This is a genomic window from Photobacterium iliopiscarium (assembly GCF_003026395.1).
Classification (GTDB): Bacteria; Pseudomonadota; Gammaproteobacteria; order Enterobacterales; family Vibrionaceae; genus Photobacterium; species Photobacterium iliopiscarium.
Map to the genome: position 1 here is coordinate 1 of NZ_PYOO01000002.1, position 57,671 is coordinate 57,671.

56 protein-coding genes and 4 tRNA genes (1 of these 60 running past the window's edge) are annotated in these 57,671 nt (G+C 36.8%); 27 read left to right on the forward strand and 33 right to left on the reverse strand.

Going from position 1 to position 57,671, the window contains the following annotated elements:
* The first annotated feature begins 29 nt into the window (after positions 1–29).
* From C9J51_RS03340 to C9J51_RS03355, 4 genes are all read left to right on the forward strand, one after another.
* Positions 30–106: transfer RNA gene (locus C9J51_RS03340), tRNA-Val, on the forward strand.
* Between the two features lie 44 nt (positions 107–150).
* Positions 151–227 (forward strand) — tRNA-Val (locus C9J51_RS03345).
* Positions 228–271: 44 nt separating this feature from the next.
* A tRNA-Val gene (locus C9J51_RS03350) sits at positions 272–348 on the forward strand.
* A gap of 143 nt (positions 349–491) precedes the next feature.
* Positions 492–836, forward strand: coding sequence for a hypothetical protein (locus C9J51_RS03355; protein WP_045036162.1), 345 nt, complete (start codon positions 492–494; stop codon positions 834–836).
* An 87-nt stretch (positions 837–923) separates the two neighbouring features.
* On the opposite strand, the gene C9J51_RS03360 is transcribed toward C9J51_RS03355, so the two are convergent.
* Complete coding sequence (locus C9J51_RS03360) at positions 924–1,985, reverse strand: FAD:protein FMN transferase (protein WP_107238010.1); 1,062 nt, start codon at positions 1,983–1,985, stop codon at positions 924–926.
* A 247-nt stretch (positions 1,986–2,232) separates the two neighbouring features.
* Between C9J51_RS03360 and C9J51_RS03365 the strand changes: the two genes are divergently transcribed.
* Entirely contained in the window at positions 2,233–3,810 is a 1,578-nt protein-coding gene (locus C9J51_RS03365) for an alkaline phosphatase (protein WP_045040250.1), read from the forward strand.
* A gap of 96 nt (positions 3,811–3,906) precedes the next feature.
* Here the strand turns inward: C9J51_RS03365 and C9J51_RS03370 are convergent, their stop codons facing one another.
* Genes C9J51_RS03370 through C9J51_RS03380 form a run of 3 tightly spaced genes read right to left on the reverse strand, consistent with a single transcriptional unit; the run spans position 3,907 to position 6,894 of the window.
* Positions 3,907–5,016 (reverse strand): ABC transporter permease, encoded by a 1,110-nt coding sequence (locus C9J51_RS03370; RefSeq protein WP_045040249.1) that lies wholly within the window; start codon positions 5,014–5,016, stop codon positions 3,907–3,909.
* Entirely contained in the window at positions 5,013–5,939 is a 927-nt protein-coding gene (locus C9J51_RS03375; protein ID WP_045036168.1) for an ABC transporter ATP-binding protein, read from the reverse strand. The genes C9J51_RS03370 and C9J51_RS03375 overlap by 4 nt, the downstream gene beginning before the upstream one ends.
* The gene (locus C9J51_RS03380) at positions 5,932–6,894 is read right to left on the reverse strand and encodes an HlyD family secretion protein (RefSeq protein ID WP_045040248.1); all 963 of its coding nucleotides are present in this window, start codon (positions 6,892–6,894) and stop codon (positions 5,932–5,934) included. Before C9J51_RS03380 ends, C9J51_RS03375 begins: the two co-directional genes overlap by 8 nt.
* A gap of 276 nt (positions 6,895–7,170) precedes the next feature.
* Between C9J51_RS03380 and C9J51_RS03385 the strand changes: the two genes are divergently transcribed.
* A complete protein-coding gene (locus C9J51_RS03385; protein ID WP_045036170.1) occupies positions 7,171–8,571 on the forward strand; it encodes an APC family permease in 1,401 nt (466 codons plus the stop codon).
* 104 nt (positions 8,572–8,675) lie between these two features.
* On the opposite strand, the gene C9J51_RS03390 is transcribed toward C9J51_RS03385, so the two are convergent.
* Both C9J51_RS03390 and C9J51_RS03395 read right to left on the reverse strand, forming a co-directional pair.
* Positions 8,676–9,965, reverse strand: coding sequence for an L-cysteine desulfidase family protein (locus C9J51_RS03390; RefSeq protein ID WP_045040247.1), 1,290 nt, complete (start codon positions 9,963–9,965; stop codon positions 8,676–8,678).
* A gap of 51 nt (positions 9,966–10,016) precedes the next feature.
* A complete protein-coding gene (locus C9J51_RS03395; protein ID WP_045040246.1) occupies positions 10,017–10,397 on the reverse strand; it encodes a RidA family protein in 381 nt (126 codons plus the stop codon).
* Between the two features lie 329 nt (positions 10,398–10,726).
* Here C9J51_RS03395 and C9J51_RS03400 point away from each other — a divergent pair, with 329 nt between their 5' ends.
* Together C9J51_RS03400 and C9J51_RS03405 are read left to right on the forward strand one after the other, a co-directional pair.
* Positions 10,727–11,512, forward strand: coding sequence for an AzlC family ABC transporter permease (locus C9J51_RS03400; protein WP_045036173.1), 786 nt, complete (start codon positions 10,727–10,729; stop codon positions 11,510–11,512).
* A 14-nt stretch (positions 11,513–11,526) separates the two neighbouring features.
* Positions 11,527–11,910, forward strand: coding sequence for an AzlD domain-containing protein (locus C9J51_RS03405; RefSeq protein WP_045036174.1), 384 nt, complete (start codon positions 11,527–11,529; stop codon positions 11,908–11,910).
* An 80-nt stretch (positions 11,911–11,990) separates the two neighbouring features.
* Here C9J51_RS03405 and C9J51_RS03410 read toward each other — a convergent pair whose 3' ends face one another.
* The gene (locus C9J51_RS03410) at positions 11,991–12,833 is read right to left on the reverse strand and encodes a DMT family transporter (RefSeq protein WP_107238017.1); all 843 of its coding nucleotides are present in this window, start codon (positions 12,831–12,833) and stop codon (positions 11,991–11,993) included.
* A gap of 84 nt (positions 12,834–12,917) precedes the next feature.
* Entirely contained in the window at positions 12,918–13,346 is a 429-nt protein-coding gene (locus C9J51_RS03415; RefSeq protein WP_045036176.1) for a lysozyme inhibitor LprI family protein, read from the reverse strand.
* Positions 13,347–13,598: 252 nt separating this feature from the next.
* Between C9J51_RS03415 and C9J51_RS03420 the strand changes: the two genes are divergently transcribed.
* Complete coding sequence (locus C9J51_RS03420; RefSeq protein WP_045036177.1) at positions 13,599–14,906, forward strand: hemolysin family protein; 1,308 nt, start codon at positions 13,599–13,601, stop codon at positions 14,904–14,906.
* 51 nt (positions 14,907–14,957) lie between these two features.
* Here C9J51_RS03420 and C9J51_RS03425 read toward each other — a convergent pair whose 3' ends face one another.
* Positions 14,958–15,461, reverse strand: coding sequence for a carbohydrate-binding protein (locus C9J51_RS03425; protein ID WP_045036178.1), 504 nt, complete (start codon positions 15,459–15,461; stop codon positions 14,958–14,960).
* 127 nt (positions 15,462–15,588) lie between these two features.
* Positions 15,589–15,870, reverse strand: a complete 282-nt coding sequence (locus tag C9J51_RS03430) for a lipoprotein (RefSeq protein ID WP_045036179.1) — start codon at positions 15,868–15,870, stop codon at positions 15,589–15,591.
* 290 nt (positions 15,871–16,160) lie between these two features.
* Between C9J51_RS03430 and C9J51_RS03435 the strand changes: the two genes are divergently transcribed.
* Entirely contained in the window at positions 16,161–16,532 is a 372-nt protein-coding gene (locus C9J51_RS03435) for a hypothetical protein (protein WP_045036180.1), read from the forward strand.
* Positions 16,533–17,081: 549 nt separating this feature from the next.
* On the opposite strand, the gene C9J51_RS03445 is transcribed toward C9J51_RS03435, so the two are convergent.
* The 5 genes from C9J51_RS03445 to C9J51_RS03465 all read right to left on the reverse strand — a co-directional run bounded on the left by C9J51_RS03445 (position 17,082) and on the right by C9J51_RS03465 (position 20,894).
* Positions 17,082–17,172 (reverse strand) — tRNA-Ser (locus tag C9J51_RS03445).
* A gap of 80 nt (positions 17,173–17,252) precedes the next feature.
* Complete coding sequence (locus C9J51_RS03450; protein WP_107249693.1) at positions 17,253–18,047, reverse strand: ATP adenylyltransferase family protein; 795 nt, start codon at positions 18,045–18,047, stop codon at positions 17,253–17,255.
* Positions 18,048–18,066: 19 nt separating this feature from the next.
* Positions 18,067–18,456, reverse strand: coding sequence for a hypothetical protein (locus C9J51_RS03455; RefSeq protein WP_045039394.1), 390 nt, complete (start codon positions 18,454–18,456; stop codon positions 18,067–18,069).
* A gap of 110 nt (positions 18,457–18,566) precedes the next feature.
* A complete protein-coding gene (locus C9J51_RS03460) occupies positions 18,567–19,394 on the reverse strand; it encodes a tetratricopeptide repeat protein (protein WP_045036220.1) in 828 nt (275 codons plus the stop codon).
* Between the two features lie 351 nt (positions 19,395–19,745).
* Complete coding sequence (locus tag C9J51_RS03465) at positions 19,746–20,894, reverse strand: polysaccharide export protein (protein ID WP_045036183.1); 1,149 nt, start codon at positions 20,892–20,894, stop codon at positions 19,746–19,748.
* A gap of 1,182 nt (positions 20,895–22,076) precedes the next feature.
* Here C9J51_RS03465 and C9J51_RS03470 point away from each other — a divergent pair.
* The gene (locus tag C9J51_RS03470; RefSeq protein ID WP_045039393.1) at positions 22,077–22,547 is read left to right on the forward strand and encodes a hypothetical protein; all 471 of its coding nucleotides are present in this window, start codon (positions 22,077–22,079) and stop codon (positions 22,545–22,547) included.
* A gap of 110 nt (positions 22,548–22,657) precedes the next feature.
* Here C9J51_RS03470 and htpX read toward each other — a convergent pair whose 3' ends face one another.
* Positions 22,658–23,542: a protease HtpX gene (gene htpX, locus C9J51_RS03475; protein ID WP_045036185.1), complete on the reverse strand. Its 885-nt coding sequence runs from the start codon at positions 23,540–23,542 to the stop codon at positions 22,658–22,660.
* A 384-nt stretch (positions 23,543–23,926) separates the two neighbouring features.
* Here htpX and C9J51_RS19455 point away from each other — a divergent pair, with 384 nt between their 5' ends.
* A complete protein-coding gene (locus C9J51_RS19455; protein WP_045039392.1) occupies positions 23,927–24,091 on the forward strand; it encodes a hypothetical protein in 165 nt (54 codons plus the stop codon).
* A gap of 59 nt (positions 24,092–24,150) precedes the next feature.
* Here C9J51_RS19455 and bioD read toward each other — a convergent pair whose 3' ends face one another.
* The 4 genes from bioD to bioB are packed head-to-tail and all read right to left on the reverse strand — an operon-like array spanning position 24,151 to position 27,798.
* The gene (bioD, locus tag C9J51_RS03480; RefSeq protein ID WP_045039391.1) at positions 24,151–24,828 is read right to left on the reverse strand and encodes a dethiobiotin synthase; all 678 of its coding nucleotides are present in this window, start codon (positions 24,826–24,828) and stop codon (positions 24,151–24,153) included.
* Positions 24,821–25,630 (reverse strand): malonyl-ACP O-methyltransferase BioC, encoded by an 810-nt coding sequence (gene bioC, locus C9J51_RS03485; protein ID WP_045039390.1) that lies wholly within the window; start codon positions 25,628–25,630, stop codon positions 24,821–24,823. Before bioC ends, bioD begins: the two co-directional genes overlap by 8 nt.
* Positions 25,620–26,759, reverse strand: a complete 1,140-nt coding sequence (gene bioF / locus C9J51_RS03490; RefSeq protein WP_045039402.1) for an 8-amino-7-oxononanoate synthase — start codon at positions 26,757–26,759, stop codon at positions 25,620–25,622. The genes bioC and bioF overlap by 11 nt, the downstream gene beginning before the upstream one ends.
* Positions 26,746–27,798, reverse strand: coding sequence for a biotin synthase BioB (gene bioB, locus C9J51_RS03495; RefSeq protein ID WP_107274871.1), 1,053 nt, complete (start codon positions 27,796–27,798; stop codon positions 26,746–26,748). The genes bioF and bioB overlap by 14 nt, the downstream gene beginning before the upstream one ends.
* Positions 27,799–27,997: 199 nt before the next feature.
* Between bioB and bioA the strand changes: the two genes are divergently transcribed.
* The 7 genes from bioA (at position 27,998) to C9J51_RS03530 (ending at position 36,252) form a co-directional block, all read left to right on the forward strand.
* Positions 27,998–29,278, forward strand: coding sequence for an adenosylmethionine--8-amino-7-oxononanoate transaminase (gene bioA / locus C9J51_RS03500; protein WP_045039389.1), 1,281 nt, complete (start codon positions 27,998–28,000; stop codon positions 29,276–29,278).
* A 166-nt stretch (positions 29,279–29,444) separates the two neighbouring features.
* The gene (locus C9J51_RS03505; protein ID WP_045035532.1) at positions 29,445–30,008 is read left to right on the forward strand and encodes an LON peptidase substrate-binding domain-containing protein; all 564 of its coding nucleotides are present in this window, start codon (positions 29,445–29,447) and stop codon (positions 30,006–30,008) included.
* Between the two features lie 614 nt (positions 30,009–30,622).
* A complete protein-coding gene (locus C9J51_RS03510) occupies positions 30,623–32,206 on the forward strand; it encodes an L-lactate permease (protein ID WP_045035533.1) in 1,584 nt (527 codons plus the stop codon).
* 96 nt (positions 32,207–32,302) lie between these two features.
* Positions 32,303–33,022, forward strand: a complete 720-nt coding sequence (locus tag C9J51_RS03515) for a (Fe-S)-binding protein (protein ID WP_045035534.1) — start codon at positions 32,303–32,305, stop codon at positions 33,020–33,022.
* Positions 33,023–33,034: 12 nt separating this feature from the next.
* Positions 33,035–34,450: a LutB/LldF family L-lactate oxidation iron-sulfur protein gene (locus C9J51_RS03520; RefSeq protein WP_045035535.1), complete on the forward strand. Its 1,416-nt coding sequence runs from the start codon at positions 33,035–33,037 to the stop codon at positions 34,448–34,450.
* A gap of 11 nt (positions 34,451–34,461) precedes the next feature.
* Complete coding sequence (locus C9J51_RS03525) at positions 34,462–35,205, forward strand: LutC/YkgG family protein (RefSeq protein ID WP_045035536.1); 744 nt, start codon at positions 34,462–34,464, stop codon at positions 35,203–35,205.
* Between the two features lie 144 nt (positions 35,206–35,349).
* Complete coding sequence (locus tag C9J51_RS03530; RefSeq protein ID WP_045035537.1) at positions 35,350–36,252, forward strand: LysR family transcriptional regulator; 903 nt, start codon at positions 35,350–35,352, stop codon at positions 36,250–36,252.
* Here the strand turns inward: C9J51_RS03530 and mlc are convergent.
* Positions 36,249–37,463 (reverse strand): sugar metabolism global transcriptional regulator Mlc, encoded by a 1,215-nt coding sequence (mlc, locus tag C9J51_RS03535; RefSeq protein ID WP_045039388.1) that lies wholly within the window; start codon positions 37,461–37,463, stop codon positions 36,249–36,251. The two genes, C9J51_RS03530 and mlc, sit on opposite strands and share 4 nt — an antisense overlap.
* A gap of 274 nt (positions 37,464–37,737) precedes the next feature.
* Here mlc and queE point away from each other — a divergent pair, with 274 nt between their 5' ends.
* The 5 genes from queE (at position 37,738) to C9J51_RS03560 (ending at position 44,405) form a co-directional block, all read left to right on the forward strand.
* Positions 37,738–38,418: a 7-carboxy-7-deazaguanine synthase QueE gene (queE, locus tag C9J51_RS03540; protein ID WP_045039387.1), complete on the forward strand. Its 681-nt coding sequence runs from the start codon at positions 37,738–37,740 to the stop codon at positions 38,416–38,418.
* 263 nt (positions 38,419–38,681) lie between these two features.
* Positions 38,682–40,082 (forward strand): asparagine--tRNA ligase, encoded by a 1,401-nt coding sequence (gene asnS / locus C9J51_RS03545; RefSeq protein WP_045035540.1) that lies wholly within the window; start codon positions 38,682–38,684, stop codon positions 40,080–40,082.
* Positions 40,083–40,407: 325 nt separating this feature from the next.
* Positions 40,408–41,574, forward strand: coding sequence for a GGDEF domain-containing protein (locus tag C9J51_RS03550; protein ID WP_244907427.1), 1,167 nt, complete (start codon positions 40,408–40,410; stop codon positions 41,572–41,574).
* A gap of 167 nt (positions 41,575–41,741) precedes the next feature.
* A complete protein-coding gene (locus C9J51_RS03555; protein WP_107274872.1) occupies positions 41,742–43,028 on the forward strand; it encodes a GGDEF domain-containing protein in 1,287 nt (428 codons plus the stop codon).
* Between the two features lie 186 nt (positions 43,029–43,214).
* The gene (locus C9J51_RS03560) at positions 43,215–44,405 is read left to right on the forward strand and encodes an amino acid aminotransferase (protein WP_045035541.1); all 1,191 of its coding nucleotides are present in this window, start codon (positions 43,215–43,217) and stop codon (positions 44,403–44,405) included.
* A gap of 76 nt (positions 44,406–44,481) precedes the next feature.
* Here C9J51_RS03560 and C9J51_RS03565 read toward each other — a convergent pair whose 3' ends face one another.
* Together C9J51_RS03565 and C9J51_RS03570 are read right to left on the reverse strand one after the other, a co-directional pair.
* Positions 44,482–44,787, reverse strand: a complete 306-nt coding sequence (locus C9J51_RS03565; protein WP_045035542.1) for a hypothetical protein — start codon at positions 44,785–44,787, stop codon at positions 44,482–44,484.
* A 199-nt stretch (positions 44,788–44,986) separates the two neighbouring features.
* Complete coding sequence (locus C9J51_RS03570; protein WP_045035543.1) at positions 44,987–45,367, reverse strand: hypothetical protein; 381 nt, start codon at positions 45,365–45,367, stop codon at positions 44,987–44,989.
* Between the two features lie 443 nt (positions 45,368–45,810).
* Between C9J51_RS03570 and C9J51_RS03575 the strand changes: the two genes are divergently transcribed.
* Positions 45,811–46,317 carry a DUF2982 domain-containing protein gene (locus tag C9J51_RS03575; RefSeq protein ID WP_244907428.1) on the forward strand — a complete coding sequence of 169 codons (507 nt, stop codon included), beginning with the start codon at positions 45,811–45,813 and terminating at the stop codon, positions 46,315–46,317.
* 4 nt (positions 46,318–46,321) lie between these two features.
* Here the strand turns inward: C9J51_RS03575 and uhpC are convergent, their stop codons facing one another.
* From uhpC to C9J51_RS03605, 6 genes are all read right to left on the reverse strand, one after another.
* Positions 46,322–47,614: an MFS transporter gene (gene uhpC, locus C9J51_RS03580; protein ID WP_045039385.1), complete on the reverse strand. Its 1,293-nt coding sequence runs from the start codon at positions 47,612–47,614 to the stop codon at positions 46,322–46,324.
* A gap of 37 nt (positions 47,615–47,651) precedes the next feature.
* Positions 47,652–49,208, reverse strand: a complete 1,557-nt coding sequence (gene uhpB, locus C9J51_RS03585) for a signal transduction histidine-protein kinase/phosphatase UhpB (protein WP_045039384.1) — start codon at positions 49,206–49,208, stop codon at positions 47,652–47,654.
* Entirely contained in the window at positions 49,208–49,816 is a 609-nt protein-coding gene (gene uhpA / locus C9J51_RS03590) for a transcriptional regulator UhpA (protein WP_045035547.1), read from the reverse strand. Before uhpA ends, uhpB begins: the two co-directional genes overlap by 1 nt.
* Before the next feature lie 210 nt (positions 49,817–50,026).
* Positions 50,027–50,680 (reverse strand): MBL fold metallo-hydrolase, encoded by a 654-nt coding sequence (locus C9J51_RS03595; protein ID WP_045035548.1) that lies wholly within the window; start codon positions 50,678–50,680, stop codon positions 50,027–50,029.
* An 80-nt stretch (positions 50,681–50,760) separates the two neighbouring features.
* The gene (locus tag C9J51_RS03600) at positions 50,761–51,315 is read right to left on the reverse strand and encodes a YcbK family protein (protein WP_045035549.1); all 555 of its coding nucleotides are present in this window, start codon (positions 51,313–51,315) and stop codon (positions 50,761–50,763) included.
* Between the two features lie 200 nt (positions 51,316–51,515).
* Positions 51,516–53,174 (reverse strand): L,D-transpeptidase family protein, encoded by a 1,659-nt coding sequence (locus C9J51_RS03605; RefSeq protein ID WP_052675196.1) that lies wholly within the window; start codon positions 53,172–53,174, stop codon positions 51,516–51,518.
* 391 nt (positions 53,175–53,565) lie between these two features.
* Here C9J51_RS03605 and C9J51_RS03610 point away from each other — a divergent pair, with 391 nt between their 5' ends.
* Positions 53,566–54,072 carry a MarR family winged helix-turn-helix transcriptional regulator gene (locus C9J51_RS03610; RefSeq protein WP_045035550.1) on the forward strand — a complete coding sequence of 169 codons (507 nt, stop codon included), beginning with the start codon at positions 53,566–53,568 and terminating at the stop codon, positions 54,070–54,072.
* Between the two features lie 47 nt (positions 54,073–54,119).
* Here the strand turns inward: C9J51_RS03610 and C9J51_RS03615 are convergent, their stop codons facing one another.
* On the reverse strand, positions 54,120–54,449 hold the full coding sequence (locus C9J51_RS03615; RefSeq protein WP_045035551.1) for a hypothetical protein: 330 nt from the start codon (positions 54,447–54,449) through the stop codon (positions 54,120–54,122).
* Positions 54,450–54,546: 97 nt separating this feature from the next.
* Between C9J51_RS03615 and C9J51_RS03620 the strand changes: the two genes are divergently transcribed.
* Entirely contained in the window at positions 54,547–55,392 is an 846-nt protein-coding gene (locus C9J51_RS03620; RefSeq protein ID WP_045035552.1) for a LysR family transcriptional regulator, read from the forward strand.
* On the opposite strand, the gene C9J51_RS03625 is transcribed toward C9J51_RS03620, so the two are convergent.
* From C9J51_RS03625 to torA, 3 genes are all read right to left on the reverse strand, one after another.
* The gene (locus tag C9J51_RS03625) at positions 55,343–56,122 is read right to left on the reverse strand and encodes a TSUP family transporter (protein WP_045035553.1); all 780 of its coding nucleotides are present in this window, start codon (positions 56,120–56,122) and stop codon (positions 55,343–55,345) included. The two genes, C9J51_RS03620 and C9J51_RS03625, sit on opposite strands and share 50 nt — an antisense overlap.
* Positions 56,123–56,238: 116 nt before the next feature.
* A complete protein-coding gene (locus C9J51_RS03630; RefSeq protein WP_045035554.1) occupies positions 56,239–56,694 on the reverse strand; it encodes a group II truncated hemoglobin in 456 nt (151 codons plus the stop codon).
* Between the two features lie 100 nt (positions 56,695–56,794).
* On the reverse strand, positions 56,795–57,671 hold the 3' end of the coding sequence (gene torA, locus C9J51_RS03635) for a trimethylamine-N-oxide reductase TorA (RefSeq protein ID WP_045039383.1). It continues 1,604 nt past the right edge of the window; the window shows 877 of its 2,481 coding nt (coding positions 1,605–2,481); its start codon lies off the right edge, out of view — the gene reads right to left on this strand; it ends in the stop codon at positions 56,795–56,797.

Below are 57,671 nucleotides of genomic sequence, written 5' to 3' on the forward strand. Positions count from 1 at the left end.
CTTAACAGCGGTTTATAGCAGTACAATTTGCTCGCTTAGCTCAGTTGGTTAGAGTACTTGCATGACATGCAAGGTGTCACTGGTTCGAGTCCAGTAGCGAGCACCAGTTTCAAATAAATGGCTTAACAGCGGTTTATAGCAGTACAATTTGCTCGCTTAGCTCAGTTGGTTAGAGTACTTGCATGACATGCAAGGTGTCACTGGTTCGAGTCCAGTAGCGAGCACCAGTTTCAAATAAATGGCTTAACGGCGGTTTATAACAGTACAATTTGCTCGCTTAGCTCAGTTGGTTAGAGTACTTGCATGACATGCAAGGTGTCACTGGTTCGAGTCCAGTAGCGAGCACCATCTTTTAGATACAACCAAGCCTACTTTCTAGTAGGCTTTTTTGTGTCTGGATCATAACAATGTTAATCAATACCACAGTATGGCGACAACCGATTCGTAATTAGGTAATATTTATATCAATTATAATAATTGACGATATAACAATGAAAATTACTGTTGATGGTGGCTCGTTTAAAGTATCTATTGATACTGAATTTGAAGGTTTATTGGCTGAAGCAACGGCTGTTTTTGATGAAACGTTAGTTCAAGCTAAATCAAACGACAAAGCTATCTTACGTTTTCTACAAATCATTCTTGAGCATCGTGACAGTGATGATGCTATTGGCTATGCCGTTTTAGGCTTACTGGGTTGGTATAACACTGCGATTAACCCCGTCACAGATAATGATATTGAATTAAACTTGCCTAAAATCGTACCACACCTACTTAATCCTGCTGGCGATATCAATGCCACCAGCGATAATGACACGACGACGTTCAAGCATTAATGCAAAATGTCTGTATCTGTATAAAATAAATAAAAAAGCCACTCATTTGAGTGGCTCATCACTATCTCGTATTCATTTAAAATACGCTTAACTTAACGTAATACGCTGATAGTTTTTAAGAGACTCACTGTCAGAACTCTTAAATGTTTTACCTTCACTTTGAATAAAGTACACCGGTAAGTCCTGCTCATTGGCAACAACTTTCCCTTCTACAGGCCCCAAACATAACATTGAAGTTGCCCACGCATCCCCTACAACAGGATCATGACCAAATACTGATGCTGATACCAAATTATGCGTTACAGGTGCACCTGTACGAGTATCTAAAATATGAGAATAATCTTTTTCACCATCTTTAAAGTTATGGTGATAGGTGCCCGATGTATTTAATGAAACACCATCGTCAGCATTAATATTAACAATAGTATAAGGACGAATACCGTCTTTTAATGCTATCGGCTGTTCAATCGCAACTCGCCACTTTTGCCCTTCCAGTTTGCGACCTTTAATTTTCATATCGCCGCCAAACTCAACCAAATAATTATTAACACCATCGGCTTCTAAAATTTTGCTTAGCTGACTAATGGCATAGCCTTCGCCCATTGAGGATAAGTCCACTTGTACTTGAGGAATGGTTTTTCTGATCCGTAAATGCACAGGATCTATTTCAATCTTATCAATCCCAATGTCTTTTTTAATCGACGCTATTTGTTGTGGTGTAGGAACATGCAAAGTATCCCCTTGAAAGCCCCATAATTTATATAATGGCTGAATTGTTGGGTCATAACATCCATGGCTATCTTTATTTAATTTTTTGGCTAACGACAACATATATATGAAATCTTTAGACGCAGGTTGCCATTGAGTCGATGTACTGTGGTTAAACTCAGAAATATACGAGTCATTCCGATAGGTAGAATATTCTTTATCAATCGCTGCCAACTTTTTATTAAATTGCTCTGTCACTTTCGCAACGGGTACATCCTGTTTTGACCAATATGTCACATGGTAAGTAGTACCTTCAGCAAAACCAGAGATCTTTTGTAACTTTGGCGCTTGGCTACAACCAGACAATACAACAATAGCTGATAACGACAACGCAGCAACATAGCTTCGCTTTAATAATAACTGTGGCGAACGGGTGAACATAAAAAGGCCTTACCTATCTAAACAATGCCCGCAGTCTAACAATAGCAACCAAGCAATACCAGAAAGATACACCTAGAGAATAATAAGTCATGTTATTATCTTTTTAGCACAAGCGTGCGTCATTTATTCTTTTACCCTATCTTCAATTTGTCTTCAAACCATCTTATTTCTACAGTAAAACTGCCATATATTTGTCATCAACCCCTGTTGTAATTACGGAAAATTACTTGCACACCAAGGGCTAAACGTGACTACATTAATTAAATCTCTTACTACCATCGTTATTTCAGCAGCACTCGTATCACCAGTACAAGCAACCGAAATTAAGAATATTATTCTAATGATTGGTGATGGTATGGGTCCTCAACAGGTAGGTTTATTAGAAAGCTATGCCGACCTTGCGCCGCATTCCATTTATAACGGTCAGAAGACAGCTTTGTATAAATTAGCTCAGCAAGGTGTTATCGGCGCGTCACTCACCCACCCTAATGATGCCATTGTTGTCGATTCTGCATGTTCAGCCACAATGTTAGCGACGGGAGTTATGACAGGATCAGAGGTTATCGGTATCGATGCCGATGGTAATAGTGTTGAGACAGTATTAGAAAAAGCAAAGCGGATGGGTAAAGCGACGGGATTAGTTTCAGACACCCGTATCACTCACGCAACGCCTGCCGCATTTGCCGCCCATCAGCCTCATCGCTCACTTGAAAACGAAATCGCCTCTGACTTATTATCCGCAAATGTTGATGTAATGCTCTCGGGGGGATTACGTCATTGGTTGCCTCAATCAGCAGATACTGCGGGTGTAATATCAAAACAATTACCCGCATTATCAACCACTGATCTTTCTTTAAAATCAAAACGAAAAGATGATCGTAATTTACTTTTAGAAGCTCAACAGCAAGGCTATGCACTGGCATTTAACAAAGAGATGTTAGTGCAATCAAAAACAGAGAAATTGTTAGGTTTATTTGCAAGTTCAGGAATGAATGACGGTATTCAAAACAGTGCCACCGTCAATGATCCTCAACGCACACAACCGACATTAAAAGAAATGACAGATAAGGCGCTAGATATTCTATCAAAAGACAAAGATGGCTTTTTCTTAATGGTTGAAGGCGGTCAAATTGATTGGGCTGGACACAGTAATGATGCTGGTACTATGCTGCATGAAATGATTAAGTTTGATCAAGCGGTTGAATCTGTTTACCAATGGGCGCAAGGTCGTGATGATACGCTAATTATCGTGACAGCTGATCATGAAACAGGTTCATTCGGCTTCAGCTATTCTGGTTATCAATTACCAAAGCCACAAAAACGCAGTGGTGAAGCATTTAAGCATCAAGATTATGCCCCTAACTTTAATTTTGGTGCGTTTACCGTACTCGATGATCTTTATAAACAAAAAATGAGTTATGCCAATATGCTAGCAACATTAAACAAGCTCAACAAAGATCAACAAACACCGCAAAACCTAGTCTCTATTATTAATAGTAATAGCGCGTTTCCAATCACAGAAGCACAAGCTAAGGCAATATTGACGGATAAAGTAAATCCTTATCACAAAGATGATCACAGCTATCTATCCGCAACAGATATTGCCGCAATTCACGATTTTGATGCTTTCTACCCTTATAACGATCGCGCTAATCTGATTGCTCGTGCTCAAGCAACTCAACAAAATATTGTCTGGGGAACAGGTACTCACACCCATACTCCCGTTAATGTCTTTGCATGGGGACCTGCCGCAACCATTTTACCTGTATCTAAAATCATGCATCACTCACAATTAGGTGAGTTCATTAAAAACCAAGTTAAGTAACTTATCTTATTTAACCCCTCTATGACTTTGATTATGCTCATTGTCATTGGGGATTTATTGGCAATATAATCGGTATTCGTTCAATAAATAGAATCACTAATCTAACGTTTTCTTAAACCTAATTGACGCAATGATTAACCCAATAATGGTAAATATGACTAACCATAATGTATCTCGCCACAGATCAACCAAATCAGCCCCTCGCAACACAATACCGCGAATAATACGAATAAAGTGTGTCGTCGGTAATACCTCCGCAATCCATTGAGCAACAACAGGCATACCTTCATACGGAAACATAAATCCTGACAGCAAAATAGACGGCAATAATATAAATATTGTCATTTGCATGGCTTGTAACTGCGTTGTTGCCTTTGTTGATATCACCAAGCCGAGCGTTAAACTTGCCAGAATAAATAACACCGTTCCTAGAAAAATTTGTACTAACGAGCCATTGATTGGTACATCAAAAATGACATACCCTAATCCTAAAATGATGATTGATTGAATAATACCGATAAAAATATACGGTATTATCTTAGCTAGCATTAATTCTAACGGTTGAATTGGCGTGGTAATCAATAACTCTAAATTGCCTTGCTCACGCTCTCTTACAATCGTTACGGAAGTAAATAGAATCATCGTCATGGTTAATATAATCCCAAGTAACCCAGGAATAATATTAATCGCAGAGCGACGCTCAGGATTAAAATATAACGTTACTTCAAAATTATTTGGCTGTACTTTTCGTTGTGGAATAACTTCTGTTAATGGCATTTTTTGTAATTGCATAATAGTTGAACTGATCAATGCATCCGATCCATCAACAAGCCATTGCCCAATCACTTGCTGCTGGCCTATTCGACGTTGAAAATCAGGTGGAAGCACTAATACCGCTTTTACTGTGCCATCCATAATCGCTTGTTGGCCTTGTTGCGGTGTCGCGTAACTTGCGATCACATCAACGACCTGCGTAGCTTTAATCGATTCCACCAACATCCGCCCTGTTGCTGAGTGGCTTTGATCGACTATCGCAGTAGGAACATTTCTAACATTAGTATTGATGGCATAACCAAACAATAACAATTGAATGAGCGGGATCATCACGATCATACCAAAGGTGATACGATCCCGACTTAGCTGCCGTAACTCTTTGCTAACAATTACATTGATCCGTAACAGACTCCACCATAAGCGAGTGATCATTGTCGCCCCTCACCAGTACAGGTTACAAAAACATCTTCAAGACTCGGTCGACTGATAGTCATAACTGCTTGTGCTAATGTTGGTATTTGTAATTGTAACCAGCCGATGGGATCATTAATTTCTTTTGACACTAATACCCGTAATCGAACCCCTAATTGTGCTGCTGATCTCACCAGAGGAAGTTGTATAATTTGCGCTTTAAGTTGCCGTAATTGCTGCGCTTCTATCTCAACAACGGTTACCGCCATCGCGTCCATCAGCGCGTAAGGTGATCCATTAGCACGTACCACACCTGCATCCATAATAGCTAAACCATGGCAACGTTCAGCTTCATCCATATAATGGGTTGTGACTAAAATGGTGGTGCCTTGATCAGAAAGATCAAACAGTTGCTCCCAAAATTCACGGCGATTTTCAGGATCAACTGCCGAGGTGGGTTCATCTAGCAGTAGTAAATCTGGCTGGTGGATTGTTGCGGCGGCTAAAGAAAGTCGTTGTCGTTGACCACCACTTAACTCTCCTGCACGACGTTTTGCCCGTTGATCAAGCCCATATGTCATTAACTGTTGTTGAATTCGTCGCTTACGCTCCACTTTAGGTATACCAAAAATCTGCCCCATAAACTCAAGGTTTTCTTGAACAGTTAAATCTTGGTATAGCGAAAATTTTTGTGTCATATAACCAATGCGTAAACGTAATTGTTCTGCTTGGCGTGGAATATCTAATCCAAGTACATTTACAGAACCTGTCGTTGGCGTTAATAACCCAGTTAACATTCTTAATGTAGTAGATTTACCGCAACCATTAGGGCCTAAAAAACCATAAATAGTCCCTTTTGGCACCGTTAAATTAAGCTTATCAACGGCAATAAAATCACCAAAATTACGGCTTAGATTGGTTGCAACAATAGCCTGTTCACTCATGAGGCATCTCCACTTGCACTGGAACGCCCGCAGGTAATTCACGACCACTATCAGGAAAATCAACCTCAGCTAAATACACTAATCGCGCTTTATCGCTACCATTAAGGGTGTAATAAGGCGTAAAAGAAGGGATTATTGCTATCCAACGTACGATGCCTTGATAAGACGTCTTAATGCCATCAACATGAATGGTTAATTTTTTTCCAGCGGTTATATTAACGCGATAAGGTTCAGGAACATAAATACGTGCATAAGGAACGGTATGCGTGGTGATAATCGCAACCGTCGCATTTTTAGCGACACGATCACCCACATGGTAAGGCAAACGTTCTAAAATCCCATTACGGGTTGCGACAATAGTATAGTCTTGTAGAATTTGCTGCTGAAGTGCCACTTCTGCCGTCGCCACCACAAGTGCAGCCTGCGCTTGTTTTATATCTTCAATACGCTCGCCATGCAGCAATTTATCTAATTCATTGGTTGCTGCTTGTAATTCAGCTTGTGCAATGTCCCGTTGCGTCTGCGCGCTGTCTCGTTCCGCCGTAGACACCATTTTCTTTAAAAATAGCCGCTTAATACGTAAGTTATCAGTATTTTTATCTCTAAAATTAGCTTGGTATTGTTCTACTTGTGCTTGAGCTGCTGCAATATCTTCTGGACGAGAGCCATTTGTTAAACGCTGTAAGTAGGCCTGTGCTTGTTGTTGTTGTGCTTGCGCTTTAATCAGTTTCGTTTGCTGTTGTTGAGATTGTAATGTAACGACAACCTCACCTTTTTTTACAACACGACCTTCAACCACAGGTTGCGTTGTGATGATTTCATTTGCCGTTGCAGTCAGTGCAATTTGGTCGCGTTCAATAGAACCTAAAGCTAAGTTATCATGGTGATCATTACAGCCAGAGATAACGAGCAAAAATGGAATAAAAATACAGTAGCTCGGTAATAAACCTTTCATGATCCACTCCACTGAAAAATATAAAATCTATCTTAAATCTTCTTGATAATGCCTTAACTTAGGATGTTAATCCCTTAATTTACCCTCAAAATCGATAATAAAAATGTATATTATTCACTATACTGAATGCTTATTACCATTTTTGATAATAAACATATCATTTTTACCTATATACCCATGTGGGCTATAGGCTCTAAAATGCTGCTCTTTTTCTTTTTGAATACCGCATTGCTTGCTGTTTTATAACACATTTGCGGACAAACCTGAGGGCCTTTAATGGGTGATATCGCAAAATCTGTTGCAAAGTTAAGCGTTTTCTCGATAATTATGATTACGATAACCTCGGTAGATAGTATCCGTAATTTACCGGGAGCAGCACTCTTAGGCAGCCATGCTATTTCTTTTTTCGTACTTGCTGGTTTGTGCTTCTTTGTACCAACCGCATTAGTGTGTGCAGAAATGAGTACTACTTACCCTAAACAAGGTGGTGTTTATCTTTGGGGAAAAGAGACATTAGGGCATAACTTTGGTTTTGTCACAGTGTGGTACCAATATGCTGAAAATATTGTTTACTACCCACCATTGATCTCATTTATCGTTGCGACAGGTACCTACCCATTCTTTCCTCATTTAGCAGAAAATAATATTTTTATGCTCGTGATGATTAACGTCATCTTTTGGGCACTGACCTTAGTCAATATCTTTGGTTTACGTCTGTCATCATTAATCACCAATGTTTTTGGCATGATCGGTCTTATTTTCCCAATCTTGTTAATTATTGCATTAGGTGGTTATTGGACATACACCAACCCAGAAGCGTCACATATTTCATTACGCCATGTTTCAGATTGGCTACCAGACTTTTCACAAAGTGGTATTGGTGCAAGTTTTACTGCCGTTGTTTTATCATTAACAGGTATTGAAATCACAACAGCTTATGCCAATGAAGTTAAGAATCCTCAGAAAGCATATCCAAAAGCACTGTTAATTTCGACCGTTATGATTTTATTATCACTTACTGCTTGTTCATTATCTATTGCCGCCGTGGTTTCACATAACAATTCAAGTTTAAGTGAAGGCATTATTCTGGCATTTAAAACATTCTTTAAAGATATGAACTTACCATACCTATTGCCAGTAATTGCTCTTGCGATTGTCTTTGGTAGCCTTGCTAGTTTGAACAATTGGATTATTGCACCAACCAAAAGTTTGCATGTTGCTGCTAAAGATAAGTTTATGCCAATTCGGTTATCAAAAGAAAACCGCAATAAAGCACCCGTTCCATTATTACTGCTACAAGGAGCTATCGTTAGCTTATTGTCATTAGTATTTGTATTAGTGCCTAACGTAAATCAAGGTATGTGGTTATTAAACATTCTTATGACGCAACTTTATATGGTGATGTACATTTGTATTTTTATCAGCTTCTTAGCATCACGTCGTAAGCACCAACATATTGATCGTCCATTCCGAGTTCCTGGCGGGAAAATCGGTATGGTTATCGCGTCAACACTTGGATTAATTAGCTGTTTTGTCACTATTTTTGTTTCATTTGATGTACCAGCAAGCATTAATAAAAATACCGCAGCCATTGCCTTAATTTCTGGCTTTATTATCTTTAGCCTACCCGCTATAGCTGCCATTGTTTATCGTAAAAAACAATTACAATATGCTTAAATAACCGCAGATATAATAATATAAAAAAGCCGTAGCATTTAAATACTGCGGCTTTTTTAATATCTAACAACCTATCATTCGACGAATAAACATCAACTAATAGATTACACAGACATAATATTAATAATTGTTTTATCAGTATTTTTCATACCTTCGGTCACCATTCGACCTATATTTCGAATCGTTGTTTCAACGTCATTTGCAATGATACCTTGAGCATGTGCTTCATGATTATCAATGGCCATCAATGAACTCATGACGGCTGAACCCGTTGAACTTTTTACTTTCATTGCGCACGTCGATTTAGCACCATCACAGAACATACCAGTGGTATCACTAAGAGTATTTTGAATTGCAAAACAAATCTGTTCAAATGAACCACCTTGAAGGTAAGTCATCGCCATTGAAGCTGCTGAACTCGTTACCGCACAACCACAAAATGGTGATAATGGCGGATAAAAAGATTTCATATAAATTGCACCTAAATGGCTCATAATCAATGCACGAGCGAGTTGTTCATCTGTTGATTTACAGTGCTCTGCGAAAACAACCACAGGCATAGATGCACAAATACCTTGATTACCACTTCCATAATTACTCATTGCAGGTAGTGTTGCCCCACCCATACGAGCATCAGAAGCTGCTGCTGAACACATAACCGCACGATTAGCGAGGCAAGCACCTATTACACCACTTTCAATATTTTTCTTATAAGTACGACCAACTTGCAAACCATATTTATTATTCAAACCTTCATTAGAAAGCGCAACAGTGAGTTCACGTGCTTTTAGAATAAACTCAATATCAGCAAAGTCGGCTTGTGTTGCAAATTTATAAATACCCGCAATAGAAATATCAATATTATCACACACAGAAGCAGTTGATTTTTGTTGTTGCTCGCAGTCATTTAATGTCGTTGTATCATATACAACCCTACCATTTAACGTCTTCTTAATAATTTGTGTATGACCACCACTGATTTCAACGGTCGCAATATTATTTCCCGCTTTAGCTTCTGCATAACAATAGATAAACTCTTCAACGTCTTTTCGACCAACATGCACTTTACCAGCATCAATCAATTGTTGAGCTTTTTCAACATCATCAGACGTAATATTAACTAAAACCTCAAGACCACCATCAGGATTACCACCAATGGCTCCCACAGCAGAAGCAATAGGCAAACCAATTTTACCTGTACCCGGAACAAACACACCCATTGAGTTCTTAAATAAGTTGTCTGAAACCTTTACCGTTAACTCTTCAACTTCTTGACCCAATAATTGTGCAACAACTGCTGACGCATATGCTGCAGAAATAGGCTCAGTACAACCAAATGCCGGCTTTACTACAGTATTAATGATTTTTGTATATTGCTTCCACTGTGTATTCATATTGGTGATCCTTAGTACTACTCATTATTTTAGTTATCGTTTAGATATTAATTATTTACGGTATGCAATTGCCTCTATTTCTACCAATGCGCCCATTGGTAAATCCTTTACCGCAAAACAACTACGTGCAGGGCATTCTGTTTTAAAAAACTGTGCATACACTTCATTAAAAGCGGCAAAATCACCAATATTCGCTAAATAACAGGTTGTCTTAACAACGGTATTTAGATCACCACCACCCGCTTCAATCACCGAACGTAAATTAACAAGAGACTGGTATGATTGCTCAGCAACACCACCATCAACAATGCCACCTTTTTCTTTGCATACAGGTAACTGACCTGATGTAAAAATTAAATTACCAAATACATTGCCGTGAGAATAAGGACCAATAGCATCAGGAGCTGTTTTTGACGTAATTACTTTTGACATATGTTTTATCTCTACAGTGGTTAAAATTCAAATTTATTTTAACAACCAAAATATATTAAACGCAAATTTATTTGCAATAATTAAATGGAATCATAAATTGCATATTTAGAATATAAATTACAAGTCATTATTTTATATGTAATTACTCATAGTGCCTATTCTGTTTATCTAACATGTATCACAATATATGACACTTCAGCTAACTACCTTCATTTGCAAAAACAAATTTAATCAAATATATTTGCACAACAAAATAATGAAAAAATAACGCTGACTCATTTTATGCAATTATTTTTGATTTATAAGCAATTATTAAAAGTAGGCTGATAATGAAAAAACAATTAATACAAGCGGGGCTAAAAGCAATCTTTCCTCTCTGCGTGGGAGCCTTTCCTTTCTCATTTATTGTAGGTGCTATTAGCATTAATGCTGGTATGTCGGTACTACAAAGTACCTTATGGTCATTAACTGTATTTGCAGGATCTGCACAAATGGTGGCTCTTGGCCTAATCCAATCGTCAACAGAAATCATTGTTATTTTTATCACGACGTTTGTTATTAATTTACGCCACATTCTTTATAGCGCTTCATTATCTGAATACGTAAAAGAGTACAACATGCCAACACGTATGCTGATGTCATATGGCTTAACAGATGAAGTCTATGCAGCAACGATTGGCGAAATGAAACAAGAAAAGCCTGGACGACAATGGTTTTATCTCGCAGCAATGTTTGGTTTTTGGATCAATTGGGTTGTTGCTGATTTCTGTGGTGCCATGATTGGCTCTTCATTCCCACATATTGCAGATTACGGATTAGACTTTGCGATGGTTGCAGCATTTATTGCAATTGTAATACCACAAGTTAAAAAACGTGAATGTATTGTAGCTGCTGTTGTAGCAACAGTAACTGGTATCTTATTGTCAGGTTTACCTTATTCATTAGGCCTTGTTATAGCAGCAGTTATTGGTGTTTATGCTGGTTACAGAATGGATCTTTCAACAGAACAAATGGAAGGAAAAATTAAAGAAGAAACAAAAAAAGCCATTTTAAAAGAATTAGAACAAGAACAATACCAACGTACTCTTCCACCATCGGCCACCACTAATCAATAATAAGGATCGTCACCATGCATACTCATCCACATATGACTTTAGACAATGATTATGTTCTTTATTTAACATTAGCCATGATTGCCGCTACTTTTATTATTCGTTTTGCAGTCATTGGTATGGCCGGTCGTTTTACAATGTCAGAGCGATTTAAAAAAACATTACGTTTCGTGCCCGTTACTGTTTTACCCGCTATTATTGCCATTGAAATTTTAGGAAAAGGTTCGAATTTTGCATTCAACCTAGAAAATCCAAAAGTCTTAGCGGCTATTGTTTGTACTATTATTAGTCTACGGTTTGGTCTTATTTGGGTTGTTATTGGTGGTTTAGCCTCATTAATTTTATTTCAAACTTACCTTGATCCTATTATTGCATTTATTCATCATTTAACATGTTGTTAGATAAAATTATTATAAAAACAAACATGTAATACTACCGAGCTTAATTGCTCGGTTTATGATTATTCTATAGTAATAAGTCATTATCGGTATTTTTTCAACGAAGCAAATATTGCTGCTGTTATGATAAATAAAATACCGAACAATGTTGTCACTGTTGGCTTTTCAGCAAATAAAATCCATACAAACATAATCGCATAAACAGGCTCTAAAGTGATGATCATTGAAACTGTTTTTGCTTTTAACCCTTGTAATGAAAAAACCAATAATGTTTGTGCAATCGCAGTTGAAAATACGCCTAAAATAACCATCAGTAACATATCGATTGGCTGTAATGTGAACATCCCTGTAATGCCAAAAGGTAGTGACAATAAAACGCACCCAAGACATTGTGCAAATGCTGACTGCAATGGATGAATGTTAAGACTAATACTTCGATTAAAAATAATAAATAGAGCATTCGTAATCGCTGCCAAAATCCCCCACACTAAACCAAGATTATTTATATCAAACGAAAAATGAGGTGTAATAATAATTAAACCGATCGCAATAAAAATACAAATAAGTACATCCATTGGACCAATTTTTTTTCCCATAAACACCGATTCAATTAATATTATAAATAATGGAAAACATGCAAAACCCAACGTTCCAACAGCGACACCCCCTTTTTTCACGCCCATAAAAAAACAAAACCAATGTATTGCTAATAATGAACCATTTAAAATAAGTTTAAAAATTTCGCTTCTTGTCGCTGTCGGAAAAAAGGATTGGTGATCTAATTTCAATAATATAATAAGTGTTATTACAGCTAACAAACTACGACCAAATACAATAGTCATTACACTAACGTTAAGTTGCTCACCAATCACAGCAGATAATCCAAAGAGAATCGCGGTGATTTGTATAGATAAGTAATATTTCATAAATTCAATCTTAAAATAGTGCAATAATTATTATATTTTGTAAAAAATAAGGCTCACAATAACCGCTAGTGATTAAGTTACATATTATTCAGTATCAACAATTGGCTTGGGTAATACCGCATCACTACTATCCATAGGACGCAAATAGTTTTCCCACACAGTTAATGTCCGTTGTTGGGTTAATGCTAACTTACAAGATAAAGCCATTACTCCGCGTATAGTACCTTGTTGCCACTGTGTATACACCGCACTACATTCAGCCTTTTGATATTGTATCCATCGTGTCTGTGCTGTTTGTATTGCATTAACCAAGGCTTGATCTGTACTATTTTGTTGAATACTTTGCTTTAAATAGTGTTGCAATTGTTGATCAGCAGCATCCAGTTTATCTTCGGCACATTGATTCATTTCAAGAGTAGAATAAGCCTCACTACAATCGATTGTTGATGCTTGCGTTATTGTCGCTATTGAACCAGAAATTAATAATGCACTCACTATCCATAATTTTTTCATTTTTATCTTCTCTATTTTCTAATTATTATTAGTCTATTTTAAAGCTATCTCTTTATATTAATAAGACTAATAGCACTAAATCATGACTCTTTTGCAAATTTAATAAATTATTTAACTAAAATGTAGATTTTATATTCTCACATGCGAGCTATAATGGTGATGGAAGTGGCCTAATAGGCGATTAACCCTATTTGGCGGACTTATTTATCGATTCTCATCATAAATTCGCCTATTTTATTGCTAGGAGTTTTAATGAGTATCGCAATCCTTATTTTCTTGGTTATCCTGAATGGCTGGTTTGCCATGTCAGAAATAGCCCTTGTTACATCACGTAAAAATCGTCTTCAAGTACTAGCAGATGAAGGTAATACTGCCGCTATCACTGCATTAAAATTAGCCAATAAACCCACAACGTTTCTATCTACTATTCAAATTGGCATTACCATTATCGGTATTTTAAATGGTGTTATCGGTGAAGCCGCTTTAGCCGGGCCAATCACTTCATGGTTGAGCTCTTTAGGTGTTCAAGCACACACAGCGTCCGTCTCTGCAACGATTATTGCTGTGGTTATTATTACATATTTCTCTATTGTTATTGGTGAGTTAATACCAAAACGCTATGCACAAGTTAATGCTGAACCCTTAGCATTACGTGTTGCTCGACCCATTGCTTTTTTATCCATCATCTCGCGACCTTTTATTATTTTATTAGCCGGATCAACAGAGTTATTCTTACGTCTATTTAGTAAAAGCACCACCAACAGTACCCATTTAACCGAAGAAGACATCAAAGCCATTATTACGGAAGGCTCTCAAACCGGTATTATTCATCAACAAGAGCATACGATGGTACGTAATGTTTTCCATTTTGATGATCGTAAAATTTCATCAATGATGACACCTCGTAATGCCATTAGTTACCTAGATCTTGATCATAGCGTTGAAAGCTATCAGAAAAAACTACTGGCGAGTCCATTTTCATGTTTACCCGTTTGTAATCACACTATTGATGATATTAAAGGTACGATAACAGCCAAACAATTATTAAAATTTAAACTTGATAATAATAGTGAAACCCCAAAAAACATTATTGACTACATTACTCAACCGATCTTTATCCCAGAAACATGGACAGGTACCGACCTGTTAGATATGTTTCAAGATTCAGGTACAAGAATAGCCTTTGTCGTTGATGAATATGGTGATATTCAAGGTATTGTCACACCACGAGATGTATTAGAAGCGCTAACAGGTAAATTTAATTCTCAAGATCCTACTAATGTATGGTCCCAAAAAATAACAGACAATAATTGGCATCTTGACGGGCTGGTTCCAATCACTGTTGTAAAAGATTTATTAGATTTAAAAAAATTACCGGATGAAGATCAAAACGGCTATCAAACATTAAATGGCATGTTAATGTGGATTAAAGGCGGATTACCCAAAAATGGTGACATTATTGATTGGCAGCGGTGGCGTTTTGAAATTCTAGCCATTGAGCATAACCGCATTGAAAAAGTAAATGTCTATCCACGATCATCAACTAAGCAAAAAAAATAACAGCCATTAATGAGTATCTGCTCTCAACGGCAGATACTCATTACAATAGTGTTATTTTACTCGAGACCACGCGTCACGCCAATGCTGCGTCTTACCAGGAGCATACCCGGCCAATTCACACCACGGTGTTGCTGGCCAATTACGGCAGCGGTAAACATTACCATTAGGCATCCGCACTCTATCGCCCGCACTGTATTTAAACCCTTCACGATAACGCGTAACTTTAAAATTATTAGGCTTAGTATAATCATTGTCATTGTAGTCGTTATCGTCATAATTATTATCATTGCCATTAAGACGAACTAACTTCCATGGACCTGATTTATTATTACGTTGAGGACGATCACCTTGAGTCCACCATTTGGCGACCCACAGTCGTCCAACATAACGTACGCTATCACCTTTGTTATATACAGACTCATTATTCCATGTCTGCAATCCTGATTGCCCACTCGGTAAGATCGTCGGACGATCATTTGCGAGTGCTACTGATGAAACAGTACTCAGTGATAATGTGCTTAGTACACACATAACAAGCAATGCGCTTTTTTTCATAATAATAGTAATCCCTACTTACAATAAAAAAAATATGGTGAAATAATCACCTTTTGTGTTTTATAAATTATAATCGATACTGATAAATAATTAGCACACAATATTGTAAGTAAGCGTATCTAAACGATTAATAACCGCCCGTTTTACTGTATTCAGCTTCTGCAAATTTCTTACCTTCAGCAGCCGCTGCTTGGCAAGCTTGTGGATCAACATCACCACGGTTAACCACATAATGGGTTAATTGCTGTGCTTTTTGAGTACGATTAAAAAACTCATGATAACCAATATTTCGGCATAATTCCCAAGATGAGACGCCCGCAGCATTCTCAACAGTATAACTATTTGATGGTGTTCCAGCACATCCAGTGACGGCAACAGTCATCACCGCTGCTATTATCATCTTTTTCATATATATCCCTCTTAAGCTATACATCAACGATAATACTATATCTATGATGCTAAAAGATTATTAATCATACGCTGCTATCTTAGACTACAGCTTAACACTATAACAACTGAATCTATTTTCATCCTTTGACTGCCACTCAAATAAGATAATAAAACCACGCTTTGAATGTCTTTTTAGGTTAAATATTATAACTAACCACAGAATAAAAATTTTACATTTACGCTAGTAATTAAACGCAAATTAGCATAAGTTGCGAAGCAATATTAATACCGTGATCAGGATACTTTTTCATGAACAATTTTCAGAGCTATTCTCAGCTCCTTCCTTGCTTTGATTGTCGTAAAAATACTGCTGAAGCAGATTTAGGTTGGTTAACACCAGCAATGTACGATAGCGTTCAACAGCAAATTACAGCAATTATCACGGGTGAAACGGCTTTTGGCGATGATCTTATCGCGATAGTTACTTGTAACCAAGAAGAAGCACGTGACTACTTATTATTAAATGCATTTGGTTACACTGAAGATGAATTAGCATCAAACGGCATTGATGCTGATGATCTTAAAGATATTGAACAAGAAATCACAGCAAATACGACTGCACTAGGTCAAGTGACTTTTGAGCACGAAATCGCATTGCAAGCTTGTAGTGCTTGTGAGTAATCACCCGTTATAACGTTAAACAATAAAGCTGTTAGCCTTGCTAGCAGCTTTTTTATATCGTAATCATATATCACAAAAAATGACACGGATAATCATCCACAATCTATTCACCGCACGTTTGAGCATTAAAGACATCATTAAAAAATCAGCTAATATCAAGCCAACCAATAACACTACGACATGCTAATAGTAGATTCCCTATCTCGTTCGTAACCTCACTGTAGGGAATGACGCGTGGTTAGTTTGGATATTCAATGTAGAAACATAGTTCTTAATGTTGTGGCGGAGCTGCTTGGGCATTAGAGGATTTGAACCCGCTTTATGTAAACGAAAAAAAGCCGCTAATTTTCATTAACGGTTTTCTTAAATGTGGCGGAGCTGCTTGGGCATTAGAGGATTTGAACCCGCTTTATGTAAACGAAAAAAAGCCGCTAATTTTCATTAACGGTTTTCTTAAATGTGGCGGAGCTGCTTGGGGCATTAGAGGATTTGAACCCGCTTTTATGTAAACGAAAAAAAGCCGCTAATAAATAGCGGCTTTTTAATGTGTGGCGGAGAGATAGGGATTTGAACCCTAGATACGCTATAAACGTATGCTGGTTTTCAAGACCAGTGCTTTCAACCGCTCAGCCATCTCTCCATGGCCGCTATAGTAATAACAATCTTATCAGTTGTAAAGTCTTTATTACTCAACCGCTTAAATATCAAACAATTATGCTGCTATTTTTCTTCAAAACCACAATCAATTAAAAAGCGCATAAAGCCATAGTTTTCTAGCCATGCTAATTGCTGCTCAGAACTCACTAAAAAACGACCGCTAAAGTTCACGCCGTGACCCGATAAGGTTTCTACTTGGTTTTTAACCCGTGGAATAATCAGCATCCAGCGCTCAGTGAGTAAAATATTATAAGGTAAACATTCACTTAAACCATTCACTAACTTAGTAGTATTTAACTGTAGAGATTCCATTGCGTCTAAATAATCAGCATATAACTGTTTTGGGTTCAACCCTTTGTAGAGAAACACTGCATGCTTAAAGGGTAATTGTCCATTTACGATCTGAGATTCTAAAGGAATAGATGTTCTCACAAGTTGCATATGACGATGCATTTGACTTGAACCCGCAATATGGCCTGAATTAAAGAAACCCAGTACATCACTACGTGTAATACCTTTAACCCATGCATTAAAATCTGCAAATGTTAACACTGATGTTTGGGGAATATAATCTTTAGCGCAAATCAACAGATGCGGAACAACGATTGGAAAACGATTCAATAAGCACACATAATCTGTATCCATATCCTTTATATAATCACAATGAGTATATGGTGCAATAAAAGGATCTTGTGTTGATACCGCAGGAGAATGCTTTATTTTCATATTATCAGTGAGTAGATTAACAATATAGTTAACACCCTCTTGCTGATAAATAATATCGTCATTAGTTAAAGGTAATAAATCACCATTTCCCAGTGCTAATTTGGTTTTTTCCGCACAAGTATTCCACAGCATTATTTTGCCCTTACTTTAATTATTCATCATTCTCTTGAAAGCAATCATCACAGTTTTGTAGCTCTATTTCATGACTGAACACAACAACGCCTTCGGCTGTCATATGTTCTGAAATTTGATCTTCAATCTCTGTAATTACGGTTGACTTAATATTACCGTGATTAATTTCTGACTCAGAATGATCGTAATAATTTAGTAGTAAAAAATCTTTTGCTTCATCTTCTGAACAAATAATCTCTACCGTAAAATAAGGTTCATAAACACTGCCACGCTGTTGCAGCATAACTTCAATTTGATCGGTAACATCCGCCTTCATACTCGGTGTTAACCAACCAAGGTCGGTTTTTACTTTTTTAGTGTGGCAATTAAAACAAGGTAATTCATAAGTATAAAACTGAAAGTTAGTCATATTAATTTCTCTTAATTTTCATTCTAGTTATAAAATTATGCTTATTCAGTTGTTTTTACTAGCATTAAAAATGCAATGTTGAGTTGTAATTACAAGCATAACTCAAGCACTTAATCTTCTACGGCTATCAATAGTAATTCAAACCTTTCATTACCTCGTAAATTTTCAAAATCATCTTCATCGGCGGCAAGTTCACGTAATGATATGCTGTCTTTAATCGCACGTTCTAAATCTGAGATGGCTTGTTCTTCTACCCCTAAACAAGCATAAGCACAGGCGCGTTGATATAAAGCATGCGCATTAGTGTCATCAACTTCCAATACTCGATTACAGATACTTAATGCCCAATGAAATTCACGCATTTCCATAGTGGCGTCAGCTTTATAAGTTAACGCTTCTAAATCACCCGGACGCACTTTTAAAATTTCGTCATAAATTTCTATTTTTTGCTCTGGTGTTTGTGAACTTTGAGCCCGAAGCCACAAGTTATGCACTTCATTGATTTTTTCTATTTCTTTATTATTCTCACTAATAATCCGTGTTTTACGCTTTAAGTCACGTTCTAATGCTTTGAATTTCTGTTCGTAATTATCCGCAATACCTTTTAATTGTAATTCTGCCATCCGCTTGGTGTTTTCTTTTATTTCACGCATTGATTGCCAACCAATTAAAGCTATCAATGACGCTACAGCCGCAATAATATAAAAGAAGTACGTTACCGTAACATTAGCGTAGTTCATTGATTTATCTGCAACAGATAACTCTCTATCGGTAATATCACGGGTAATTCGACGTTCAAGATCTTGTTGATCCATACGTAATGATTTCAATTCATCAAGCACATAACGCTCAATCATTGGTTTTTCATAAATACTCTGTTCGGAGTAAGGTTTTGCATTATCGCCACTCGCGGCATGAACAACAGAAACGGGGAACATAAAACAAAATATTACAATTCCTAACAGCAGTTTAAACATAAGCTACAACCTTTTTACTTATAAATTGGTATTACATTAAAATCAAAAATAGACATTATCATTTTAGTTTTTTCACTGTCAGTTTAGATTTAAAATCAATAAAATACGAAAAAACATCATTATCTTCAAAAAAGTTAACACTAAAATAAATTTTTAGCAAAAAGCATCATTAGAATAATGATTCATTCCAATATCGATTAACTGATTAAACAAACGAACCACAGTCTAAATAATGGCACTCATTTCTTCACATAAAAAAAGGGATGCAATTAAGCATCCCTTTCTATAAATCGTTAACTATTTCACACTGACCTATTTAAGAGTTGTGTAATAGTTAAGACCTTCAGATAGATTATTAAAGCCACTGATAGTAGGAACAATCTGACGAATAACACGGTTCCAACGTGCGATTGGTGCTGCTGTTACATAAACAATATCGTATGGTTGTAATTCAAATTCAGTACCAATAACCAATGCAGTCGCATCTTTAATATTTAATTGGTAAATATTTGCAATCGTCTTATCTTTAGCATTTTTCTTATCGTCATTACGAGTCGAACGAATAACAAAAATACCGGTTGCATCAGCCTCAAGTTCGTTAATACCGCCAACGCTACTTAGCGCTTCTGTTAAGCTCATACCTGCGCGGTCAATCTTAAGTAGTTTAGGCTCATTAACTTCACCCATCACGAATACTTTTTGATTATCGTTACGTGGCACGTGAATGATATCGCCATTTTGTAACAAACGGTTTTCAAGTAAATCACCACGTTGCATTAATGCATATAATGAAATCGTTTGGTCTTTACCATTACGCGTTAATGTCACATGACGCCAATCAGCATCAGCAGCTAAACCGCCTGATTTATCGATCGCATCAAGTAATGTAAGAGGCACATTGCTAATAGGTTGTTGACCTGGTGTTTTAACTTCACCAGTAACATATGCTTTTTGAGATCGGAATGATGCTACGTTAACATCTACTTGAGGACTTTCAATATAAGCAGATAAACGGTTAGAGATGATCTTACGAACTTCAGAAACAGTTTTACCTTCCACATAAACTTTACCAATATATGGATAGAAAATAGTTCCATCAGCATGAACCCAGTTACCGGCTTCACTTGCGCTACGGTATGCACCTGCTGGGATCGTTAATTCAGGATGGTCCCAAATTGTAACGTTTAGAATATCGCCAGGGCCAATATGGTATTCATAATTAGCTAATTCAGCTTCCAAACGTGGATTTTGTTCAGCTTTCACCTTTGGAAGACGGTACTGATTGACAGTATTAGCAGTAAGAGGGTAAACATTCACACGATCTGATATATTCGTGCTGTCACCATCAGCGACTGCAACAACATGCTTACCATCAAGTGATAAGTTAGAACCAGGTACAGTACACCCAGCTAAAGTCGATGAGATTAATGCCGCTATTAGAATTTTCTTTGTTAAATCCATTATAAATTCACATATGTTGTTAAAATAAACTACCGTAATGCACTTCTACGTGAAAAATTATTCAACAATAGTAGTATGACTACAATAACTATAAACTAGCTATTGTTTACGATGATTAATACCTAAAGTTTTATTCTTATCAAATTTAATATGATTTCAATTTCGAAAAAACCTGGGGGTTCAGCTACATTACTGAATAGATATCCCCATTAAGCTTATGCTAGATAATGATCTGCTATATAAATAACAGGAAAATAAGATTACTCTCCACTTTCATTCTACCGTTTTTATAGCAATACTCATACCTATAAGGGATCAACATTTAAATATCAAAATAGCAATCCGTAATAACTTTCTATTATTAAAATTCAAAGCTATGCATTATAAAACACTTCATCTAAAACATAACATCTCAAAACAATAATCACTTTAACTCACTATTGTTCGCAATAAAGCAAATAAGCTCTATATGTCGATGTATCAGTAGCGTTGTAAAATACATTGTAAATCTGGTTCTAAGAATATGATATTAGTTAAAAAACAGCCATTAAATTAAAATATTAAATTAAAATAAAATAAAAAGCTCATTTATCACAACCAGAAAACACATATAAAACAACATGTTGAACGAGTTGTTAATATAAAAACGAGAAAAAACACCAGGTTCATACCTAATGCTACTTTACTCAAGTTTTCTGATTTTCAGATTAAATCAGGCCAAAATGATTCACGCATTGAATATTAAAAATAAAAGTGATAATTAAAACTGATGTAATGGTTATTATTATATCTGTTATAAAAACATAAAGCATATGATTTATATCTTTACTAACCATCAATGTCCTTGAAAACACATTTACAAAATCAACGTTATATCATTATTATAAAATCATTTCGAAAATAGTATTACAATAATATTGTATCCAAATAACAAAACCAACCATCCTTATTTTCTATCAATTTAAAATCTCATTTTTATATGTTTTTAGCTATGTTGCATAACTCTATAATGTAAAATATCTCAAAGTTAACACCGCTTAAAACTCATTATCGAGTATGTTTTATACAAAAAATGTTTTATATTAGAATAAATACACTTATTATTAATTACTGTGATCTCTTTAAAAATAAACACAGTCGACATAATTTAAATAAATAGCATTATAAAGATCTATATCTACAATGAATTTAAATAAGATAATTAACACTCTCAAATTTTTCCCTTTCTATTTACTTTTTGCTCCTTTCTGGTTTTCTAATGGTATTGTGGATAAGTTTTATGGTGTATTTTTTGGCACCTATGCAGGCGATAGTTGGGCTGGTTGGAAAAAATATATCGCAGGAAACTGGGCAAAAAAACCTGTTACTGATTTTCTATTAGTACCCTTTTTTGACTACTTATTTCCTGTTTTAATGTTGTTACAAGCATTACCGTTTATTTTATTGGTCGTTTCATTTATAAAAATGGAATTCATGCCTAACAAACCAAAACTATGGTTAAAAGCAGGTATTCTAGCATCCTTATTTGTGACATCAGCAATGTGCTTTAGCCAAACACTAGCAGGAACATCTGATGTTCAATACTTATTTCAATTCTGGGGCATTTCTCTGCTTGGTTTCTGGTATGTCGAAAACCAAGAAAAAATCATTTAAAAAGAAACAACGATTAAATAATAAACATAAAAAAGCCCTCTACTTACACTTTCAATGAGAAAGCGATGAACCGAGGGCTTATTATTGGTATGTAATAAATCAGCAAATAATTACTTTATGTACTCACCACGACGTAATGCATCAATACGCTTTTCTAGTGGTGGATGGGTCATGAAAAATTCAGATAACGATTTCTTACCATTAATACCAAAGGCCATCATTGAACCTTCTAAATGTGGTTCTTGGCTTATTTTTAAACGCTCCAGTGCCGCGATCATTTTTTCACGACCCACCAACTTTGCAGAACCCGCATCAGCATAAAATTCACGATGACGGCTATACCACATTGTTAGAATACTGGCGAGGAAACCAAACAAGACTTCCATAATTGAAGAGACAATAAAGTAAGTCATATAACTACCACCCCCCTCGCTGTCTTCACTATTGCTGTTAACACCACTAATGGCACCAGCAACAAGTCGAGAAACAAAAATCACGAATGTATTTACCACACCTTGCATTAACGTCATCGTCACCATATCGCCGTTAGCAACATGGCTAATTTCATGAGCTAGTACTGCTTCCGCTTCATCGCGAGTCATGCTATGCAGTAATCCTGTTGATACGGCAACTAATGAATCATCACGCTTTGCTCCAGTAGCAAATGCGTTAATATCTGGCGCGTCATAAATAGCGACAGTCGGCATACCAATACCAGCTTGCTCTGCTTGACGAGCAACAGTATTGACTAACCAATGTTCAGTTTCATTACGCGGGTGTTCAATTACAACGCCACCAACAGAACGTAATGCCATCGACTTTGACATCATTAAAGACACTAATGAGCCACCAAAACCAAACAAAGCCGCCATTACTAACAATCCAGAAAGGCTGCCTGGTTGCATTCCTGTTACCGCATAAACAATGTTAAGTACAATACTAAACACCAACATTACGGCAAGGTTTGTTGCTAGAAATAACGCAATACGTTTCATATCTATCATCTTCTCCAATTGAAAGGACATTACTTATTCAAGTTTATACTTTATAAGACTATATTTTCTCGTCTTGTCAGTATATTTAATCCACTACTACTTACTATATTCGAATAATATGGCTGTAAATTAAAGTGCTAAATTGTTACTAATTCTTATCAAACTCAAATTAAGTCCATTTTGAGGCAAAATAACCACAAAATGAGATCTCTATGACGTCAAAAGTCCAACATTTAAATTACATTTAACCGTTAGCACAATACTGAATGATAAAAATAAATCATGATTAGACTTTGGTCGTATTGCTTTCATAGTATAACTCGATTATTGTTTACATATCGTTATGAAACAGCGAGCACAATAAGAATGGAACAGGGAGGATTCATGGTTAATAATGAAAGTTATCAAGTTGCTATAGATATTTTACGTTGTCATCTTGGAATGTCCATGGATGAAGCTCGTAAAGAATTAGGCCTTGATCAAACTGGAAATTCAGCACCAACAACAGAAATACCTGAAATACTAATTGGGCTTAACTCATCTAATTAGTTTATACCTATCAATTAAAATAAAAGGCACATTGCGTGCCTTTTGTTGTTTTATGTCTTTTACCTTAATGTCGTTAAATCAATATACACACTACAATTTGACATCTGATCACGCGATAAATAAGGAATTTCAGCCATTTTTCCCCCCGGTAAATGCTGCTCTAACCACGTTATCATCACGGTATAGTTATCTGTTTGAGGCTCAATACAATTAGCAATCCATCCAACAACAGTTAAGCCATCTGCTTGAATCGCTTCTGCTGTTAATAAGGCATGATTTAAACAACCCAGTTTTATGCCTATCACTAAAATGACAGGCAACTGCTCTTGCTTTACCCATGAAGAAAGATAATCAGTAGCATTAATAGGAACACGCCAACCACCAGCACCTTCAACAAGCACACAATCAGATTTTGTTTTAAGATCAGCGAGTCCCTGAGACAATACGTTAAATTCAATGACTTTATTTTCTTCAATTACCGCGATATGAGGTGAAACAGGTTGATAAAAAGAGTACGGATTAACTTCATTATAAGTCACGCTAACCGATGATGCTTGTTGCAGTAATAAAGCATCACTATTTCGTAATCCTTGTGGTGTTCTATCACAACCAGAAGCAATGGGTTTATACCCTACCATCGCAATACCTGCCTGCTCCGCAGCATTCAAAATGGCACAACTACAAACAGTTTTACCCACATCGGTATCTGTTCCTGTCACAAAATAGGCTTTATGCATTTTTTAATACTCCAAAACACACCTGATAGGTCGCAGGCAATAATCCATTATCTAATCGAAAATAATCGTAGGCATGCTCTAACTCAATAAATGTTTGTCGTCCAATTAGCCCCGATTGTCGCTGTTGGTATAAATGGGTGGCACCAATACCTTTTAAATCACGCATTAATTTCATTGCGGTTGGGTAATAAACAGTAATAGGTTTACATTCTAAGGTATCAATCGTTAAGCCTGATTGTGCTATCTCTGCTTTAATTCGTTGCAGTGACTTAAACCCATTAACATGCGGCTTATCATCAATCTGTGACCATGCGTATTTAAGCTCATTTAATGAACCTTCAACTAATGTGGTAAATAAAATAGCACCATCAAATCTCACTACCCGTTGTAACTCTCGTAACGGAACACTTAAATCATCACACCATTGCAAAGCTAAATTACTAAACGCAATATCATAACTATCATTCGCCATCACAATATTTTCAGCATCTGTTTGTAAATACTGGCAATGACTTCCACACCGTTGCTGCGCCTGTAATAACATTTGTGCAGAGAGATCAGCGGCGGTTACTTCATACCCTTGTTGCTGTAACACCGCACTGAAATAACCAGTACCACACCCCATATCAATCACTTTCGGCATGGCTATTACTGAAGATGTTGTTGATATAAAAGATAATAATTGATGCCCAACAAAGCGTTGAAATGCCGCTGATTTATCGTAATGTTGAGCAGCTCGTCCAAAGGCACTCGCAATCGCTTGTTTGTTTGTTTGAGCACATATATTTAGTTTATCCAACATCGATAACCTCATTCATAGCCATGGCCAACTGACGAATATCACTTTCATTATGATTAGCTGTCAGTGTTATTCGTAAACGCGCACTGTGTGGTGCAACGGTTGGCGGTCGAATAGCCCCCACTTTAATACCCCGTTGTTGTAATTGGGCAGCGATTGTCATTGTTTGGCAACTATCGCCAATAATAATCGGTTTAATGGGGGTGATCGTCGGTATAAGACCAAGACTCTTATCAAGATAATGATCTAAAGACGCAGACAATACCTGCAACTTTTCTCGACGCCAAGATTGAGTTTGAATCAATGAACAAGCACGACTTAATGCAACCGCTTGAGCAGGAGGCATCGCGGTAGAATAGATATAATGACGAGCAAATTGCACTAAATATTCAGCAGTATCTTGACTGCACAATACCGCCGCCCCTTGTATACCAAAGGCTTTACCAAAAGTAATAATTAATATATCCGCTTTTATTCCAGCCAAATGACAACTTCCCTGCCCAGCCTCACCTAATACACCACAGCCATGAGCATCATCGACCATTAACCAATTTTTATGTTGAGTTGTAATCTCTCGCAATACTGCTAGTGGCGCACAATCGCCATCCATACTAAAAACACCTTCTGTTACCACTAACGATGCGGTATCAACTTCGGGTGTTATGGATAAAAGCTGTTGTTGCAACGCAGCCATATCGTTATGCGCAAAACGTTTCATCTTCGCGGGTGATAACATTCCAGCTTCAATTAAAGAGGCATGATTGAGCTTATCTTGAAACAACCGATCTTGCGCTTGCAATAACGTAAATAACACCGCTTGGTTAGCACTAAAGCCACTGTTAAATAACAACGCCCGTTGATAACCCAGCCATTCTGTTAATTGCAGTTCTAAATCAGCATGTGGTGGCTGAAAACCTGTTACTAATGGCGATGCACTACTTCCTGCACCATATTTCGCTAATCCTTGCTGCCACGCCGTAATAATTTCAGAATCTTGTGCTAAACCAAGATAATCATTACTGGCGAAATTTAACATTTTTGAATTTGCATTACAGCACTGTAACTGCCGATAAAGGCCTTGTTGTTGACGTTGCGCCAGGGCTTGTTGATGACGTTGATTAAAGAGAGGCATCATAGAAAATGTCATCTTTTGTTGGGCGAGCAGCAACACGTTCTATTACTTGGCCCAATAATTCTTGTGCTTGAACATCATCAGGCTTGGCTACTTGATGCTGGCTGTTAATACCCAATTTAGCAAAAAGTTGCATGTCTTTATCTTCGCCGGGATTAGGTGTGGTCAATAACTTACAACCATAGAACACAGAATTAGCACCCGCCATAAAACACAATGCTTGCATTTGCTCATTCATATCTTCACGCCCAGCAGATAGTCTTACTGCTGATTGTGGCATGATAATTCGAGCAACTGCAATAATACGAATGAAATCAAATGGATCAACATCCTCTGCATTTTCAAGAGGTGTTCCTTTAACTTTTACTAGCATATTAATGGGCACACTTTCAGGATGAACCGATAAATTCGCTAATTCCATCAGTAACCCCACACGATCTCGTGCACTTTCGCCCATACCAATAATGCCACCAGAACAGATTTTCATGCCTGCATCACGCACATGCGCCAAGGTATCTAATCGATCTTGATAAGTGCGCGTGGTAATAATGTTGCCGTAATACTCAGGAGAAGTATCAAGATTATGGTTGTAGTAATCCAACCCTGCCGCCGCTAATGTATTCGCCTGAACGGTCGTGATCATACCCAGTGTCATACATGTTTCTAGCCCCAATTTTTTAACGCCTTGCACCATATCAAGCAAATATGGCATATCGCGATCTTTAGGGTTTTTCCATGCAGCGCCCATACAAAAACGGGTTGCACCTGATTGCTTAGCTTTCATCGCAGCATCAAGCACCCGATCAACTTCTAATAAACGTTCTTTTTCTATATCCGTACGATAATGCGCACTTTGAGGGCAATATTTACAATCTTCAGGACAAGCTCCAGTTTTAATTGACAGTAAGGTACTCACTTGTACCTGATTAGGTTGATGGTATTGACGATGAATTTGTTGCGCTTCAAACACTAAATCCATAAATGGCTTATTAAATAAAGCTTGAATCTGCTCAACCGTCCAATTATTACGAACGTCCACAATGCACCTCTTTATTATGTTTTTATTATCCAAAATCACTGTCTTGTTGTCAGTGCCATAGCAAGGTAATAGCGTTATGACACTTATAACTCTGGTATAGAAAACAACCAAATAGACACTGATTCATCTTTTAATTGTTGGCTAGTCTACTAATAGCACGTAAACTGTCAACCTTGAATAATAAAATAGGTTTACTACTGTGCAAAAAGAGAACGGTATTGATGTTGAGTTTGACCTTCGTCATATTTGGCATCCATACACATCAACCATTACGCCACTACCTTGTTACCCTGTCACCATCGCAAAAGGTGTATATTTAACACTTGAAGATGGCACTCAATTAATTGATGGCATGTCTTCATGGTGGTCTGCAATTCATGGCTATAACCATCCTCAATTAACCATGGCAGCAAAAACACAATTAGATAAGATGTCACATGTCATGTTCGGTGGCATCACCCATCAACCAGCCGTTGAACTGTGTAAAAAATTAGTCGCGATAACACCGCAAGACTTAGATACGGTCTTTCTTGCTGACTCAGGCTCAGTCGCCGTCGAAGTCGCCCTTAAAATGGCACTGCAATATTGGCACGCCAAAGGTGAATATCGCTCCAGCTTTTTAACCCTTCGCCATGGTTATCATGGTGATACTTTTGCAGCAATGTCGGTGACCGATCCCGACAATTCAATGCACAGTATTTATAAAGGATTTTTACCTAAACATATTTTTGCAAACTCTCCCCAATGTGGATTCTGGGATGAATGGAATGAAGATGATATTAGTGACTTTTCTGAAAAATTAGCCCAGAACCACCAACAGATTGCCGCTGTTATTTTAGAGCCGATTGTTCAAGGTGCGGGAGGAATGCGGTTATATCATCCAACCTATTTACGTCGAGTACGAGAATTATGCGATGATTATGGCGTATTATTTATTGCCGATGAAATAGCGGTGGGGTTTGGTCGAACGGGTAAACTGTTTGCCTGTGAGCATGCCAATGTTAGCCCTGATATTATGTGTGTTGGCAAAGCATTAACTGGCGGATATATGACATTATCAGCAACTATTACCCGTAAATATATTGCAGATACAGTATGCAGTGGAGAAGCGGGCTGCTTTATGCATGGTCCAACATTTATGGGCAACCCCCTCGCCTGTGCCGTTGCTAATAAAAACCTTGAGATATTAGAACAAAATCAATGGCAACAACAAGTTGCAAATATTGAAAAACAGCTAGCAGTTGAATTACCCCGCATTGCAACACTGAATAAAGTAAAACAAGTGCGTTGGTTAGGCGCTATTGGGGTGGTTGAATTACATCAACCCGTTAATATGGCTGAAATACAACAGGCTTTTGTTAATGCTGGTGTATGGATCCGCCCTTTTGGTCGACTCATCTATATTATGCCCCCCTACATTATTACTTCAGCTCAACTATCATGCTTAACCCAAGCAATATATCAAGTACTCAAAAGATAAAACGTCACGATTAAACAGCCATTTATTTCACCTCAGTATCATAAAGCAGACATTGTTCTATTTTAGTCTGCTTATACTGATTAAAGGTGCCCGACCAACATAATAATAATCATATATCGAGCGACTATTTACTCATTATTAATACATATGTTTTAGGGTTATTATTATGCAACTACCACTTTTCCCCGTTGATATTTACTTATTACCTAACGGCATTTGCAAATTACAGATTTACGAACAACGTTACATACGTTTAGTAAAATTAGCGACAGCCAACCATCATGGTTTTGGACTCTGTATGAAAATTGATGATAATCTTTGTCATTTTGGTACACGGGTTATTATCACTGATTTTGATCCTCTACCGAATGGGTTTATGAGCATTACGATCCAAGGTGTAGAAATGTTTTTGATCAATAATCATTGGCAAGATAATGATCGTCTTTATATCGGTGATACCTCGCCTGTTCCTAACTGGCATCGTAAAAATATTAACTTTATAGATCAAAATATCTCAGATAATTTACAACACCTGTTCCAACAACACCCAGATCATGCGAGTTATTATCCTGAACCAAAATTTGATGATATTACATGGGTATGCCAACGATGGCTCGAAATTTTACCGTTAGAAGTTAATCAGAAACAATGGTTCATGAGTCGTAATGATTGCAGTGCTGCATTATCTTTCTTACATAGCGTGATCAATAATCATTCAACATCAAAATAAGTACTTATTCTTATAAACCACACATAAGTCACATATTAAATTATGAGCAAATATTTATTATATTTAATAGTAAATATCATTACTGCTTTAAATAGTACTAATATATTAGTATTTACTTCAATTAATATATTTTAAAATCATCAAATAGTATTTATTATATTTCAATCAAGCACATTAAATGCATTATTAGTCGTATATGTTCGTATTTCTACGCGTAAATAGTCACTGTAATGATAACTATTATCTTTAATATAAAAATATAACTTTGTTAGATATAATAAACACTTAAAATATTAGCTTATGTATGCAAATACATTGTTTCCAATAATGCTATAATCATTTAATTTATCTATTTGCATATCGAGTGTAACAGTTTGATTATTTGTGATTATTTTAAAACTCATTAATGACTAGATTTATAGTCACATCACATTTAATTAATAAGTATGATAAATACAGAAAAAAAATAGATAGAAAGTTTCTTTTTCATGCCTACAATAATCTCCCCACTGAGATAATCAGTACAAAAAATACTATTCATATAGTAATAATAATTAGAAATAAAATTCGTCTATTTGAATACGGAATAAGACGACTCAGCCAGGGAAAAAAACATGCTTAATCTAGCAATATCTGTCATTCCAATTTTATTATTAATTTGGATGATGACAAAAAAAAACGCGCTACCTTCACATGTTGCACTACCTTTAACAGCGTTACTTATTGGTATCTTACAATTAATTTATTTTGGTACTAGCGGCCGCTTATTAGCTGCAAATATTATTTCAGGCTCTTTATCAGCTCTTACACCTATCTCTATTATTGCTGGTGCGATTTTATTAAATCGAACCCTCTCAATTTCAGGCTGTGAAGATGTCATAAAACAATGGTTAGAAGGCATTAGCAAGAACCAAATTGGTCAATTAATGATCATTGGTTGGGCGTTTGCTTTTATGATTGAAGGTGCATCAGGATTTGGTACTCCTGCCGCGATTGCAGCACCGATTCTTGTTGGACTCGGCTTTAACCCATTACGGGTCGCCATGTTAGCGTTAGTGATGAATTCGGTTCCTGTTTCTTTTGGCGCTGTGGGCACACCAACATGGTTTGGATTTGGTAACTTAGGACTGTCAGATGCAGAGCTGCTACATGTCGGTAGCTTATCTGCCATCATGCACACTGTTGCTGCGATTATCATTCCCGTTATTGCATTAAAATTTATTGTTAGCTGGCAGCAAATTCGTCGCAACATTATTTTTATTCAGCTTAGCATTTGGTCATGTACGTTACCTTATGTGTGGTTAGCACAATGGAACTATGAATTCCCTGCGCTTATTGGTGGTGCGATTGGTTTAACATTATCAATACTTTTTGCACGTTATAACATAGGGTTAGAAAAGAAACCGACAACGGACATAGAAAAAACAACGGTAGCGTTGCCCTTTGGACGCGTGTTTAAAGCGATGGCACCTACGCTATTACTGATCGTCATTTTAATTGTAACCCGTATTAAACAATTAGGACTAAAAGGCATGTTAAACGACGCAACCCCGATGTGGAATATTCACTTAGGGTTTGCCGACTTACATATTAGCCAAGCGTTAATTATCCATATCAGTCAAATTTTAGGTACTGATACAGCATGGGCATATAAGACACTTTATGTGCCTGCATTAATACCATTTTTCTTAGTTGTTTTTGTGTCGATCCCTTTTCTAAAGATGAATCGACACCAAGTAACAGCCGTATTTAGTGATACAGCATCACGTATAAAAACACCCTTTATCGCCCTTATTGGTGCGTTAATTATGGTGAAATTTATGATGATTGGCGGTGAGCATTCACCGATCATGACAACGGGTAACGCGTTCGCACATTTACTGGGTAAAAATTGGCAATATTGTGCTGCTTATTTAGGGGCGTTAGGTGCATTTTTCTCAGGCTCTGCAACCGTTTCTAACCTTACTTTTGGTGCGATTCAACAAAGTATTGCTCACACTGTTGGCCTACCAGAAACCATTATTCTGGCTTTACAATCGGTAGGTGGTGCAATGGGTAATATGGTGTGCATTAATAATATTATTGCCGTGTCCGCCATACTTGGTATTGCGAATAAAGAAGGTTACATCATTAAGCGAACAGTTATTCCTATGGTTTTATATGGCGTAATTGTCGCGGTAGTCAGTACGTTTCTTTAACCACTAAATAAAATAGGTTGGCGAACTGCATCGCAGACGTCAACCAACAGTTTAACGTTAATATTTCAGGCGCCTTTACGCCATTGGAGCAATAAAATGAAGGTAAACTTTTTTGTCACTTGTCTTGGCGATACCGTAAAAGCAGAGGTTGCTAAAAAAACGGTACAACTGCTAGAGCAATTAAAGTGTGAGGTGATTTTTCCTGAACGCCAAGGGTGCTGTGGTCAACCCGCATTAAACAGTGGTTATATCGAAAAAAGCAAACCCGCAATGAAAAGCATGATCGAAGCGTTTGAAATTAATGATTACCCTATTGTGACGCCAGCGGGTTCATGTGCTGCTTCTGTGAAGAAATACCCACATTATTTAGAAGATGAACCTGAATGGGCAGCCCGTGCACAAAAAGTGGCTGATCGCTTATTTGAGCTAACCCAATTTGTGGTTGGTCAATTAGGTGTAACAAACGTAGGCGCACGTCTTAAAGGTAAAGGGGTTTACCATCCGTCTTGTAGTCTTATTCGTAAATTAGGCGTGCGTGAAGAGCCTCTTATTTTACTTAATAATGTTGAAGGCCTTGAACTATTACCTATTGATAACCAAGAAACATGTTGCGGTTTCGGTGGTACTTTCTCTGTTAAAATGTCTGAAATTTCAGGTGAAATGGTAACTGAAAAAGTCCAGCACATTAGCGCAGTAAAACCTGACTTCTTAATTGGTGCCGATATTAGCTGTTTATTAAATATTGGTGGTCGTATTAGCCGTGAAGGTCAACCTATTAAAGTAATGCACATTGTTGATGTGCTGATGAGTCGTTAAGAGGTCATTATTATGTCAATGAAAACTAGCAACGTTAAATTTAAAGATCGTATTCATCTAAAAATGAAAGACGAATCTATGCGTGCCGCCGTTGCCAACGCACAAGAACGTATGTTTAAAAGCCGCGCTGTTGCTGCTGAAAAACTCGGTAACTGGGAAGAATGGCGTGAAATGGGCATGGATATTCGTAACCATGTACTTGAAAACCTTGATTACTACTTACAACAGCTTAGTGAAAATGTAGAAAAAAATGGTGGTCATGTTTTCTTTGCATCAACCGCAGAAGATGCCACTAACTACATCGAAACGATTGTAAAGAAAAAGAACGCTAAAAAAATCGTAAAATCCAAATCAATGGTGACTGAAGAAATTGGTATGAACCAAATGATTCAGCGTAATAATTGCGAAATTATTGAAACCGATTTAGGCGAATATATTTTACAAGTCGATGATTGTGATGCGCCATCGCACATCGTTGTGCCTGCATTACACAAAAATCGCACCCAAATCCGCGAAGTGTTCAAAGAAAAGCTCGGTTATGATGGATCCTCTGATCCTGAAGCCATGACTCGCTTTGTCCGTGAGCATATTCGCCATGATTTCCTTGAAGCCGAAATCGGTATTACAGGATGTAACTTTGCGATTGCAGAATCAGGTACTGTTACTTTAGTAACAAACGAAGGTAACGCTCGTCTAGCCACCAGCTTGCCAAAAACACATATCGCTGTCATGGGTATGGAGCGTATTGTTCCAACTTTTGAAGAGTTTGATATTGTTGCTAGCCTATTATGCCGCAGTGCTGTTGGTCTTCCACTAACCGGTTATGTCACCGCGTTAACGGGTCCACGTGAAGGTGATAATTGCGATGGTCCTGAAGAATTCCACCTTGTTATTGTCGATAATGGTCGTTCAAAAATTCTAGGCTCAGAATTCCGTCCAATTCTACGCTGTATCCGTTGTGCGGCTTGTGTTAACACTTGCCCAGCTTACCGTCATATTGGTGGTCAATCTTACGGTTCAATCTACTCAGGTCCAATTGGTGCGGTATTATCACCATTACTGGGTGGCTATGAAGATTTTAAAGACCTACCTAATGCCTGTAGTTTATGTCGCGCTTGTCATGATGTGTGCCCAGTAAAAATCCCATTGTCTGATTTATTACTAAAACACCGCCAAATTATGGGTGAAGAAAAAATCACCGCATCATCAGAACGAGCAGCTATCACTGGCTTTAACTTTGTTAACTCACATCCTTTCATCTGGGATAAAACAGTTAAAATCGGCGCAATTATGGCTGGCAAACTGATTAAAGATGGCAAGCTACCCTTTAAAGTGGGTTTGCTTAACGCATGGACACAAACTCGTGATTTACCTGCACCAACAGGTCAATCATTCCGTAGCTGGTTCAAAAACAGAGATGACAAATAAGGGGCTTCCGCATGTCAGAGCAACGCATTTTTAACCGCGATAGTTTCCTTGATAATATCGCAAAACAACTTGGCCGTGAGCGTATTACAGCACCCGTAGTACGCCCAAATTTCAAATATAACTGCCACAAAGACGTCTTTGCGGGCAAAAGCCAAGATGAATTGAAAGCTATTTTAGTTGACTACACAGAAACGACATTAGCCTCTCAGGCGGTCGTTACAACGAAAGATAAGCTAACAGAAACGCTACGTAATGTATGTTTTCACTATTGTACTGATGATGGTGAAGGCCTAAATCCTATCGGTGAAACCATCTTTACAGCAGATAATCGTCTGTTAGACATAGTAAATCCGAAAGATTTAGCAGAAAAGCAGCATGGTGTTTACATTTGGGATCATAGTGCTGGCTATGAAGCAAATATTGCAGTTGCAGAGCGTGCTAAAGTCGGCGTAGTATTTGCAGAACAGGCGTTAGCTGAATCAGGCACTATGGTACTTTATAGCCAAGCAGCGCAAGGTCGAGCAGTGAGCTTGCTCCCTGAAGCCTCTATTTTTATTGTACCTAAAAGTAATATCGTTCCTCGCTTAACCCAAGCGACAGAACTATTACATCAAAAAGCACAGAATGGTGAACGTATTCCATCATGTGTGAATTTTATTTCAGGTCCTAGTTCGACAGCAGATATCGAGCTGATCAAGGTTGTTGGTGTGCATGGGCCCGTCTTTGCCACCTACATCATTATTGATGATATGTAATTCTACCTATCACCAATAGTGATAAACAAACTAGCAGGATGCTAGTGGTTAAGCACTTAAACGGGAATATGAAAAAACGCAGTTATCGGACTGCGTTTTTTTTCGCGTATAATTTGGCGACAAATAAACTATTGGAATATTGCTATGCCAGCTATTGATGATCTCGTTCTTTTTACTCAAGTTATTGAATATGGTTCATTCAGTAAAGTTGCTGACCTCAATAACATCACCAAATCGGTCGTCAGCAAACGTATTAGTAAACTTGAAACCAGTTTAGGGTTACAACTTATTTATCGTACTACCCGTAAGCTAACACTGACCGAACCCGGTGAAGTGCTTTATCATCGAGCAAAGAGCATTAGCAGCATTGCACAAACCGCGTTTGACTCAGTAACAGGGTATAGTGAAGCACTCTCTGGCAAAATTCGCATGTCGGTACCCACTATTTCAGGTGAACTGTTATTGGCCAACGCAGTTTCAACATTTTGTCAAAAACACCCAGGTTTAACGGTTGATATGTCACTTAACAATCATTTTGTTGATCTGGTTGCTGATAATTATGATCTAGTGATCCGTACCGGTTATCTAGAAGATTCAAGCCTTATTGCTCGTCATATTTTTAATTCACGCTGGGTTATCTGTGCTTCCCCTGCTTACTTTGAGCAACACGGTATACCTGAAACGCCTAAAGCGCTGAACAGCCATAATTGTCTAGGCTATAACCCTCAAAGCTCAGGCCCTTTTGACTGGCAATTTATTCGTCAAAATAAAATCTATACCCATAAAGTGAGTGGTAATTTTTCATCAGATAACGCCGCATCATTGAAAAAAGTCGCACTCGCCGGTAACGGAATTGCTTACTTACCTACTTGTTTAGTTTATAACGAATTACAACAAGGCCAATTAGTTGAAGTATTAGCCTCACATGCAGGAAAAGTCGTCGGTATTTATGCCGTCTATCCCTACACTCGAAAGCCTGCAAAACGTATTCAGGCACTAATTGAACATATTCGCGAAAGCTACATGGAAATTAAAGAACAATTTTAACCGTCGATTAATTTCATCAATAAATGGCCATCATAAAGGGATTGTTTAACTAATGCAGCCCCTGGCATCGTGGCTTGGGTATAGAAACGGCTTTCTTGAAGTTCAAGATCGCGATTATAAATAGGCAGAGTTTGGGAAATAACACACTCCATAATTGCGGGGTATAACACGGCCTTAGCCCGATTTAACTCACCACCAATTAAAATACGTTGTGGATTAAATAAATTCACCATAATTGCTATCGCTTGGCCGAGGTGATGCCCAAGATCAATGATAATTTGACGAGCAAGAGCATCACCCGCGACCGCTGCATCACAAAGCGCCTCAATCGTCAGGGTCGACGCAGTTAATACCGATGGATGCCCTTCTTGTAAACAGGTTAAGGTTTGATTTAAAACAGCCGTTAAGCTTGCTACCGTTTCTAAACACCCATGATTACCGCAAAAACAACGCTTACCATAAGGTTTAACCTGAATATGGCCTAACTCACCAATATTACCAGTACGACCTTGAAGCACGGTATCATCTAAAATAATCCCCGCCCCAACACCATTGTGTACCGAGACTAAAATAGAATTTGATATGCCTTGTGAATTACCAAACAATTTTTCAGCTAACGCCCATGAACGGGTATCATTACCGACAAATACAGGTAACCCAGTAGCTTGATGAATAATATCGCTTAACGGTAAGTTCTTGATGGTGTAATGAGGCATTTGTAAAACAACACCTTCAACCGCATTTACCAATCCAGGTAATGACACTGCAATCGCTGAAATACGATCAATAGTACTGACATGATTAGCAAAAAATAGATTAATTTCAGCCAATAATTTAATCACAACATCATCTTGTTGGACTTGATTAATATTTTGCCGTTCTTCAACTAAAATATCACCACTTAAAGAGTGTAAAGCTAACGTCAAATAACCACGACCTAATCGAATCGACAAAAATTGCCAACCTTCATTGGCAGGAACAAGCCCTATTGCTGGTCGTCCACGACTAGTAGATTCTTGATATTGGGTTTCTTTTATTAAATGTGCTTCAATCAATTCTCGAGTGATTTTAGTAATACTTGCAGGGGCTAATTGACTACGTTTAGATAATTCAATCCGCGAAATAGGTCCGTAAAGATCAATAAGTTTATATACGCTCCCGGCATTATTTCTTTTTATATGATCAATATGACCTGGCTGAGCGACATACATGTTGGTACTCCTAGAAGAAAAACAGCGATAAATACCATTTGGGTTTCAATTTTTTTACTTTGCGAACTAATTGTGAAGTCTCTTGTACTCAGGACGTGACCGCCGTCACGAGGAATCCCTAAAGACTTCCGCTTTCGCTTCTGACATAATAATAAATCGGCATTTCGCCGAGTATAAATTCAATTAGTAAATTTAATCTGCTCCGTGCTTTTGCTAAACGTCATTCACTGATGGCGACTAAATAACAAAATCCAAAAGTAACGATAAGAGATGTATGAGGTTCTGCGTGTACAAAATTAATGAAGTCTTCGAAACGATTCAAGGTGAAGGTGTATTCACTGGTGTTCCTGCTATTTTTGTTCGTTTACAAATTTGTCCTGTAGGGTGTTCATGGTGTGATACCAAACAAACATGGACAGCTGAACCGAATGATTTAGTCGATGTTGAACGTATTATAATAAAAACAGAAGACTCTCCACTTTGGACACAACTAGACGCTAATGGCATCGTAGATCTATTAATCAAACAAGGCTACACAGCTAAACATGTCGTTATCACCGGCGGTGAACCTTGCATCTATGATTTACACCCTCTTACTACTGCATTAGAAACCGCAGGCTTTAATTGCCAAATTGAAACCAGTGGTACTTCAGAGATTTTAACCAGTGACCAAACTTGGGTTACGGTATCACCTAAAATCAATATGAAAGCAAAGCTGCCAGTATTACCTTCGGCGTTAGCACGTGCTAATGAAATAAAACATCCCGTTGGTACTCATAAAGATATTGAACAATTAGAAGCATTATTAACAACAGCAACATTACGTAATGATGTCACAATAGCACTACAACCTATCAGTCAAAAACCACGGGCAACAGAGTTATGTATTGAGACATGCATTGCTCGTAATTGGCGTTTATCGATCCAAACTCATAAATATTTGGCCATTGCTTAATATTCACCACGTTCATATCACGTAATAACCTCAATAAATAACAATGCAATGATAAGGCTAGATTTACTTATCATTGCAAAAACGATCGTTTATTAACCAACCATCTGTATAAATTCCCACTTTCCCACATCAATTTATCAATCTAATGAGATCAATGCTTGATGCTTGACGTAAGAAAGGTAATATTACTTATACAACGATATCTTTAAGCACGTAATACTTTAATTCCAAAGTGAAGTGCCTAAACGGAGAATGACTTAAACATGACTTACGCGCCTGTAACAGACGTATTAAGCGGTAAGCTAGCAATTGACAGTGAAATTACTGTTCGAGGCTGGATCCGTTCACGTCGTGATTCCAAAGCTGGAATTTCTTTCCTTGCCATTTATGACGGCTCTTGTTTCGACCCGATTCAGGCCGTGGTCTCTAATGAGTTAAATAATTACCAGGAAGATGTACTTAAATTAACAACAGGTTGCTCTGTTGAAGTCACTGGTACTATTGTAGCCTCTCCAGCTAAAGGTCAAGATTTTGAGATCGCAGCAACAGCCGTTAAAGTTGTTGGTTGGGTAGAAGATGCTGAAACATACCCAATGGCAAAAACACGTCACTCTATTGAGTATTTACGTGAAGTTGCACACCTACGCCCACGTACTAACGTAATTGGTGCTGTTGCTCGTGTTCGTAACTGCCTATCTCAAGCTATTCACCGCTTCTATCACGAACAAGGCTTCATTTGGATGTCTGCACCACTTATCACAGCATCTGACTGTGAAGGTGCTGGTGAAATGTTCCGTGTGTCTACGCTAGATATGGCAAACTTGCCAATGACAGACAAAGGCGAAGTGGATTTTGACAAAGACTTCTTTGGCAAAGAAACATTCCTAACAGTATCTGGTCAATTAAATGCTGAAACTTATGCTTGTGCTTTAAGTAAAGTATACACATTTGGTCCAACATTCCGTGCTGAAAACTCAAACACCAGTCGTCACCTAGCAGAGTTCTGGATGGTTGAGCCTGAAGTTGCTTTTGCTGATCTTGATGACGTAGCAAAACTAGCTGAAAATATGTTGAAATATGTATTTAAAGCAGCTCTTGAAGAGCGTCGTGACGATCTTGAATTCTTTGCTTCTCGCATTGATAAAGACGTTATCACTCGTCTAGAGCAATTTGTAACGTCTGATTTTGCACAAGTCGACTACACTGATGCAATTAAGATTCTTCAAGATTCTGGTCGTCAGTTTGAGAACGATGTTGAGTGGGGCATTGATATGTCTTCTGAGCACGAGCGTTTCCTTGCTGAGCAACACTTCAAAGCACCAGTAATTGTGAAGAACTATCCAAAAGACATCAAAGCGTTCTACATGCGTATGAACGAAGATGGTAAGACTGTTGCAGCAATGGATGTACTTGCACCGGGTATCGGTGAAATCATCGGTGGTTCACAGCGTGAAGAGCGTCTAGAACAACTTGATGCTCGTATGATTGAGATGGGTTTAAACCCTGAGAGTATGGGTTGGTACCGCGATTTACGTCGTTACGGTTCAGTACCACACTCAGGTTTTGGTCTAGGCTTTGAACGTCTAGTCTCTTACGTAACGGGCATGAGCAACATCCGTGACGTAATTCCATTCCCACGTACACCACGTTCTGCAAACTTCTAAATACTCAGTGTAATTAGTCGAAATAAAAACCATCTTCGGATGGTTTTTTTTTGTCTAAAATTAAATATGGCTTAAAGAAACAATACCAGCTTTTAATACTATAATATTTTTATAATGATTGTATTAATTCAAGAAATGAATTAAATTCATAAAAATCATTCGCAAGCAGAATACATAATAAAATACGCCCATGAAAATAACCCATAAGGATACTAATAAGCATTTTTTTATTGTATTGAAAACGTTTACCTTACTTTTTTTCGTTTTATCTAGTTTCTATTTAATTTATAACATTTATCATCTTGAAAAATTCAATCATGGTTATATGGCTAGAATTCAAGCAATCTATTCCTACACCCGTCGTTTTGGATCGTATTACAACAATACTCAAGAAATATATACAAAAGAAAATCACTACAAAACTGACAACGTTTCATTAATTGTAAACAAATCAGGTAACGTAAAAACCCTCTCAGAAGGAATAAAAAAATTACGTTTACAATTAAATCAACTTACCCGCAACAATGTATGGACAATTGCTGTTTTTGAAAATCCGGCTAATTACGCACATTTTGATCCGATTAGACCCGAATACTTACATGAATTTGATAAATATGGTGAAAACTCTGTAATGCATCGTATTGTTAAACGCGAGGATTTAATTGATACTTACCAATCTTTTTATGGATGTAATATCAAATTAACAGAAAGTTATATCGAAGTTGGCTCAAAAATTAAAATTAGAACCCTTTACTACCCTATTTATAACAAGAAACATCTTGATGCATTATTAGCTATTGATATAAAAAATGATTTTATTGTTGAATCTTTGAATAAATATAACAAAAATCATTTTAGTATTATCAATATGAATAAAAAAAATAATATTTATACACTTAAAGAGTTACTTCCCTGTTCACAATTAAGTCCGATCAATCTTGGTATTAATTTATTTTCCGTTTTTAAAATGATGTTATTTCCTGCTTTTTTATTAAGTCTTATCTCTACTTATTTAAAACACTATCTAATTAAAAAAAGATATGCGATGCAGCGTGATCAGATGACTAATTTCTACCGTCGAGACTACTATGAAAAAAAATTGTTAAAACAACGGAATTTTAATTTATTAATCATCGACATTGACCATTTTAAAAAAATAAATGATAACTATGGACATGAAACGGGTGATGATGTTATTCGTCATGTGGCAAAACGTATTAATAATTGTATTCGAAGTAAAGATGTTCCAGTGCGTTGGGGTGGTGAAGAATTTATTCTTTCATTTGATGATATGAATCATCAACAATTACAAATTAAAGCAAAAAAAATATGCCAGTCAATTGCATCATTCCCAATATTAAATCTTACTATTACGGTTTCAATTGGTGGTATATCAACTAAAAATAGACACTTTAATGCTGTTTATAAAGCCGCAGATAAAGCACTATATTATTCAAAAAATAATGGTCGTAATCAATACACGATTATTTAAGTGAAAATACATGAAAAATGTGTCAACACAAAAGACGGAAAATACCTAAAAGGAATTCAAATACTATCGATAAATATTATTTATTAATACGATATGTATTTTTCACTTTAACATGTGAGGTGATTATATAAAAATGCAACCTAATATTATAATATCGCCGAATAATAATGATTACAATCGTAACTAGCTTTTTGAAAAAAATACCTCCCAGCTTAAAGCTTTTTACTTTCTTTTTTATGATTCTATCTAGTATCTATTTCATTTATAATATTTATAACATTGATAAAATACACTCCAAATATGATACAATATTAAATGAAACATACTCTGTCGCCCGTCGCTTTAGTTCTTTTTATAATAACACCAATACTATTACATTAAATAAGGGGCAATATCTTTTTAATGGTGTGTCGGTCGTTGTAAACACACATACAAATGCTAAGATATTATCTACAGGCATGAATGAATTAGGGAAAAAAATCAATCAACTGACAGATAATAATATATGGACAATTGCGATTTTTGAAACAGCATCAGATTATTCACACTTTAATCCTCTTAGACCTGCTTATTTAAAAGGTTATGATAAAGTAATCATTAATACTATCGTTAAAAATGAAGGTTTAATGGACACTTATCAATCATTTTATGGATGTAATATAAAACTAACTGACAAATATAAAGAACCAGGAACAAATGAATTAATCCGTACTATTTATTATCCTATTTATAATAATAAAAAATTAGATTCTTTATTAGCGATAGATATTAATAATTCAATGTTTAATGAAATATTAACTAAATTTAATAAAAAAGAAATGACAATTATTAGCATGGGAAATAATAATATTTACAACACCAGCGAATTATTACCCTGCTCAACAGTTGATCCGATTAGTTTAGGAATTAATTTTTATACTCTTTTAAAAACAACCTTTTTACCCTCTCTATTATTACTATTTTTATATCATTCATTAACTAAAATCATTGCTAATAAAAACTTTATTTTACGTTATGATCAAATGACACATTTTTACCGTCGTGATTACTATGAAAATAAACTACTTAAACAAAAAGATTTTGATTTATTAATTATAGATATTGACCATTTTAAAAAAGTTAATGATATCTATGGTCATAAAGTGGGTGATGAAGTTATTCGTACCGTAGCAAAACGTGTTAATAATTGCATACGTAAAGAAGATATCGCTATTCGTTGGGGCGGCGAAGAATTTATAATTTTATTTTCTGACATGAATAAAGAACAATTAATAATAAAAGCACAAAAAATATGTGATGCAATTTCTCTATGCCCAGTAATAGATATCAATATTACTATCTCTATTGGAGGAATTAGTGCAACTAATATCGATTTTAATGACGCCTATAAAGCAGCAGATCAAGCACTTTACCATTCAAAGAATAATGGCCGTAACCAAATAAAAATTGTTTAGTAATAAACACACTCAGATAAGCATAAACAACTAGGTATCATTAGACTGAAGTTCATGGATGTTCATAAAAGTGCTATAACAAAATATAATTATAATTCCATAAATTTGTTGCAGCCTCTTGTCAAACTTCTATCACTAAGGGTATAAATAGACATATAACTCTTTAACTACCCATGGATGATCGATATGTTTGAAAAGATTATAGCAGCACCCGCAGACCCTATTCTCGGTTTAACAGATGAATTTAAAGCAGATCCTAGAACACATAAAATTAATCTCGGCGTGGGTATTTATAAAAATGAAGCAGGTAATACGCCTGTTTTAGCCACCGTAAAAAAAGCAGAAGCCATTCTATTAGCACAAGAAACAACAAAATCTTACCTTAGTATTCAAGGAACGCCTGAATACGGCTTAGCCGTACAACAACTACTTTTTGGCGCTGACGCTACACTTATTGCAGAAAAACGAATCCAAACAGCACAAGCTCCTGGAGGCACTGGTGCATTACGCGTTGCGGCTGAATTTATTAAACGTCAGTTGGGCGATGTTACTGTTTGGATCAGTAATCCTACATGGGCAAACCATCATGGTGTCTTTGGTGCGGCCGGTTTAGAAACGAAAACTTATGGCTACTACAATGCTCAAGTTAAAGATATTGATTTTGATACCACTATCGCTGATTTAAGCCAAGCAAATGCCGGCGATGTCGTCTTATTCCATGGCTGTTGTCATAACCCAACAGGTATTGATCCAACTAATCAGCAATGGCAAACACTCGCAAAACTCTGCCTTGAAAAAAACTTACTGCCGATGTTTGATTTTGCTTACCAAGGTTTTGCTCAGGGTGTAGAGGAAGATGCTCAAGGGCTACGTATTTTTGCCGATCAAATGCCTGAACTTCTTGTTGCCAGCTCATTCTCTAAAAACTTTGGACTTTACAATGAACGTGTAGGTGCATTTACTTTAGTTGCAAACAATGCTGAACAAGCGATTATTTCATTCAGCCAAGTAAAATCCATTGCTCGTGTTATTTATTCAAATCCCCCCGCTCACGGTGCAGCCGTTGTAACACAGATTCTAAACGATACTGTATTACGTGCCGAGTGGGAGCTCGAAGTTGCAGAAATGCGCGATCGTATTCAAGAAATGCGCGTATTATTTGTAGCAACACTCAAACAATGCGGTGTAAATACCGACTTTAGCTTCATTGAGCGTCAAAATGGTATGTTTTCATTTTCTGGCTTAAATAAAGATCAAGTGAACCGCTTAAAAGATGAGTTTGCTATCTATATAGTCGGCTCTGGCCGTATCAGTGTTGCAGGTATGACAAAATCAAATATGCTGCCGCTTTGTAAAGGTATTGCTGCTGTTTTATAATCTTATAAAATAAAACAGACAACCATAAAAAAGAGGATATCTATCCTCTTTTTTTACTATTATGACACTAATAATATTAGCCTGATTTATTCAATGGCAATACATTACAATAAAGATCATGTTCATAATTCTTTTCTAATTGCTTACGCCAAGGCCGTTCAGATATTGGCACAAGATAAAACATTTCTCTTGTGGTATCGGTTACAAATGCCATTCCATGCCGCATCACTTCATAATGTATATCATGAATATAACCGAGAGAAAAACATTGTCTTCCTGTTAGCATATTAATATCGTCACGACTAAGGGACACTCCCTGTTTTTCATCCGCAAATCTTTCAAGTAGCCAACCAGAAAATTCCTTTGCACTTATCATCGTCATAAGATCAGTTTCTCCTAATTCCGCGTACTCCTTGAGAATTAATCTCCATATTAATAGTTATAGCAGAATAAAAAAAAATCGTCGGTTTTATGTCTTAAAGATAATAATAGTATAAATAACAATTGTAGTATGGGGAGGGGAAATCATAATCATACAAATAAATACCCGCTTCTAAATAGAGAAGCGGGATTAGCATATCTTAAAGGGCTTTATATAACACTTTATTCCCTGCCAATTGGATGCGCTCAACTCGCCCTTGTTCTGTAAGTTTTTTTAACGCACCAGTAGCCCAAGAAGCCGCTTTGACCTCGTCTTGACCCGCTTGTAAACCAATACCCTTAGGATTTAAACCATCAGCATGGCTTACAACAATATCAAATACTTGTTGTTGCTTTGCTGTTAACCTTACTGCTGATTTCGAAGCGGTAACAGGCTTAGAAATGGCCGTATCAGCAATCACTGGTGTATCAATAACTAATTCAACTTCTGGCATCTTTTTAACTGCAAATACTGGATGACTGAAAAGAGGTTTTTGTTTATGCAGTTTACGTTGAATATTACGTTTGTGAGAAATTCTCATTACTTTATTTACTCCGTTACGCGATGTTTAGTCTCCACTATTTTCATCAAGAAAAAGTGAGCGCGTTTTATAACAAGGTTATTTAGCAATTACCAGTAAACGGTTATTTATTCATCAATAAATATAATTACTCATGAGAAACATCAACTTTTAATATGTTTTTACCTGTTATTAATAATAATAACAGGTAAAGTTCATCATTATTATCACCGTTATTTTTTAATATATACGTCTATAATATATATAAATAATTACGTCATTATAATAATGATTAAGGTGCAGTAATGGGGACTCTCCATATTCATACGGAAAAATTAACGACAATACATTATGTTTGGCTAGCTTTAATATTCATCACTCTTTGTTTCACTTTCTTAAGTTATTTCAATACACACTTATCTAGGGTAAGTCTCTTAATTATCATTGTGTTACTTGGATCTATTTTGCTATTAGCCACAAGATACTTCAATACATCGACCATGAGTTTTACCTTAACCTTTATGCATTGCCAATTTCATAGTCACTATGGTGGATGGACGACAACATGGCACAATATAGCTCATATTGGTTATGCTACTCTTGGATCTCAAGGTTGGCATTCATCCCTACCTTGGATAGGCATCCGTTTAAAAAGTTATGATCATTTTATTCAGACTATCTGCCCTCGTGTTGCATCCAGAATATTACTTGAACAACGTATTTTACTGGTCATGGCACTTAAACACAGCGATAGCTCCAATTATCAACTCGAAGATATATTATTTGATGACTCACCTTTTATAACTCAAAATGGCGAACAATTACTTGGACTCCAAGCAATGCTTGCTAATCGCATGCGTTATAACCGAGAATTACTTGGCTTTGATTTTTTTATTGCTGATGATGCGCTTGATCGCCCTATAAACGATTTTATTGGTCTATTACGTCGTTATAAGGCCGCCGCAGCTTAAATCATCATGGTGATACAGCAGAAGACGTCTGTGCTTTAAGAAAGGGTAACAACAACAATCCAATTAATGCCGCAGCCACTGAAATTACCACAAAAAAACCAGTCCAATGATAATGATTCATAATAATCGCCAATGGGTATCCCGCTAAAGCAGCCCCCATATAAGCAAATAAACCGACAAAACCTGTTGCCGCACCCACCGAGTCTTTATGAGAGCATTCAGCCGCCGCCATACCAATCAACATTTGTGGTCCAAAGACAAAAAAACCTATCGCGAAAAAACAGCCCGCTTGCAAAATATAATTGGTCACTGGCATTAACCATAACGCAGCAACCGCTAAAAATATTCCCATTGAAAAAAGTAAAATCATCGGGCCACGATTACCACCAAATAATTTATCCGAGCCCCACCCTCCCACTAATGACCCTAAAAACCCACCAACTTCAAATAATGATAAAGCACCATTTGCAGATAACAAACTATAATGATGTTGTTCCGTTAAATAGAGATTACCCCAATCATTTATCGCGGTTCGAACGATATAAACCAAGACATAACTCATAGCAAGCAACCACAAATATTTATTAGTTAACACATACTTAAATAATACTTGTCGTTGTGTAAGCCCAATACCTTCATTTTCTTGTGCCATTTCCAAATGATCGTGACGCCATAATCCAACACTGGGTAAGCCCATCGCTGTAGGTTTATTTCTTAAACGCCAACATAAACCAATACCAATGATTATCGCTACAATACCAGGGACAAAGAAACCATAACGCCAACCATAATGTACCGTTAAAAAACCTACCAATAACGGAATAAGTGCACCACCAACATTATGAGCAGTATTCCAACATGACCACCATAATCCACGCTCAGATCGTGAATACCACGTTGTCAGTAACTTAGAACATGCAGGCCATCCCCACCCTTGAAACCATGCATTCGCTATCCACAATAATGTAAATGCCAGAATCGAACTTGATAAACCAAAACAAATATTAATAATACCGGTTGCAATTAACCCTATTCCCATAAAATAACGTGGATTAGAACGATCAGATATCATACCGGATATAAATTTAGAACAACCATATGTTAAATAAAACAGTGTCCCCATCATGCCAATATCAGCTTTATCCCAACCTAAATCAGCAATCATAGCGGGCATTGCATACGTGAAATTTTTACGGGTTAAATAAAATCCCGCATAGCCAATATACATACTAACCATGATATGCAAACGCCAATATTTATAACGTTGATCAACTGTTGAGTCTGATAATATCGCCATGTGGTACCTGATTAAATAAAGAAATTAGACATTATAATTATTTTAACGGTAATATAATTACCAATGTTGTGCCTGTATTTATAGATGGTTTTGGTAATGCATTTTCCTGAGAATTATCATGATAGTGGCTAATTATCGAGCATCGTCCGCCTAATATTTCAACCCGTTCACGAATACCTCGAAGACCAAAACCTTTAAATGCATCTTCTGCTTTAAATCCAACCCCATTATCTTCAATTTGTAATCTAATTTGTTGATCAATCTGTAATTCAATAATAACTTCAGTTGCATGGGAATATTTAGCAATATTATTCAATGCTTCTTGGCATATACGGTATAAAGTCACGCTGGTCGTATCACACAACAGTTGTTGATGATGTCCCCATGCCATTGCTACATCAATACCCTTATCTTCTAATTTTAAATCACACACAACTTGCTCTACAGCTTTTGCTAATCCAAGATCATCTAATGTTTTAGGACGTAATCGTGATAATAAGCCTTTTGTTGTATCATAAATATTAAGCGATAATTGCTCAATGGTCGACGAACATTGCTGACTTACGGGGGTCAATTCGACCCGTTTTAAAATACTCGCTTGCATTCTAATTGCAGTAATGTTTTGGCCTATCTCATCATGTAATTCTCTAGCGACATCCCGCCTAACTGATTCTTCTGTTTTAATTAATTGACGAGATAACACCTGATTACGACCTAATTCAGAAGATAATTTAGTATTAAGATCCCGCTGGCGTTGAATACCAAGACCTAACAAAATTCCCGTTAAACTTTGCGCCGAGAGTGATAATAATAAGTCCGTTATTTCCATGTTATTGACATCACTTCGTGCCGCTATTAATGCAATACTATTTAATAATGTTCCGAGTAATGCACCTTGCCACCCATGTCGAAATGCAAAGACAATAATTGGTATGGCTAAGCAAAAAGGGGCAAAACGGCTAAGTTCATCCGGTAAATTAATTTGTAATAAAATATTGGCAATAAAAAGTAAGGCATATAAACACAAATCACGATGACGTAACTCTAATGGTTTAGAAATAAGGGCTACGGTTAATGGGATCCATGATCGATTAAATAAGAAGCTCCACAATAAATAACACGTAGGCACTAGCATTAATCCGCCAGTAACACTGATGAGAAAAATCATTCCCATTGGCGATAACGGTATCTGAGCGATAGATCGAAAACCCATTACCATAACAACATTAACAATCGCAGTTGAGACAATAACTGCCGCCATAATAAATAATTGTCGCCATTGATCGCCATAATAATAACGGCGAGCAAACCACAATATGGGCCATGATAAAACACTCGCAATTAAAATTGGCCACCACGGTAAGTCATTTAACGTTTTTGCCAGTAATAAAATCAAGCCCCATTCAGTACTATAAATGACAACCCAATAGCGACTAGCTGTATGTAATGTTATTCCTAATCTCAATGCAAAAGGGAAAAATAAAATAGCTAATGCAGGATCAACAAGAAAATAAAAGGCAATAACCCACAAACAAAACCAACTACAAATAAAAAATAAACACCCGCCTAATGACGTCAATACATAATGTCGCATTACAATATTTCTAGTGGAAAATACTTAGCTAACTCAACATTATTACTAACATTAAGTTTATCCATTGCATTTGCGCGGTGCACATGAACAGTTTTATGACTCAGACCTAATTCAACCGCAACCGCTTTAACATCTAAACCAGTAGCAAGCATTTCACTAATTTGACGTTCACGTTTTGTTAAACATGCAACAGATTGTTGATAAGGATCGGTAGTTTCTAATTGCATTTCGATATCAGATGCTAAATAACATTCGCGATTTGCAACTTTTCGAACAGCTTTAATGAGTTCATCAGGACTACAACGCTTACTTAAATAACCTTTCGCTCCCGTAGCCAATGCTTTATTCACTACAGTGGCAGAATCATGCACACTCAACATAATACAACCAATATTACAGGCTAAATCCTCAAGTAACGATAAACCACTTTCATTCGGCATTGAAATATCAATAATGCATACATCAACGGTTTGTCTTGCTAAACCATGACGAGCTTCTTGTGCTGAACCAAATTGATTAATTACTTTTATATCAGGTTCTAATGATAATAATTGAGCAAAACCAGAACGAACAATGACATGATCATCAACTAAAGCGACTGTAATCATAACGAAACATACCCATAAACATTAAAAAACAACAAAAGAAGTCTTAATCGACATAAAGTACCGTTTGGGATAAATTCATGCAAGCTCTAGCCAATTAAATGTTTCTTTAGTCACGAAAACACAAAAAACCACTGCTAATAAAATCACCAGTGGTTATTCATTTAATCTTTTTTTATTATACGGTTAACCGAGAATTAACAATATAATATATTAATATAATGGCATTTCATCAGCAACAAATGGGTTTGTCACTCGCTCATGTCCAAAGGTAGACAATGGGCCATGTCCGGGTACAAATGTAACCTCATTACCTAAAGGCCACAATTTAGTCTTAATCGAATTAATCAATGCAGGGTGATCACCTTGTGGAAAATCAGTACGTCCAATACCACCTTTGAATAATACGTCCCCTACAAATGCGACTTTCGCATCCGTACTGTAAAAAATTACATGGCCTGGCGTATGGCCTGGCGTGTGGAATACCTGTAACGTTTGATTACCAACCGTTATCACATCGCCATCATTTAGCCATTGCGTCGGCATAAAGGCCTCTGTCATTGGCAAACCAAACATTTCGCTTTGGCGTGGTAATCCTTGTAACCAAAATTCATCATCTTGCTGTGGCCCAATAACCGGCACATCAAGAATTTGAGCAAGAGGCTCTGCACCACCCACATGATCTAAATGTCCATGTGTCAGTAGCAATTGAGTAACGTTAACACCTAATGCTGCTACTTCTTTTTGAAGTTGTTGAATATCACCACCTGGATCAATAATCGCAGCTTGGTATGTTTCATCACACCATATAATAGAGCAATTCTGTTGAAACGGTGTTACAGGTACAATTTTATATTGAAGACTCATTCATACTTCCTAAACGGAGACATCATTTAGCGAAGCATGCCACGAATACCCTAAAAAATACAGGTCATCACTAGAATAAACTACCCTCTCCAATGACGAACAGGACCAGTATCAATATGAATAAACTGGCTATTTGGGTAATAGCCGACACCACCAATATTCAAATCTGACGCGGCCTTACGTATTTTAGCGAGTGAAACCCCCTCTAAATTAAAATCAATAGCTTGAGCTTTCATGTGATAGCTTTTCTTCGCAACACCACCGCGCTTTGCTAACATCTTATTCGTTTTAGATGAGCGGTAACCAGAAAATAGCTGTGCATAACCCTCATGCCCTAAATAAGATTGAATTTGAGCAATGGCATCATATAAACGACGATCTATACGTGCGATTTCATTTTGACGAAAATCACGACAGAGATGATCTAACCGTCGCACTTCTTTACCTACATACGTTTTACCATTGAAGTATTTAGTTTCTAGTTCTTCACCTGTATGCAAATTACGCAATAACATCGTTCGAGGTGTTTTTGCTTGGAATGAACTTGCTTGGGCAATATTAGGCAGCATACATGCTCCAACAGCTAACCCACTTAATGTTAAAAATCTACGGCGACTAATATCTAAATTTGACATAAATTACACAACCAAAAGAAAATGTTATTTATTGCTAAAGCAATTCATATACCAATATTGCAAAACATTATCTTCAGTTAATTAAGCAGTCAAATACACAAGTCACATAATATCAAATTGATAAATCTATTTTTAAATATCATTAACTTACACTAAATTATTATTGTAAGAAGAAATTAATACCGCATTATTTGTTGTCATTAGTCATATTCGTAAATATCAAAACGGTAATTGACAGCACCGTCATCATTCACCCACGCGGTTTGATAAATAATTTCAACTGGCACTTTTTTGCTTTTATTAAGCCTAATTGATCGCGTTTTCTTACTTCTAGATAGTGTGTTAAATTGAGATTCGTTTTTTCCAGAATATTGCAATAACGCTAACGCAAGTGATTTTGACTTAAGCACACGCACACAACCTGAACTCAGTGCACGATCATGCTTATTAAATAATGCAGGGGATGCCGTATCATGTAAGTAAATAGCTTGATTATTAGGAATATTAAATTTATATAAACCTAACGCATTTTTTTTGCCCGGTTTTTGACGTAAACGGTAGGGAAATTTATTCGGGGAAAATAAATTATAAGGAATTGAGTTTATATTTATTTTTTGAGAGCTTCCCCAACTACGAATAACTTCATAATTATGGCGTTTTAAATAGCTCCGACTACGTTGTACCTTCGGTAGTATATCTTTTTTCATAATCGAATTAGGTACATTCCAATAAGGATTAAATACCACAGAGTTAACCTCTGAATTAAAAATAGGCGTTTGACGCGTTGGACGACCAACAATCACTTTACTGGTCAAGACCCTACGCCCATCAAGCCATAACTTCATATAATAACTAGGTATATTCACTACAATACCTGTATGAATATTCGTCGACCATAATCGTAACCGTTGCGCATTTAATGCCAATAACCGAACCCGCTGAGTTAGATTTAATCCTAACCATTTCTGAGTATTAGGGCCAATAATGCCATCTTGCTTTAAACCATGACGTGCTTGAAAATGCTTTATTGCTACGACTAAGCTGCCAGTATATAACGACTGATATCGTTGCTGATAACGCTTAGCCTCATAGGAAGAAATATCACCTAACCGCTCAAGTATTATAATCAAACTTGGTATATATTTAATTGCTTGTCCCGGTTCGACTTTGCCATTAAATCTCAATACAGGCCAACGTAGAGTATGTTGTGAATCTAATTTATTGATTGATGTTACTAATTGATTATATTCTAATATCTGTGGTTTCATACGGAGAACAAATTGATTAAAACGATGATTTTCATAACTTTCAAGCATATTTTCAACAGTAATACGATTTGGAAGAGGTAATGTTGAAGGTGCTGTTTCACCAAATAACCATAATTTACCCTTTCCATGTAACTGTTCAATAAAACTGATATATATTAATAATGTATCAGTTGCTACAACATCATATTGTTGCCAATTTTTTTGTTGTTGTAATTGAATCAATAAATGGTATCTAGCGGTTAATTCTTTATTTGTTTCAGATAGACTAAGAATGCGGAGTTGATCTATAAAATCATTTCTTGTTTGTTGGCTTTCCCAAAATTGACTAAACCCAGTTGATAAATATAACTCAACTAATGTTGATGAATATTTAAGCCGAACTATATTTGCATTAGCATCTGCAACCCATCGTTGAGCACTATTAAGCATATTTCTAGGATTATCAATGTCTGTCAAAGAAAGTGATTGGTTATTTAACAACGTATGCTCATGATCATCTCCAACAGATTGAGAATAGGCATATTGTATTGGTAAATAAAAACTAATAAATACTAATATGACAATAAAAAAAGCATTCTTAACTAATGTCATTAAATACCCCTATTCACACTTTACGCATGACAATAAAACCATATTCCATGACTAAATATAGAAGAAAAGAGTATTCGCAAATCTTAGAAGTACAATTATTATTCAATATTTACACTAACAATCTCTTTTAACTGAATATAAATAACTCAAAATCAACCAACAATTGGAATATGCCCTCTACAATAACAATTATTCATAAAGATAATAATGTTCACAAAATCGAAACACTTTGATGTAAAAGCAATGACACTTATCTAGAAATAAATTGATTAAATACATATAAATACCAATGAAAACATTATAATTCTTGTATACTCTCACCATGAAAGTACCCTATACATTGTGATGATTTTATAGAGTTATTGCATACAAATTTAATTGGGAGAGTTAGATGGATAGGCACGAAGAAGTACTGATTGCTCTGCGACAAATTATTCGAGCAATTGATCTACATTCTAGGAAACTAAATAAGAATGCCGGACTCACGGGTCCACAGTTAGTATTAATGCGTGCAATTCGTGGATCAGGCGAGATTACTATTCGCCAACTCTCTAATAACACCAATATGAGCCAAGCAACCGCCACTACCATTCTTGATCGTTTAGAAAAACGCAATTTGGTGGTACGTAAGCGTAGTGTGCTTGATAAGCGCAAAGTACATGCTCACCTTACAGAGGCTGGGCTTGTCTTACTTAATAAAGCCCCAATGCCACTACAAGACAGCTTTATCTCTCAATATCAAGATTTAGAAGATTGGGAACAATCACTACTGCTTTCTTCTGTACAACGTATTTCAACCATGATGAATGCAGAACACCTTGATGCAGCACCACTACTTGAAGTAGGTAGTATAACTAAGCAAGAAAAACCCAATATAGACAGTGCTGACGACGAATAACAACAATTAAAAACCGACATTATTGTCGGTTTATTTTTATTTAATGGTTATCCTGCTAAGACAGGATCAACCTGATACTTCATCAATGTCGATGGTATATGTTGTTGTGTTAACTCGTACATTGCTAATAATAATGCTTGTTTAATTGCAGTTTCATCATGTACCTCAACAGCAGATAAAGCACAATCTAAAGCCTGCTTTATTGCCTCAACTTTAAGCTGTATTAATGTAATTTGCTCTTGTTCAGACAAGGCTAATTGAGTAATCACTTGTGCGTTTGAATCACTATTTTGAGCATGACTCAAAACACTTAACTGCTGGCAAAGTAAATCTAATGTGTAAATCGTATTAAACAATGATTGTGGTGATTTTGTCATTGTAATATCCTTATTTATCAATGAAAAATGAACATTGCTTTATAATAATACATATTCAATGGGTAATTTGTTAACACGATCATAGAAGGGATATTGCATGCTATTGGAAGGCATTGAGACACTATTAATTTTAGCGCAAGAAGGCACCATGAGTCGTGCTGGAGCTAAACTTTATATTAGTCAATCAGCCGTCAGCAAACGGATAGCTAAACTTGAAGCGACACTTGGAAAAAAGCTAATTTCCCCATCAGGACGTTTAATCAAACTCACGCCAGATGCCCAGGCCTTGATAGAGAGTGTCGGCCCCAGCTTTAGCGAACTTCGAGGTTTAATTTTTGAACAACAAACCATTGAAGATCATAGCATTATTACTATAGATTGCTCTGAAACCCTTGTTGCTGGTTATTTAGGAAAAGCCTTTGGGGATTATAGACAACAAGATAAAAATTTCACAATCACAACTCATCATACTCCCGTTATTATTGATAACGTACGTTCCGGACAAGCGACTATTGGTTGTTGCGCGGGTTATTTAGCTCCGCATAATGGATTGCATTATCAACATTTATTAGATGAACGCTTTCGTATTGTTGCGTCTACCATATTGCATTCACCACCAGAATATTTATTAGTCAATGATCTTAAAAATCCATCTAATCTTTATCAAGCCGCTATTTTACAAAAAGCTGGGATCACTCCGCTAATGGAAATGGACTCTTATACTGCGGCAGCACAACTTGCCCTTGGTGGTGTTGCGCCAGCATTAGTACCAGAATCCATTATTAGCGCTCTAAAAATAGATCCAATCAATTGCTATCATTTTGACTTTTTAGATCAACTTACACGCCCAGTACATATTATTTATCGTTTAAAAAACGCAACATCCCCACGGGTTAAAAAACTAATTGAAACCATTGCGGGTGCTGTTGCCACAACAACTTAATCGCCATTCCCATCGACATAATCACAACCATTGGTCGAATAAAACGCTGGCCTTTGCTAATAACAACGTGTGCGCCTAATCGCGCCCCCATAAAACCACCCACAGCCATTATTAACCCTACCTTCCAAACAGGTAATCCTGCCAAAATAAACAAGATTAACGCTGCAATATTAGAAGTGAAATTCAAAACTTTAGTGCGAGCGGTAGCTTCTACTAGCCCTAATTGAGCAATAACAACAAAGCAGATGGTAAAAAATGATCCTGTTCCTGGACCAAAAAAACCATCGTAAAAACCAATACTGGTACCAACCGAAAATGCAAAAGCGGCTTCTGATAATTTAGGCGTGCCTCCCCCTGTGCCAATATTAGGGGATAATAAGAAATACAATGAAATACAGACCAGCAATATAGGAATAAGACTCGTTAATACACTAGCATCAATATATTGTACTAATACAGCCCCAATTGCCGAGCCTGCAAATGTGCAACCTATAGCCAATCGCATTTGTTTTAGATTAACTAATCCATTACGGACAAAATACCAAGATGCAGAAAAACTACCAAATGAGCTTTGCAATTTATTGGTTGCTAATGCTTGAGCCGGTGGGATCCCAACAGATAAAAGCGCAGGCACAGTAAGCATTCCTCCGCCACCAGCAATCGCATCAATAAACCCTGCGGCAAGTGCCACAAAAAATAAAATAACTAATACATCTATACTTAATTCCATTTACGATCACTTTATTAATCAACATACTAATAGCAGAATAATAACGGTGATAGCGTATATCGAACAGTGAAACCTAGGATAGCAACCCATTCCAGTTTGGAATAGGTTTATAATATCTAATGTTGATTACGGCAAATTTCAGCAGGAAAAGACAATTGCACCATAATAAAGCGTTTTAGTAACTCATCATATGGTTGATCATCAACGGCTTTTTGCATGCACATGAGCCATGCCTGTTTTTCAGCTAAACCAATATGATGATGGTGATGAGCACTAGCAAGGTTCATGCGTCCATAGCGTTCACTATAATTATCTTTTCCGCCCAACCAACCAATTAAAAATGTCGTCAATTTTTGCTGAGCTTCAGTTAAATCATGACTGTACATGGCACGTATCGTTACCGCTTCAGGTAAGCTATCGATGTAATAATAAAAATCAGCAACCAACTGTTGTACGCCAGTCTCACCACCCGCCGCCTGTAAAATGCTTTCTCCTTGTTCATACTTGGGAACATTACGCTTTTTTACACCTGAAAAATCATCACCTTCGGGGAACTCAACTTTATCAACCATTTCATTATCACTTTATAGAAATCCTTTCTTCATACTATAAGAAATGAATAAAGAGCAGCCATAGCCACTCTTTATTATTTATTGTTGATCACATTTTTAATTAACTCACATACAAAGGCCCACTAAAAGAGGTAACAGGAGGTACTTTGCCCGTGAACTTTTCAAAATTAACCACCACGGTATTCGCACTGGTTGCTTGAGCAAGCTCTGAGGTTGGAATATCAATGGTTAATGTATTAGGATCGCCATAAGTATCTATAGCGCCAATATCATTATTCAATGGCCCAAACCACGCCCCTTCTTCAATTCGAATCACTCCGGTTGGATAATGACTTGAAAGCACAGCGCCGGCTAACAACTGCCCACGATCATTAAACACTCTTACAATATCACCCTCTTTAATGCCTTTTTTATTCGCATCGTCAGGATTGATATAAACGGGTTCATGCCCTTTTACGGCATAGGTATTACGGAAGTCTTCAGAATCACACATTTGTGAATGTAAGCGTTTATTCGGATGGCATGATTGGAGCCAAAATGGGAATTTATCAGATTTAGGTCCGCCATGTGAACGCTCTTCTTTTTCAAACCACATGGGGTGGCCTTGGCAATGCTCATAGTTATACCGCGCAATTTTACGGCTATAAATTTCAATAAATCCAGAAGGTGTACCTAAGCTATTAATTTCAGGATCTTCTCTGAAAGCTGCATGACTGACATAGGTCTGGTCTGTGGTAAATTCGACTAATCCTTGTTGCCAAAATTGTTTAAATTCTGGCATTTCATGCTTACTGTCATTCGCTTTTCGACAATCATTATACAGTTGTTCAATCCACTGCATTTCTGTCATACCACGGGTATATTGTTTACTTTTTCCAAAGCGTTCTGTTAATTCAGTGAATATCTGAAAGTCGGTTTTTGATTGATATAATGGATCAACCAATTTATGCATCGCTAGAATACCGCTGGTTGAGTAA

Coding starts and splice junctions, on each gene's coding strand:
- C9J51_RS03455 (WP_045039394.1), bottom strand. CDS start 18,456: ATGACTAACTTTCAGTTTTATACTTATGAATTACCTTGTTTTAATTGC.
- C9J51_RS03450 (WP_107249693.1), bottom strand. CDS start 18,047: ATGCTGTGGAATACTTGTGCGGAAAAAACCAAATTAGCACTGGGAAAT.
- C9J51_RS03560 (WP_045035541.1), top strand. CDS start 43,215: ATGTTTGAAAAGATTATAGCAGCACCCGCAGACCCTATTCTCGGTTTA.
- C9J51_RS19455 (WP_045039392.1), top strand. CDS start 23,927: ATGGTTAATAATGAAAGTTATCAAGTTGCTATAGATATTTTACGTTGT.
- mlc (WP_045039388.1), bottom strand. CDS start 37,463: ATGTATGTCGCTCAGCCAGGTCATATTGATCATATAAAAAGAAATAAT.
- C9J51_RS03430 (WP_045036179.1), bottom strand. CDS start 15,870: ATGAAAAAGATGATAATAGCAGCGGTGATGACTGTTGCCGTCACTGGA.
- C9J51_RS03515 (WP_045035534.1), top strand. CDS start 32,303: ATGAAGGTAAACTTTTTTGTCACTTGTCTTGGCGATACCGTAAAAGCA.
- C9J51_RS03370 (WP_045040249.1), bottom strand. CDS start 5,016: ATGATCACTCGCTTATGGTGGAGTCTGTTACGGATCAATGTAATTGTT.
- C9J51_RS03510 (WP_045035533.1), top strand. CDS start 30,623: ATGCTTAATCTAGCAATATCTGTCATTCCAATTTTATTATTAATTTGG.
- C9J51_RS03380 (WP_045040248.1), bottom strand. CDS start 6,894: ATGAAAGGTTTATTACCGAGCTACTGTATTTTTATTCCATTTTTGCTC.
- C9J51_RS03415 (WP_045036176.1), bottom strand. CDS start 13,346: ATGAAAAAATTATGGATAGTGAGTGCATTATTAATTTCTGGTTCAATA.
- bioD (WP_045039391.1), bottom strand. CDS start 24,828: ATGCATAAAGCCTATTTTGTGACAGGAACAGATACCGATGTGGGTAAA.
- uhpA (WP_045035547.1), bottom strand. CDS start 49,816: ATGATTACAGTCGCTTTAGTTGATGATCATGTCATTGTTCGTTCTGGT.
- bioC (WP_045039390.1), bottom strand. CDS start 25,630: ATGTTGGATAAACTAAATATATGTGCTCAAACAAACAAACAAGCGATT.
- bioF (WP_045039402.1), bottom strand. CDS start 26,759: ATGCCTCTCTTTAATCAACGTCATCAACAAGCCCTGGCGCAACGTCAA.
- C9J51_RS03595 (WP_045035548.1), bottom strand. CDS start 50,680: ATGAGTCTTCAATATAAAATTGTACCTGTAACACCGTTTCAACAGAAT.
- C9J51_RS03470 (WP_045039393.1), top strand. CDS start 22,077: ATGAATTTAAATAAGATAATTAACACTCTCAAATTTTTCCCTTTCTAT.
- C9J51_RS03605 (WP_052675196.1), bottom strand. CDS start 53,174: ATGACATTAGTTAAGAATGCTTTTTTTATTGTCATATTAGTATTTATT.
- uhpB (WP_045039384.1), bottom strand. CDS start 49,208: ATGCGACATTATGTATTGACGTCATTAGGCGGGTGTTTATTTTTTATT.
- C9J51_RS03375 (WP_045036168.1), bottom strand. CDS start 5,939: ATGAGTGAACAGGCTATTGTTGCAACCAATCTAAGCCGTAATTTTGGT.
- C9J51_RS03555 (WP_107274872.1), top strand. CDS start 41,742: ATGATTACAATCGTAACTAGCTTTTTGAAAAAAATACCTCCCAGCTTA.
- C9J51_RS03525 (WP_045035536.1), top strand. CDS start 34,462: ATGTCAGAGCAACGCATTTTTAACCGCGATAGTTTCCTTGATAATATC.
- C9J51_RS03550 (WP_244907427.1), top strand. CDS start 40,408: ATGGCTAGAATTCAAGCAATCTATTCCTACACCCGTCGTTTTGGATCG.
- C9J51_RS03465 (WP_045036183.1), bottom strand. CDS start 20,894: ATGGATTTAACAAAGAAAATTCTAATAGCGGCATTAATCTCATCGACT.
- C9J51_RS03420 (WP_045036177.1), top strand. CDS start 13,599: ATGAGTATCGCAATCCTTATTTTCTTGGTTATCCTGAATGGCTGGTTT.
- C9J51_RS03610 (WP_045035550.1), top strand. CDS start 53,566: ATGGATAGGCACGAAGAAGTACTGATTGCTCTGCGACAAATTATTCGA.
- C9J51_RS03625 (WP_045035553.1), bottom strand. CDS start 56,122: ATGGAATTAAGTATAGATGTATTAGTTATTTTATTTTTTGTGGCACTT.
- C9J51_RS03425 (WP_045036178.1), bottom strand. CDS start 15,461: ATGAAAAAAAGCGCATTGCTTGTTATGTGTGTACTAAGCACATTATCA.
- C9J51_RS03600 (WP_045035549.1), bottom strand. CDS start 51,315: ATGTCAAATTTAGATATTAGTCGCCGTAGATTTTTAACATTAAGTGGG.
- C9J51_RS03530 (WP_045035537.1), top strand. CDS start 35,350: ATGCCAGCTATTGATGATCTCGTTCTTTTTACTCAAGTTATTGAATAT.
- C9J51_RS03505 (WP_045035532.1), top strand. CDS start 29,445: ATGCAACTACCACTTTTCCCCGTTGATATTTACTTATTACCTAACGGC.
- C9J51_RS03385 (WP_045036170.1), top strand. CDS start 7,171: ATGGGTGATATCGCAAAATCTGTTGCAAAGTTAAGCGTTTTCTCGATA.
- C9J51_RS03410 (WP_107238017.1), bottom strand. CDS start 12,833: ATGAAATATTACTTATCTATACAAATCACCGCGATTCTCTTTGGATTA.
- C9J51_RS03520 (WP_045035535.1), top strand. CDS start 33,035: ATGTCAATGAAAACTAGCAACGTTAAATTTAAAGATCGTATTCATCTA.
- C9J51_RS03360 (WP_107238010.1), bottom strand. CDS start 1,985: ATGTTCACCCGTTCGCCACAGTTATTATTAAAGCGAAGCTATGTTGCT.
- C9J51_RS03395 (WP_045040246.1), bottom strand. CDS start 10,397: ATGTCAAAAGTAATTACGTCAAAAACAGCTCCTGATGCTATTGGTCCT.
- queE (WP_045039387.1), top strand. CDS start 37,738: ATGAGGTTCTGCGTGTACAAAATTAATGAAGTCTTCGAAACGATTCAA.
- asnS (WP_045035540.1), top strand. CDS start 38,682: ATGACTTACGCGCCTGTAACAGACGTATTAAGCGGTAAGCTAGCAATT.
- C9J51_RS03400 (WP_045036173.1), top strand. CDS start 10,727: ATGAAAAAACAATTAATACAAGCGGGGCTAAAAGCAATCTTTCCTCTC.
- C9J51_RS03565 (WP_045035542.1), bottom strand. CDS start 44,787: ATGACGATGATAAGTGCAAAGGAATTTTCTGGTTGGCTACTTGAAAGA.
- C9J51_RS03405 (WP_045036174.1), top strand. CDS start 11,527: ATGCATACTCATCCACATATGACTTTAGACAATGATTATGTTCTTTAT.
- C9J51_RS03630 (WP_045035554.1), bottom strand. CDS start 56,694: ATGGTTGATAAAGTTGAGTTCCCCGAAGGTGATGATTTTTCAGGTGTA.
- C9J51_RS03615 (WP_045035551.1), bottom strand. CDS start 54,449: ATGACAAAATCACCACAATCATTGTTTAATACGATTTACACATTAGAT.
- htpX (WP_045036185.1), bottom strand. CDS start 23,542: ATGAAACGTATTGCGTTATTTCTAGCAACAAACCTTGCCGTAATGTTG.
- C9J51_RS03435 (WP_045036180.1), top strand. CDS start 16,161: ATGAACAATTTTCAGAGCTATTCTCAGCTCCTTCCTTGCTTTGATTGT.
- C9J51_RS03570 (WP_045035543.1), bottom strand. CDS start 45,367: ATGAGAATTTCTCACAAACGTAATATTCAACGTAAACTGCATAAACAA.
- C9J51_RS03355 (WP_045036162.1), top strand. CDS start 492: ATGAAAATTACTGTTGATGGTGGCTCGTTTAAAGTATCTATTGATACT.
- C9J51_RS03620 (WP_045035552.1), top strand. CDS start 54,547: ATGCTATTGGAAGGCATTGAGACACTATTAATTTTAGCGCAAGAAGGC.
- C9J51_RS03390 (WP_045040247.1), bottom strand. CDS start 9,965: ATGAATACACAGTGGAAGCAATATACAAAAATCATTAATACTGTAGTA.
- C9J51_RS03460 (WP_045036220.1), bottom strand. CDS start 19,394: ATGTTCCCCGTTTCTGTTGTTCATGCCGCGAGTGGCGATAATGCAAAA.
- uhpC (WP_045039385.1), bottom strand. CDS start 47,614: ATGGCGATATTATCAGACTCAACAGTTGATCAACGTTATAAATATTGG.